Source organism: Faecalicatena orotica (assembly GCF_905197545.1).
Classification (GTDB): Bacteria; Bacillota; Clostridia; order Lachnospirales; family Lachnospiraceae; genus Faecalicatena_A; species Faecalicatena_A orotica.
This window is the reverse complement of sequence record NZ_CAJJZH010000005.1, coordinates 288,358-346,028: the sequence shown is the minus strand read 5'-3', so window position 1 is coordinate 346,028 and position 57,671 is coordinate 288,358. Positions and strand designations below refer to the sequence as shown.

The following is a 57,671-nucleotide window of genomic DNA, read 5'->3' as shown; positions in this document are numbered from 1 at the left end:
GCCCCTTTGGCTGCAAGTATGTTATTTAATGCATCGTGGGAATTATCGCCGATGGAAATGTAATGAGCGCCCTCGCTTATGATATACCCTTTGGCATTTACATAATCGTAGCTCGCCAGAAGGTATTTATCGCAGTCAATCGTCACTGTCTGGGAAGCTCCCGGTTCCAGTACATCTGTTTTTCCGAAATCCAGAAGCTGGACCGCTGATTTTTCTACTTTATTTGTCTTTTCATAATCTCCGTATGGAGTCTGTGCATATACCTGGACAACGGATTTTCCAGCAGCGTTACCCGTATTTGTGACTGTCACGGTAACCTTAATGTCGTCCCCGTCTATCTCCACACCGTCCAGTTTCTGCTCGAAGGAAGTATAGGACAGTCCATAGCCAAACGGATATTGAACCTCTTCATTGTAGTTCCAGTTTTTTCCTGTAGTGGAGCCTTTTGCAGAAGCAGCATTCCCTTGTCCCAAAATGGTATCCTCATAGCGGGTTTCATAATATTTATATCCCACATAGATTCCCTCTGCCTGCACACTGTACCATGCAAGATTTTCTTCAGCATCTTCCGTATTTTGCAGTACATAGTCCAGATTTGTCCAATTCTGGTTGTTAAAGCTCCCATTGACCACTGCCGGAGCTGAAAGTGAATTGACTGCATACGTGTCGGTAAGGTGTCCTGACGGATTCGCCGCTCCGGTCAGTATGTTGGCAACACCTTCGAATCCCCTCTGCCCTGGAAGGCCAATCCAGAGGCATGCATCTACATTGTACTCGTCCAGCCAGTTGAGCTCCATCGCATTGCCGCTGTTAACCAGAACAATGGTCTTTTTAAATTTGCCAGAGTCTTTAATCATCTGGAGAAGGTCTTTCTCCTCCTGATGAAGGGCAAGCTGGCTGATTCCTGTGGGATCTTCTGTCTGAACCTCCGCACCTTCACCGCCTTCTCTGGAGAGCATAACAATTGCTACATCATTATAGTCATCCTGCCATGATTCCTGAAGCTCTTTTGTATAGAAGGAACTGTCTTCCTCTCCAAGTGCCCATTCCGTCTCTTCCTGTCCGAAGCTTGCTACTCCGCTTGAACGGGATGTGCTGCTGCTTTTGTAAGCGTCAAACAGCGTGTCATTTACTGCAAAGCCTGCATCTGTCATCGCTGTGTACAAGTCGATACAGTATTCTCCCTCATACCCACTTGATCCGGCCGAATTTGACTTGTAGAGCGGCTGTGCAACTGCATGGCCGAACAGGGTGATCCTCGTTTCCTCTGCCGAAAGCGGGAGTGCATTGTTTTCATTTTTCAGAAGGACGCTCCCCTCCTCCTGCTCCGTTACACTTTCGTCATATGTATCCGCGATTAGTTTCTGAAGGTTTTCTGCGTTCAACTCTCCATATTCACTCTCAAAATATATCGTATCCTCAGCTGCTGAATCGTTTTCATTTACAACCTTGCTGGTAGAAATCCCGAGTGCCTGGTTAATCGTTCCCTGATAGCCCATCATACAGTTCATTCCCAGAGTTGACGCTACCAGAAAGAACGAGGTGGCCGATGCAAGACCGGTCCACAATCTGCTGCGTTTCATAAATGTTGTCCTCCCTTATTTTCCTTTTTTCTTATATCGGCGCTGATATATACTTTTGGCATAAGATTGCAGTAATTACTTTGCACAAAACTTATGCTTTTATTTTAAATAAATTTAACAATTTGACAATAGGTTGTTCACGGATTGTCATCTTGGAGGACATAACCTGCAATTCATTCCTTTTCCGGAAAGTCAAACAGGCATACCTCCTGTGAGATATGCCTGTTTAACCTAAATCTTATGAAATATAAAAACAGTACTAATATTACATTTTTGTCTATTCCCCGGTCAGCTCCGCCAAGATACGCCGCATGACTTCCGCTTCTGTTCCTGAAACCTTGTCTTCCTTGATTTTTGAACGTATATACTGCACGGTGTAATCGTTATAGAAAATAAGCTCACGATATTCTATCGGATGTGCCTGTATGATATCTTGTGGACTTAACGTTTCATCTGGTGACGCCATAATCACATCGAATAGTTTTTCTAAAACCCGGTCTGTGTCCACACCGCCATGCTCTACAATCTGTGTATAGCAGTCCTGTATCTGTGAAACCGCATACTTCTGCGTATCCAGTGCCTCCTCTGCCACCTCCGGAGGAAGGGCCGCAAAACGTTCCCTGATGCTGGATTCATTATAATCCCCGTCCTGAGGCACCCAATAATCTGTGAGCTTGTAAGAACCATCTGAAGCCACGTCAAAGCTCAGTACTGCCGGCATGGAACTTGCACCCACAAGTGTGAATGGCTCCTCGTCATAGCTGACCGACTGTTCACATACCATTGCATAAACCTCTTTTGTTTCAATCGTCTTTCCTGTCTTGTCGTTCGTACGTTCCCCTGACAGCTCAGCCAGAGTCACATGGCTTTCACATTGAAAATCAACTTCTTCTCTGTCGTCTTTCCAATACTCAAGTATTGCTTCTTTAACAGCTACTTCCAATGCATCCACTTTCTGAATCTTTTCTTTTGGATTTGTCATGAAACATACTGCCACAGCCGTGCATACAATTACTGCTGCAATCAGCATCCACAATACTGGTTTTTTATAATTCAGAACATTTTTAACTCTCTGTCTGATGTTTCCTTCGCCAAATGCCAGCGGACAAATTGCCGGTGTATGATGCCCGCTTCCAAAAGAAAGCAGCGTCATAGAATAGGATTTCCTTTCGTCCACCCCCATATTTCTGACCGCACTCTCATCACAGGCTACCTCAATATCACGGCATAGCAGGATATATGCCGCCCATATGGCCGGATTAAACCAATACACTGTTAAGACTAAAAATCCTATCGGTTTTGTCCAGTGATCATGCCGGCGTATATGGGCCTTTTCATGTGCTATCACATATTTCATCTTTGCAGAACTCATGTGGAAGGGCAGGTAAATCCGGGGACGGATCATCCCCAATACGAAAGGAGACCTGACGCGCTCACTCTGCCATATATTTCCGCGCACCCGCACGGCCGTCCTCATTCTGGCCTTTAGTATAAAAAAACTGCAAACCATATATAACAACATGAGTGCCATCCCGATCAGCCAGATGACAGACACGATATATGTAATAATCTGCAGTGGGTCTGCACTGGATGCAGGATCGGGTGCAAACTGCCGTGACAGGACCGGGTTCATAATCTGGTTAACTACATCTATCCCGCTGCTGATTGCCGGCTGTTCCATATGAACAAAATTCTCCGGTATCGTCTGGGCACTTGGAATCAGACTGAGAATGCTCTCAATTGAAAACGGAAAAATAAGCCTGATGCCAACTAAGCCCCAGAGTACACAGGTAACCCACCTTGGCGCTTTCTTTAACGGGAAACGTAAAAGTATCACTGCAAAAATCATCCAGCTGCCTGCAATACTCATGTTCAGAAGTTTTAAAAAAACTGCCTCCATGCTTATTCCTCCTCATAAGAATCAATCATTCGGCGGATTTCCTCTATCTGTTCTGATGACAGCTTTTTGTGTTTTGTAAATGCCGAAACAAATGCGGGAAGTGAGCCTTCAAAGGTTTTCTCCAATAGTTCATCAATTTCCGCTGCCTGCACCTCGTCTTTTGAAATGAGAGATGTTACAACGGCATTTTCATTCTTCAAAACGCCGCGTTCCGAAAGACGGCGGATGACTGTATAGGTTGTTGCCTTGGACCAGCCCAGCTTTTCTTTACAGAGCTTAACAAGCTGTGTGCTCCCAACAGGTTCATTCTCCCACAAAATCAGGCAGAAACGGTATTCGCTTTCAAAAACTTTCGGTGTATCCATTGGTTCATCCTCCTTGTGGGTTTAATTCATTCAACCTTTATTGTGAGTTTAACACATTAAACCCGGATGCGTCAATCTTATTTTAGATAAAAAAAGGCGTTTAAGAATCCATCATATCTTTAAAGACACTCTGTCATACTTTAAACGCTCATTTTTGTTGATTTTATATTTGTATCATTATAAAAACTTAATCTGTAATCTTCACCGTCTCAATTACCGGCTGGTTTTCTGCCGCAACGGTGCCGTTGCCATCCTCTACTTTTGTATCTTCACAAATTTTATCCACGATCTCCATGCCTTCTGTCACATGCCCGAATGCCGCATACTCTCCGTCTAATGAGTCTGTGTCTTCATGCATGATAAAGAACTGGGAACTGGCACTGTCATAGTCCCGGGACCGGGCCATCGAGATGACTCCGCGTTTATGTGAGATAGGATTTTCCACACCATTCGACGAAAATTCACCCTTTATTGTCTTACCGGAACCCCCTGTCCCATTTCCCTGTGGGTCTCCGCCCTGAATCATGAAGCCGGAAATGATCCTGTGAAATGTAAGGCCGTCATAAAATCCGTCATTCGCCAGATTGACAAAGTTCGTCACTGTAACCGGGGCTGTATCTGCATCTAATTCTACCTTTATTGTACCGTAATCCTTCACGGTTATCTCCGCATGATGCTTTCCTGACAGGAGGTCTGCATTGCTCTGGTCTTCCTGGCTCTGCTGTGCCTGCTCTTCTGGTTCCTGTTCTGTCTTTGACTGACAGCCGGCAAGTGAGAATGCAGCCAGCATAATGGCTGAGATTATTAATATTTTTTTCTTCATTTGTCATATCCTTTCTGCTTCTTAATATACTTTATTTTATCTTCTTTGTTTTCTTGTCCGCTCACAGTTAGCATTATACCATTACGCCACACGTAAGTCATCCCTTTTATCATCAGGAAAACATCCTTAAAAAGCATGAAAAAGCTGAAGGGAGCTGCTACACCGCTGATGTCATTCATCAGCCGGTACAGCAGCTCCCTTTCGCTTTCCTGTATCTGTTAAATCTTATTGGTCATAACTCGTTTTAAGATTCTTCATGTCCACTTGTTGACTCAACATTCACTTTCGCCTTTTTCTTCCTGAATCTGCGTACAGTCAGCACAGCCATGCCAAGGATCAGCAGCGGGCAGATGATGTTAATTGCCAGTCTCACTTTATCCACCAGTGTAATCGTATCTTTAAATACACTTCCCGGCATTGCACCGTTCATTGCTTTGGAGTTAGCGATAGTATAGAGCATGCGGTGCATGGCTTCTCTTCCATAGTGGTATACAGCCGGGTCGTTTTCATCGAAGTCGAACCGGGCGGATTCTTTTGCATAGGTCAGCTTTCCGTCTGCCCCGGATTCGATCATCTGGTATCCATCCATGAATACGCCTGTGTTTGCGTTATCTGTCAGGACAAATCCATTGAATGCCCATTCGTCTCTTAAGATTCCTGTGATCAGCGGGTAGGACGCGCCGGTCCATGTATATCCCACACGGTTAAATGCTGTCATGACCGCCTGACAGGCACGGATTTCCCGGGTTGCGTTTTCGTATGTCCCGTCGTCATTTTTCCGGACGTAGTTCAACTCCACGTCGCCGTTCTTCATACACATTTCAAATGGAGTCAGGTAAATCTCACGTGCCGCCTGTTCATTTAGCCATGTGCAGACTGCAAACTGCCCCTCTCTGTCACCGCGGTGGTTTTCCTGATCGTTAAATGCGAAATGTTTGATATATGTATACATGCCCTTGGATGCGGCCCCATATACTTCCTGTGAAGCAACTGTTCCTGAAAGGAAGGCGTCCTCAGAGTAATACTCCCCGTTTCTGCCGGAAAACGGTGTGCGGTGGATGTTCATGGACGGGGCGTACCATCCGTCAGCGCCGCCAATCAGTGCTTCATTCCCGATCATTGTCCCGTATTCCAGTGCAAGGTCCTGATTCCATGTCTGTGCCAGTGTCATCATATTCGGGAACATTGCCCCGGTACCGCCGTAAATCAGTCCTGACGCGGTGTCTGCATCAACACAGAACGGTTTGTTGACGGATTCCAGAAAATCTGTCCCGTAACCGGACTGTGCAATCATTGTAAAGTAATCCTCTGCCGTCAGCTGGTCTAAAAGATCCTCCCAAAGAGCATCATCGAAGTCCAGACCACGCATATCGATCAGTGATAACCCATTGTCTTTTCCATACACGATTTCATCGTCAAAACTCTTAGGATCCACAGGGCTTAAGGAGTCAAAGGAGTCGATCTTAGCGAGCAGTTCACTGCTGACCGTCTTCCCGTAGACAAACGAAGCCGGATTGCCTTCTTTATCCGTCCCGTTGATTTCATTTCCCCACGTGCTGACCTGATCCATCGCCTTGCCGTCATGCTCCGGCCATGTTCCCTGCCAGTCATTTCTGGAAATATATGTCACATCGCCTGCCGCCTCATCAAACAGATTGCTGATTTCCTGACCACTGTAGGAATCCTTTGCATAGGTAACTGTATCTACATCCGGATTTTCAGGAACGTAAACATCTGTCATTCCCAAATTTCCCTGCGCTGTCATTTTCTGTACATCAGCATTTCCTTTTGCTGCAAGAATATTATTGACTGCATCATGGGCATTTCGGCCAGCCGTAATATAATAATCTCCGGCATCTAAAATGTAAGTTTTTGCAGTCTTATAGTCATATGCTTTTAATTGTTCTTCCTTAAATGTGACAGTTACCGTCTGCGTCTCGCCGGGTGCAAGTTCCTCGGTCTTAGCATAGCCGGCAAGCTGTACCGATGCTTTTTCCACACCATTGGCCTTATCATATTCCGTGTATGGGCTCTGGGCATAGATTTCCACCACATCTTTGCCGGACACGTCTCCCGTATTCTTTACATCAACCGTGACTGTGCACGTGTCTTTGTCCCATGCCGTTTTGAAGTTCTCCCACTGGAATTCTGTGTAGGATAATCCGTAGCCGAAAGGATAGCAGACTTCCGATGCATAGTCAAACTCTCCTGCATTCCCCTGACCAAGCACGGTGTCTTCGTATCTCGTCTCATAATATTTATAGCCTACATAAATGCCCTCTGCATAGCTGACATAATTATATTTTGTGACCGTTCCGTCTTCATTGTAATACGCATAATCCCCGAAATTCTGTGCTGCCGGTGATGCCAGTGCATCTGCCGCAAATGTATCCACAGTACGTCCGGAAGGATTGACTTTCCCTGTCAGGACGTCTGTGACCGAATCCATACTGCCCGGGGCATAGATGACAGAGTGAATATTCGGGTAATCAGCCAGCCAGTCCAGTTCCAGTGCCGCATTTGAGTTCACGACAAGGACGGTGTTGTCATAATTGTCATTCAAATACTGCAGGATTTCTCTTTCCGCAGAATCCGGCTCCAGATAGCTTCTCTCTTTATCTTCCTGACTGTCTGCATGGTTATACATGGAACGGGGCATATCGCGGCCCTCGCCTGCCACCCTTTTCAGAACATAAACCGGAACCGTATCTTTTACACTGTCCAGTGCTTCCTTCGAAATCTCTGACAACGGACACTCATTGATCCGGAAATCCTCGGCATCACCGAAACTGATGGAACCACTTGCAAGTCCGTAATCCTTTCCGGCCCCCTCGGCATAGAACTGCCAGAGTGTATCGTTGATTTTCGCTCCCTTTTCCTCATATACATCCCTGAGGCCAGTTCCGCCTCCCAGCATACCGCCGCCTACGGTCAGTTTTGCCGTGTTCGCACTAAACAAACTGAATGTAGAGTCTTCCGACAACGGCAGCATATTCTCTTCATTTTTCAGAAGGACAATCCCCTCCTGAGAAATCCGCCCGGACAGGTCTGCCTCCGCATCGCCGATCTCGTCTTCTGTATAGTCTGCCTTGTTGTAGTTTAAGTCCAGACCTTCTGTTTCCGCTTTCGAGTTATCGATTGTCTTGTCTACATCTCCCAAAATGCAATTTACCATCCTGTCGTTTGACGCAAGCACGGTATTGGCCGCCACCATCAGCACAACCAGTACAATGGCAAGGACGCCTGAAATAATCGTGCGGATTACCTTGCCAAACATTTTTCCTTCCTTTTTCTCTTTCCTCTTCATGATTTCCTCCTTTAAACCTGTTTCATCCCACCGGAGTGTGCCTGCCACACCGGCTTTTATCGGAGTATATCACAAGAAATACCTTATTCGTTCCCGTCTGTCCCAGTCTGCCTTTTTTGCGTCGTAACTTGCACAGCCGGTATCGTAAGGCGCAGAAGAAAGATTTTATATTCCGTCTCTATTGTCACAAATCCCCCATACTTTTCAGCCGTATGGATGATACTTTTTATCCCGAAACCATGATAATTCCTGTCATGCTTGGATGTTCTCGGAATTCCGTTTTCCATCCTGATATCATCCTGATACGGGTTCTCAAACTGAATAAAAATCAGTCCCGCCTTTTTATGCAGAAGCAGGCTGATACACCGCTGGTCTGCCGGAAGTTTCCGGACACCTTCAATCGCGTTGTCGAGCGCATTCCCAAAGAGTGTATACAGATCCACGGCATCCATAAAATCCAGAAGCCCGCCGTCCGCGATACAGGTCAGGTTAATCTGCTCCTGACTGCAGACAAGGCTTTTTTCCGTCAAAACAGTATCCAGAATCGTATTGCCGGTCTGGGGCATGGCATCATAAATCATCACCGACTCCTCGATTGAGTCAATCGCATCAGACCTCTTTTCCAGATTATCGATACCCCTAAGCGCCGCCACCTGATGTTTCAGATCATGGCATTTGCGGTTAATAATATCAATCGTCTCCTTCGACATCTCGTACTGTGCCTTATGGCGCATCCAAAGCTGTTTCTGCACATTTAGTTCCTCCTGAAGACTAAGCTGACTCATCTGTTTTAACTGGCTGTATAGGACAAAGATACAGCAGAACAGGGCATAAATACCGTGTATCGTTTCGAAGTCCCCGACCGAAGCTGCCACACTCATCCCCAGAACAAGGAACAATACGATTGTCATAAACCCAAAAGACTTCACGGCGCTGGTCGCATAATGCTTCTCCTTTGCCATCTTCCTCGCAAAAATATAATAGGACAGCACATAAACACCTGCATGGACGGCCAGATGCAGAAGCGTGCCAGGACCTGTGCCTAAACCAGTGAAGCCTTTTATGATAAGCCTCAGGCAGTATGCGATATGCTCCGTAAGATACGCGCAGGTTGCACAGTACACAGCTTCCTTCAAAGATACCCTGAACGGAATCCACACCAGTACTGCCATCAGGAAAAAGACAAAAGCACAGACCAGCATGGTACCCGTCACGGTCATTCCGGTGTCCGCTGTCATAAACACTGAAATACCATCTTGATATTCAAACAGGGCCACCATAACCATGCACTCCAGTAAAACTGTAAACACAAACTTTTTCAAGAAATTTTCCCTTTTCTCCAGACGCACTGCATAAACAATCAGGGCCGTAAATAATTCTATCGGGAAAGACAGATTTTCCATACGATTTTCTCCTTCTACAGATACCCGGTTCCCAGATAATCCGACAATGCTTTCAGGAACTGTTTCTTCTTGGGCCTGCTGACGGGAAGTTCATATTCCCCGGCCATGACAGTTTCCTTCCGGACCCCTGTCACATTTTTCAGATTAACCAGATAGGAATTGCTGCACCGCACAAAATGACACTCCGCAAGTTCACGCTCCATCTGCTGCATGGAGCAACGCATAACATATGTCTTATTCCTCGATACAATATGGAGATTATGGTTCTTCACCTCTATGAATAAAATATCATTTGTAGAAACGCGCTCTTTTCGCTCATCAACCGGAAGCAGAAGATATTTCTCCTCCTTCTTTTTCAGCAGTACTAACGCCTTCTTCAGCTTCATGGAAAACTGTGCGTAGGTAATCGGTTTCAGCACAAAATCCAGAGCATCGACTTCGTAGCCTTTAATCGCATACTGCGCCATTGTTGTTATAAAAATAAGAATAACGGCCGGGTCACTGCGGCGGATCTTTTCTGCCGCCTCCATCCCATCCATATGCTTCATCTTAATATCCATCAGGATAATATCCCATACCGGCTTGTAATCATCAACAATATCCAGCCCGTCCTTAAAAAATGTAACCTGAAAAGACTGGCCGTTCTCCTGCTCGAATTGTTTGATATAGGCATCCAGCCTGCCCTGATATTCTTTTTCATCTTCTACAACCGCAATGCGAATCATATTTCCCACCTCTTTTTCATGCGTCACGTACTGCTTTGGCATTATAAAACAAATTATAGCATTTTTCTGATGTGGTTGTCATTGCTTAAACTAAATGAAAAAGAGGTGCCGCAATTAACCGGCACCCCGAATATAACAATTCCTTTGAAAATATGTCCTCTCCCTTTACCTTATTTCATAAGCCCTCTTATGTGCAGATTGCGATTATGCAATTCATTTTTTTCGTTCAGAAGCAGATTTCTCAGAAACACCTCGAGATACTCTGTTGTTTCGTAAATCCCTTTTTGCAGGTTCGTATAATTAGCACGAACAAGTGCATTTCTGAAATACCATGCATTTTCCGCAAACATATCATTAGTCACAGAAAAACCAAGTGATTGTAAATACTTAATAAAGAATACTGCGGTTGTTCTTGTGTTGCCTTCTCCAAAGATATGGATTTGCCACAACCCTGAAACAAATACCGCAAAATGATGGATAATATCGTTCATTGAAAGTCCCTTATAACTAAAGCTCTTTTCCTGCGAGAAATCATATTCAAGAGTAGCACGAAGTTCTGAAGCACTTCCGTATATAACAGTCGCACCATCTAAAACCCACTCTTTTTTTGTAATATTATAATCTCTTATCTTTCCGGCGTGCTTATATATACCCTGAAACAATTTTCGGTGGATTGATATATATTCATTTGGAGAAAACGAAAACGCTGTTTCCGACAGTATCCCTGCAATTCGTGCCGATACCTTATCCGCTTCTTCAGTACGCTCACCATCGGAAGCCTCCGGTCTTTCCTCATAATAACTGTCAATAATATCTTGAGCTTCCTTTATCGTGATTTTACCTTCGATATTTTGAATAGCGGTATCAATTAGATATTTTGAAGGTTTTAATCCGTCTACCGCCTGCAAACCGATCGCTGTACTCCATGCATAACCTTTACTGCGCTTATCAGGCTCAGACTCTTTCAAATATTCCTTAAAGGGGTCTTTGTTCATATCACTATCTTTATTCTTTTCGTAATCAAAATTCATCCCTTATTTCCTCCTCCAAACAGCGCCTAAATAGTCCGATTATTTCACCTGCTTATTTTAACATATGGACCTCCACTTAACAACTGTATCGCCCAATCACAAAAAATCCCGGAAACTATGTCCGGGATTTCATGCATTTCAGTGTAACGAAGATTGCAATTGCCGTTGCAATAAGAAATTCAGCAAATATCACTGAACCATTCCATATCTCAAGATTAAAGTGTCCAACGAAGTATACCGCAAAAAATATCAGGTAAATTCCAACTACATACAAGATACAGTGGATCATTTTGGTGCGTTTTCTTTCCCTCACAAGCATCTGTTCCTGCTGCTTTTCAAGCATTTCTGTTTTTACGGAAAGTTCATCTATTTCAGATGGTTTCAGAAGATAATCGATTGTGACATCAAACAGACCACTTAAAGCTACAATCTTCTCCAATTCCGGTACCGCCTGACCCGATTCCCATTTCGATATCGACTGTCTTGACACATCTAATTTTTCCGCCAGCTGCTCCTGAGTTAAATCCCTGCTTTTTCGCAGTGCTAATAATTTTTCTGAAAAATTCATTTCATATCCTCCTTTAGTTGATGTCATCATCATAGCAGATAAAACGGTTGCACTCTATATAGGGGGCTGTATATTTGCGCAACTGGGGGTGGAAATAACTAACATTTTGAAGTATCAGTTCTCCTGCAGCATCCTCCACTGTTTTTTCTTCGCCCAGTTGGTAACGTACCATTGATTCACTGATGTATAAGTCTTTTGTCTGCATTACTAATAGGGATATTATCTGTGAAAGCTGAGTAATATTCCTCGGCCAGGGATATTTTTTCAATTCATCCATTGCAGTTTCCTCAAAGCCGAAAATTCTTTTCCCATAATCTGCGTTATAATAATTCAGAAGAATATTACTCAGGAATTCAATATCGCCTTTATGATTCCTGAGAGGAGGCATTTTAAAAACATTTTTCCCCATCCACTCTGTAAGCTTTTCATATAATTCAGGGATCTCATCAGAATTACCACTATTTTCAATCACTGCAGCTACAACTTTGCAGTTCCTCTCTGCCAGATAATCATATAGAAGGATCTGCACTTCTGGCTGAAGTTTAGGCAGGTCAAATAAAAATAAAAAAGAATCCTGCGCATAAAGCGGAGATTTGGATGATAAAAATAATTTTTCGAAAATAGGCTGGTCTAACATGGCACAGTCCACCCGATAGGAAAGCACACTTTTCTCCTTGTTCGCATACTGGCAACGAATAGACATAACGCATATCCATGATGATAGGAAAGAGATTCCCTTTTCTTGCCCCCCCAGATGATGCTGCGCAATCGACATCGACAGGGTTTCATCAAATTGACATTCTAAAAGATTATTATTCATCTGCAATCCACATTTCCGCGCAGGAAGTGACCGTATAAACGCCGTTCGATTGAATATTCACGGTCATTTCAATCCACACCTCCGCGCAGGAAGTGACTTAGTTACCGGTTCGTGGTGTTACGGAATACCAAAATTTCAATCCACACTTCCGCGCAGGAAGTGACGGTCTTTAACGTTGCTTGGGAAGATGCTGAATATATTTCAATCCACACTTCCGCGCAGGAAGTGACATTATGAAACTAAACAATATTGATTTAATGAAAGATTTCAATCCACACTTCCGCGCAGGAAGTGACAAGCTCAAGCCGTCCATCTACATTGCACCGGGCAATTTCAATCCACACTTCCGCGCAGGAAGTGACCAGTCAGCAATGGTTTTCATTGCAGCTGCAGAACCGATTTCAATCCACACTTCCGCGCAGGAAGTGACGTAATCCGGCCATTTATCCCTCCAGTTTGTGGGATTTCAATCCACACTTCCGCGCAGGAAGTGACGAAACGATGATAGCCGGATCTCCTTTTGTGTAGGAATTTCAATCCACACTTCCGCGCAGGAAGTGACTTCTCATCAAATGATGAAAGGAATGATTATTATATTTCAATCCACACTTCCGCGCAGGAAGTGACAGCAAAATTGCACAATTTCTCCATCTATAATTATGCTTTTCTACCATATTTTATACTATTTCTATCAATATTACAACCCATTATCATTTCTCCCCATTATTTCCTCCCCTCTTTACTACATTTTCCCCACTTTATCAGGTGCGAATCTCCCGGGGAATTTATGTCCACTTCACATTCGCACCTGACATTCATTTTCTCTTTCTAGTTAAATCATATAGTGCCTTTTCCCTACATAAATTTTTATCAATCTCTTCCTCCGCCTTAGGTAGAACCTTGATAAAGTTATGATGCAATTCATTTTCCCCTTTATTAATTGTAAACCATTGGTGGGAGCCACTGGCATTTTCTTTACCTCGAACAGCTCCTGATTCATCCTCTCCAAACGGATATCTGACATTATCAGGTCTATTTTTCCAGTTGGCCATCACCTTAAGTGCTTGTGGCACTCTGTCCATATTAACAAGTGAATCTTCAAAGAATTTTTCGAAACTCTCATTGCCATTTGCGCCAATATCCATCATATACCACCGCCCTGTAGTTTCATCAATTTTTCTTATATGGAGTTCATCAACATTAACCCTTACACTGCCAAATCCCAGTGGTTTTGCTCTCCCAATCTTATGTGCACAATCTGGGTTTCCAAAATCAAGCGCCCACTTTAACTGGTTTAACTGTTTTTTGCTAAGACTTTCAAAATAAACTCTGAATTGAAATATAGGAACAGATTCTAAATTGTCTGAAGGCTTCATCGGGCGTATTCTCTGCCTCATGGCATTCAGGCTGTTATCCTTTTTGTAATCTTCAATCCTTACATCATGATGCCAGTAGTATTTTCTGCCTCTGATTTTCGGCTGGAAATCATCCAAAACTACTCTTTTTGTTTTTTTGCCATCTTTCAGATACTTATAATCATAAGTCCAATACCCTTTATCCTGCTCTATCTGGCAGTCATCAGATTCTGGGGAAGGCGATTGCGTATAAAATTCAACAGCACTTGGACGTGGCTCTCCCAATTCCGGCAAAACTAGAGGGTCTTCGAATAGTTCTTTTATGTTTGTTGGGGGACTTACCAATTTAGCATCTGTTATCCTTACTTTTGAGCCATACGCAAATGTTTTAGGCTGTTCTGTTTTGTCCAGCATTCCGAATATCTGGCAGGCAGAGCAAAGCTTTTCACCTATACAAGGCTGATATTCCCCATTATTCTTTAATATCGTATTTATCTTTTTCGTGAACATCTCTTTCCCTATACAAGCAGGCGACAGATATAAACGTCCACCCTCTGTTTTTGTATAATAAACAAGCGTGCCCGTTTCTAATACTTCATATTCATTGTACCATTTACCATCTTTAGCCTTTCGGTTCTTTTTTTCATTCCTATACTCATTCAGCAAAATTTGTAATAGTTCCACATCCTTGTCTGATACCCGAATACCTTTCCTTCCGCCTTCTTGATCCTCAAGAAAAACTGCCTCATACTTTTTCTTTTCAATATACTCGCCTTTATGAAGATAACCCTTTTTAAAACCCTTTGCTTCTCTTAAATCGGGACTGTAAGGTTTATATTGAACTACCACCTTATTTTTTCCAGTTTTAACCCATATTTCCTTTCCTTCTTTCCATGTATTATAAACCGCTCTCTTTACCATGCCTCTCTTGTCAGATACCTTGCCTTTTTCTTGATTCTCTCTCTGCTCTTCCTCCTGTTCGACCCGCAGCCTTACCTTTGTGCACGGTCTTAGGAACCACCCGGCTGGTTCTTTTTTTAAAATTCCCGGCTGTTTGACCTCAATCACCCTTCGTGAAATATCACGTTCTCCGTCAACGGAGGACATACATCCGTTAAAAGCTGCTTCATATACGCTGCGCACAGCACCTCTGATTTCACTGCCGGGTATTACCGGATTCCTTGGCGGAAGCGGCGGCTGATCTGTATACGGTCCTATTCCCGACAAATCATCATAAGAAAAAAAGTCATACCCTTTTACTACATAGTCCTTTGAATCCTTCTTTGCTTTTTTCACATCCTCCACATTAGTAAGACTTTTATAAGAAGATGTGTTCGGGATAAACAAATGTGTTAATAGACGCAGGCTGCAGTCAAAATAACCCATATAGCCTATGTCTTTATTCCCTTCTAAACTTTCACGCTTACATTGTCCTTCAAAAGGTATAAAATTATATGGATTTACAAACCGTTCTCCTTCTTTATATTTTTTCGGCTTATTCTGATCTGAACTGTAAAGGGCATTTCCGTTTTTGCAGGATTGTTCTTTGCCGCTGTTCTTATAATTTTTCTTATACCCTCCCACATTTGCAGGGGAGGGGTTAGTTGTTCTAATAGGATCTTTCTTTTTAGGATCTTTTTTTCTGTTATACATTTCACCTTCATCTATGCTATATCCGTTCATTTTATCCCCCTATTCACCTATTATGTTCCCATATGCAGAATCCCTTCATGCGTATGTCTGTCTGATAAACCAGCTCCTGATTGTCAGCATTTGGAACCCGCATATATCGTCTTACCTCTATGGCAGCGCCAACCCGGTTACGGACTTCATGATTCTTTGGTACCGGAAGCTGCACCGGTATCTGTATCTGGGTCCCCCTGTTGGAGGTCAGCAGACTCCAACCAGGGATTCCGCCCTGATTGTCCCTCTTCACCTCACCCCAAAGTTTCTGCTTCTCATCCATGTAATATTCTTTTTCTTCTTTATTGTCTGCATTATCTCTGTTAGGCTCCTCTTTCATATGGTCCTCTGTTTCTTTATCAGATTTTAGTCCGTCATTGCTTTCTGCTTCTCTAACCTCTTTTATCCTATCCAGACTTCCGCGAAACCGCCCTTTCCATTCGTCTCCGGCTGGCTTCAGCCATAACTCTCCGGCTCCATCAAAAATACGTAATTCCCTTGTATATTCCCAAGAAAGAGGTTCCAACGCAGTATGGTTCCCTAAAACTATGTAGAATTCTCTGTTTTCATATTTCCCAAAACCAACAGCGTAATCCATCACAGCATAAAGATAGGCTCCCTCCGGAAAATATTTTTTAACTGTTTCTTTTATCTCCTCTTCTGATTTTGACTCTATCTTTTTATATCCTTCTCTGGCATTATCCTTCTGTACATTCATCCTCTGTCTCCTTTGCCCATTGCACTGCCCTTTGCAAATACTTTTCTTTTTTCTGCTCACTCAGTGGCTGTCCATCCAATAAGATTTCCTCCCATTTTTTACCTGAGTTGCTAAAGATCCCCCTGCCAATCGCCGTCTCCCCGCCAATTGGAAGGATGCCTGCCTGCAAATCAAGAATCGCCCATAACAGAAGTCCACAGATTATATCATCCGAATCCTGCGTGCCCTCTTTATGCCTGTCCTTTTGTAAGAAGATTCTCAGAAGCACGTTCCCCCCTGCCCAGGGAACCTCCTCATATAAAGCACCTTCCACAGTCCCTCCTGTGAACCGGTCGATGGCGTTCCGAAATACCGGAAGCTGATTGCCGCCTTTCACAACTGTCTCCTCAAATATGATTCTGGAGGCAAGAATTTTATCACCAGTCCCGTCATTCTTTGCATCATTTTTCATCCATGTGCCAAAGAAAGGGTTTAGCCTGCTTTGTGCCTTTTCCCAGCTTTCAAGGTGGGCAATCTCTTTTATAATCTTCGCGATGTGACTTCTGAAAGCACCTGCAATACTGCTGCCGGGTATCAACGCCTCTTCCCCTCTGCCCCCTGCTGTTAACTGCCCGTAATCTGGCATTTCATCCGTTCTTTTAAAGGTCGTGCTGTATGTCCTGATCAATAACGTGTAAGGGATATCCAAAGGCACTTCGAAACAATGGATAAATTTTCGTGCTGCCTCCTTCCCCTCTGTGCGTAGCCATTTGGCATACTGTCCCTCTGCCCCATGAGTTATATCTATAGATTCCTCCAGAATGAATGCATCAGGCTTTTCCCAATCCCATTCCAGCCACTCCAGATAGGATGCCTGTTCTTCCATATTAAACGTTTTGATTCGGACCTTTTCTATCTTAAACTGTCCAAATCCCCTCTGGCTCCTGGCTCCCAACCGGAGTTCTCCTGTTGTAAACCCATGCACCCAGTTCCATACCATCCGTAAATCATCATTCATAAGCTTCTTTAAATCATTCTGTGCTTTTTGGGATTCCCGTTCTATAAATTCCAGCCGCATTTTAAAATTAGCATTGCTCTCTATAATCTGAATCTCATATTTTGATTTATAGTCCGCCGTCTTTGCCTCTCCAAGCCTTACCCCATCACGGATTCCAATCTGTGCATTTTGTATCTGTGTATCGTAGACAAATATCCGGCTCTGACGGTCACTTGCTGCCCCTGGCAGTTCATCCTTAGGTTTTCCAAAAAGCTGATCTGCTTCTTTTTCCCGTCCGATTTCTCCTGTATATGCCCTCAATGCCCCAGCCAGCGCACTGCCCGGGATAAAAGGATTTCCTTTACTGTCTAAAATTATATCTGAATCCGTCTTTTCCTGTTCTCCTGAGCCAATAGACAAAGCAGATGCAAGGCTTCCCTCCAGTTCAATACAAAGGCGTCCGCAGATTTTGTTGCACCCAAAGGGTCTCCCGTAATCCATACCTTTCGGAGGAGTCTGCGGTAAATCACGGCACATAGTACGACTTTCTCTCTCAATCTTCATCCTTATCCCTGCTCCTCACTTTCCATTTTGCATTCTCTAAATAATGCTTCATAAATTCATAGGACTCTCCCTGACATGGCGCTATTAGTTCCAGCACCCGTTTCTTTTTGCTCTCTTTGGCTATCTTCTCAGCCTGTAGCTTAATCTCTTCATAAAATCCAGGCTCCCCATTCTGACTGCGCAGTATCTGCAGCAGCAACTCTATGGAAGAAGAAGGCGGAAGTTCTTCTCTTTTGATTGTATCCAGTTTGTCTAACGAAAGGTTTTCGCATTTCGTCTTCTCTTCATAATAGCTGCATAACTGCGCCAGCATGCCGTCATCCGATTCGTTCCCTGACGTTTCTGGAGCAGGCGGATGTCCCTCATCCGAATTACAGATATTTCCCCCTTTATCCACTCTGGACCAAGGCTCTAATTTTATCTGTCCGCAGCCTTTTCCAGTCATCAGCCCCCATCTTTTCCCTTCCAGTTCACTTATCCTGATATCCTCGTCCGTATCTAATGTTATGTAAAATGCACTTCCGGCCGCTAATGCCGGATATGAAATGGAAGGCATCCTCCACTTGCTGTTATAGCCGTTTACCACTGTATAGCTGCAGGCTGACTTAAACTCCTTAGCTGGATACCCCATTATTTTTTCTGCCTGTTCTTTTATACTGCTCCATTCAAAAAAAGGACCGCCGTTTTCATCTTCCAGAACCATTGGACTCACAAGCCATACCAGCCACTCCTTCCCCGTAACTGCCGGACTTTTCCCCTGTCCAGAACGTTTTACCCCTTTTATACAGAAAGTACATTCCCCATACTCTGCTGTTTTTGAACGTCCCAGCCTCAAACGCCAGGCATTGTCTGCAAGACATTCCGCAAGCTTTTCGATATCTTTTGCCCTTCCCTTCCAAGTGCCCGCGAACACCTGCCCTTTTGACAATGCAATATATTCGAAAAACTGCCCCGTCTGGTGGGTGGTATCCTCTGCACGGTCATTCAATGCATGGGCAATTCCTCTGTCTGCCGGACGGGCATGATGAAAGTGTATCTCTTTTTGCGGTACGGCAACATGCAATTCATTATCTTCCAAAAATATCTGACCGCTAATGTCCTTCCTGCGGGGATTTTCGCACCATATGTTAAACCATTCGCTTTGGTCATCCTTTTTCACAGCCAATGCTTTCGGACACGGTATATACTGTTTATCCCCCTTTTTCAGGAAACCATATCCGAACTGTACCCCGTCCCTAAGAAATATTCTCCTGAAGTTCTCGTCTTCATGTGCATTAGCCCCTAATGAATATTTTCTGATATACATGCCTGCCAGCGCACCCAATACTGCTGCCCCTGGCAGACAATCCATATGCACCCCAGTATCTCCCTCCACAATTACAGGTGAATCCAATCTGATCTCATACGCCAGTTCTACTTCCTCCTCCGGGGAAAATTCTTCTAACAGCCCTCTCTTATACTGATTCACAGGCACTGCACAATCCCGTTTCCCGGAAGAAACCATTTCTAACGAACAGCGTACCTCCCCGAACCCTCTTGTAATCCCAAGTCCCATATGGCGTAATCCCTTAGCGCAGAGCTCCAATGCCCTCCCACCTTCATCGCTCAGTTCACCTTCCAGCCGGGCTTTCAGAACAATCCCTGCCGGAACAGTCTGAACGGTACGCAGAGAATGTGCCTGTGCACTCCCCAGCTCTGCATCAATAGCTGTACGAGCACGCCTTCTGGTAAAAACCTCTTCCAAAAAACTATCATCTAACTCCGGACAGCTCTCTGCTGCCTTCCGAAACTGTTCATAGTCCTTAATAGTAAAACTGCCTTCTTCATTTAATCCAAAAAGATGCTTAGGCGCAGAATATAAATGGGCATCCTGTATATATACGCCCCTTTCATATTCTAAACCCGGAGCACCAAAAAGCTGCCTCATCATACCTTCTTCTATAATCCCATTATCAGCCATTTCCCGGCCCGCCTCCACCAGACAGCCCTTAATCCTTTTTGCCGGAACATAAGGGATGCCATATTCCAAGGCTGTCTTTACATTGGTAATCCCCGGCACATTCTCACCGGTCGCCGTACATAAATCGCTTTTTAGCACAATTTTTAAATCCCATCTTTTCATCGGCTTACCTCATCTTGTATATTTAAATATTCTTTCAGTAGATCTAACCGGCACATCCCCCTGACTTCCAGAGCATCAAATAGCGGCGATTCCTGCCAGTTTAGGTTTCCTGCCAGCTTCTCGATATGATATCCCCTTGACTGATACTCCCTTTGTAAGTTGTCCACTTCCACTTCGCCCCTTTGCATTGCATGATAAATCTTATGCAGCCTGTTCGAAGGCCAGTCTTCCATCTTTTTCAGCACCTCATACAAAATACTCAGGCTTCCTGGCTCTTCCTCTTTTATCTGTTCCCTAACCGCATACGGTCTTGCCTGCCATTCCTCATCCCCCTGAAATGCACCTATCTCACTTCCTTTAATTACCTCAAAATCGAGATACCCTTCTTCTGGGTCTTCACTATTGCCCCGCTCTTTTCTTAACTGCTTTTCTCCATACCACTTTTTCTTCGCCCTGGAGCAAGATTCTTCGGCAATCTTGTATGCCTCATAAAAAGGAAAATGACTGTGCACAAACGCAATTCCGGCACATGCCGTTATCTTTTTTGATTTTTCCTTCTGCAAAAGGGATAACTGCCCCATAAAACCTATAGTTATCGGTATGGCTAAATCTGCCGTACAAATAAATGTAAAATCATCCCCATCCAGCAGAATCGGGCGCAAAGGCAGTATCTTCTCCCCGTCTTCGCTTTCTATCATCAGTTCATTTTGGTGTACCCATAATTTCCGAAGCACTTCTTCATAAGTTTTACCGAAAAGCATAGCTATCTCTTTCGATTTTTTACGGAGCAATGGAACGCCTTTTTTATATTCCATGTGAGTATCCATAATCTCTTTAACCTGCGCTCCCATTCCATTTCCATCAATATGTACTACTGCAATATAGCTGTCTTCTCCGGTCTTCCTGCACAGCATTTCCGCTTCCTCCGGATATGCATATTCAGCCCCTTCCCCAATCTCAGGATACAGCCACTTGAAGCCATAACTAGAAGAATCGCCCACTTGCCCTCCTTCTTTTTGGTCCCCGGCATTTTCACTTCTGGCTTTTTGAGAACCGTGTATTTGCTCATATCTCCACGTTTGTATCTGCTCATATGCATTCCGCTTCTGATATTGGATTTCAGTCAAATAATCAATACTCACCTTGTCCACTTTTTCATAACGTATACTATGTGTAATTGGATGATGAGATAAATGGTCCCGCTCTACTACCGGATATAGCGCCATGACAGGCTGACGGACCATTTTCTGCTTATATTCCGCCAAACGATCATCTAACCTCTTCATATCAGACCGAAAATCTATAAGCTTTGTGTCAATGCAGGCAGCCGCAAGATAAAGTCCCTGACAGTTCTCTGCCACTTTTCTGCCCAACCTCTGACCTACCTTGATATACTGCTCTTTTGTTCTATATAAAACAACCGCATTGCCGCCGCCAATATAGACAATCTCAGCCTGAATCCCCTCATCCTCCGGAAGACTTAGACTGTCCTGCCTGTTCCACTTAGTTATTACAGTTTTAACTTCACCATTATCAGACAATACTCCCTTCATGGCCTCAGGAAGAAATTCCTCCAGAATCCTGGTTACCTGATAGGATGCCCCTGCGTTTTCACGGAGACGGTTCGTTGCAAATATATAGCTCTGAATCCCGCTTACATCATATTTCGCTAAAATATAATCATTACTTTTCTTTTCCATGCTCTTTTTCCTGTCCATGTTCCTCTCCTTGTTCTCTGTCATAACCTTTCAGTATCCTATTAAACGTGTCTGCATATGTCCGGTGCGGAAAAAGCATTGGATTATTTAAAACCATGAGGAGCTGGTTCAATTGGAAAATCAGGGAAAGGAGGACATTTTCTTCTACCCCGTTTCCTTTATCCTGACCGATTTTCAAATCTTGGAGAAGATGCGGTCTCGCATTGCCTGTTCCCTCTTTGTTGAATATTCTTGCCTGTCTATCAGCTTTCTCTTTTATCAATTCACGAGATTCTGGCTCTGTTCCTTCCATTGCATGATTCAGGGAACAATTCCACGTATTTAATGAGCTGTCTTCCTCTCTGACAAATTTAATTAGTTTTTTCTTATCTTTATCTACTGTCAGTATGATATCAAACTCTTTTTTTAAGTCTTCATTTGTAATATTTTCCGCTAGTGCGCACAAAATTTTGATTGGGCGGGTAGCTGTCTGAGTCACCTTCCTTGTATCCGTATAATTATCTGTCATTCCCGTTGCCATCCTTGTGACTGAATCTAATGAAGTGAGCAGTTTATCTATTGATTCCGCCCATTCCAAAATATCTTCTGACTCTATGCCATTACTTTTACATTGTACCACGGCAGCCACTGCCTCTATGGGGATGAATCTGACATTTTCATAATTAAAAATGTAGGGAGTATATAATTCATCGTAAATAGCCAAATCAACTTCTTTTGATTTATTGCCATATGAGTCAATAATGAATACCCCTTGTTCAATGCAATACTTTTTCGGGATAATCATTTCAAATAAAGATTTCCATACCCCTTCCCGATACATTCCCTCTGTCAAATAATGATTAAAAACATTCAGCATCAATTGATTGACAATTGAGTGCTCTATCTCTTCGTAATTCTGAGCAAGCATCTTCATAACATCTGTGTAAGTCTTTGTATTTCCCATATTTTCTCCTTCTATCTATCATACGATATCTCATAGTGCCCAAATCCAATCGTTGCCCCTTTCCCAACTCTCAGATACCGTCCGACCTCCAATATCGGCACAAAACTGGATAAATCCCCCTCATACAATACCCATCCTGTTTTAGAAGGAAGTTCCAGTTTTCCCGTCTTTTGGTTCATTGAGTATCTGGAGAATCCCACGTCCTTCCAGTTTTCACATACAATTCTGATTTGTTTCGCATGTGCAAGCAAATTTTCTTCATCCCACTCCATACAAAAATCCGTGCAGGCTGTCGTCAATAATGATATTCTCCGAATCATAAACTGCATTAGCACCTCAAACGGCAATGTCTCAAATAAATCCCCTCCTGATACGATTCTAAGAGGCGTATCAAATGTAAGGCTTGCGTAGGAAACATTTCTGTCTGCTATCATTAGCGGCTTGGGGCACAAATTTCGAATCCAGCTTTTCCCGCCGGCATAAATCAGATTTCCTGATTCCGGTTCTATTACCTGCCTCAACTTAAAAGATAGCCTCTTTGCGCCCCATCCCTTTTGCTCAGCCGCTTGCAGCGCATCCAGATAGACTCCTGCCTGTTCCGCAGCTTTGCCAAGTAAAGTAAGGTCAAATGTGCACACATCCCCTTTCTCCCAATTTTCCTTTCCTTGTCCATGAACATACAGTGTATATGGATTAATCGCCCCTGCTTCTCCTCCAGTATTACTGAAGCACTGGACATAAAGGCAGATTCCCCGCTTCTCACATCGAAAACATTTTTCCTGCTGGCGGTCACAACAGAAGTCACGTATGCAATGTCCCAGAATCCCCCGCACTGTAGAGCCCATATAACCTGGTAAAGTGCCTGATTCCTGACACTCATAAGATGCCCGCAGAGTTATCTTTTTTAAAAATTCAAACATACCTGATCCCCCTTATATACTTTCTTCCATTATATACCAATTAGTGACAAAAAAATACTGTCACATGAGATTTACACGTGATCTTATTATTTTTTTCTATTTGTTTACGGTATAAGATTTAAATATCATTTTCCTAAAATAAAGAAAAGAAAAACTGTCTGTTTTCATAAGCCAGACAGTTTATAAAATGATACATTTATTAAATTACATCCGCAAAATTCATTTAGGTCCTCACTTTTCTGCAAATGAAAAACCCGGAACCTATGTCCGGGATTTCATGCATTTCAATGTGACGAAAAAATATTTATTTTTCTATAAAAGCAAATGTTTAGTTAATACTTGCTTTTAATAAATTCTGTTACATCTGAGATTTCCGGGAATAACGATGCCTTGTTAATGGAGAATTTATTTAGCATATTCAGTATCCCTTTTTTCTTATTAGCGGGAATGGTGTATATCTGGATTTTCCCTTTATATGTATAACGGTATTTATGGATAGGATTATACCTCTTATTAAAAAGGCCGCATATTATAAAGGCTCCATCCTGCTTAATTATCCTGTTATTTCTCTTCTCCGATAATACAAAGAAACAATCCAAGATGTCCTTTTTTATGATTTCATCTCTAAATGCCGGTTTTTCTAATTTGACTTCATGCAGAAGTCTTACTGCCTTTTCATTAAAATCCTTCTGACTAATTTTAGGGTCAGCTGCCCAAGCAGCCAATTCTTCCTTTGATTTCTTTTTAAACAATGGAATACTGGCCAGTATCGTTACGGTATCGCTGCCCGGGTATTTTACAATCTCCCTTTCGACATCAAAAACAATGACTTCACCTTTTTTTGTTGGATTACTTTCGCACGCAAAATATAAAGCCACCAAAGGATTCCGGGTAACATCGAGCATTCTGGTAGGCAGGCCATAGTGCTGCATATGGACCAGATAGTCCAAATGTGCAAAGCAGTGCGAAAATTCCTCCGGACATTCGATGATAAGTTCATTGTACATATCGCATTCATGGTCCAGCCACTCGCGCCTTCTCATAATGGAAGGGAGCAGCAGGTAATTAATATCTGAATGCCCACGGTAATAAGACGTCTTTTTAGCAGAACCAATGTCCTGCATTGCTTTGCAAAAGCTTCCGAAGGAGTTAATAATATTGATTTCCACCTTAGATTTTACATATATAATGCAGTCAGCAAAATCCAGTTCCGCTATATCAAAAGTCTTGCTAATTTGATGCAGAATTGTTTTAGTCTCATCTTTTCGCATTTCCATATTAGGATATGCCCTGTACATCCAGTTAACTATGGCCTTAGCCTCTAAAAGTCCTAATTGGTATTCATTTTGAAACTCTTCATTCCTTTCATCGAAATGAAAGCCTTCCAGATCCTCCAGATAATTCTTCTGAAAATCGCGCCAGATGGATACTCCGTCTTCTGCTGTCGGATACGGTTTTTTATATAGCTCTGAATACGGCGATTCAATGGCCAAAAGGCTGTTAAGCATATCTTTCTTATCAATACGCCCTGATATGTACTCCTCCATATCACAATACATATCTGATAAGAGTTTATCAGCACAAACTTGTTTAAACGCTTCCCGAATAATCGGATTATCTATTATTTGTTCAAAATTAAAAAAGAAAAAGAAGAAGACAATCACCGCCTTTCATATAACTTAATTCTATAGTAATTCGACATTTATTTCAATGGGAATGTTATTCTGTTGTTTCTTTTGTTTCCACACGAAAGCAGGCTTTTGGATATTTCCAAAAGCCTGCTCAGTGAAAAATATTATGCCCTCTTTCCGCACATTGCAAAAATAACAGGCTTTAAATTATGTTTGTCCAAATCGTCCCATATATGGCGGTCAGAATCAATATCTCTTTCACCACAATCAATAATATCAGTTCTGCTCTTAATATCAGCCAGTTTGGATTGAAGTGCTTTGATTTTGAAGCATGAAGCCAAATCAGCAAACTTATCTGCATAGACATGTCCTAATATTTCAATAGCAACAGAGTCTATAGAGATATTCAGCGGCCTGCCCATTTCTTTTAAATAAAGCTGATGGGCATATTCCGAAATCAAGAGAGAACCTTTCGTTGCAGGGTCGTCTAAAAATGAGAGAAGTGCACGGTCATTCTTAATTTGGATTAATTTTTCTTCACAGTTAATAGATATACCGTGAAATTCTTTGTTCCAGTCCGTCATATGAAATTCCTTATCTTTTGTTCGATACTGTGTATTGAAGTTATCTATTTCCTGTCAAACTCTTTAGTACAATTTCGCTCCCGCCGGAATCCGATCATCTACCATCAGCAGATTCAGTCCCTCATGTCCGTCTTCTTCATGAACCGCTGAAATCAGCATACCGCAGGAATCAATTCCCATCATCGGTCTTGGAGGCAGGTTTGTGATTGCGATACAGGTTTTTCCAACCAGTTCTTCCGGCTCGTAATATTCATGAATACCGCTTAAAATCACACGGTCTGTACCGGTTCCATCATCAAGGATAAATTTCAAAAGTTTCTTGCTCTTTGGCACTGCTTCGCAGGCTTTTACTTTTACTGCTCTGTAATCAGACTTTGCGAATGTTTCAAAATCAACAAATTCTTCAAACAATGGTTCGATTTTCACATTAGAAAAATCAACCTTTTCTTCTACTTTTTCTACCTGAACAGATGCAGCCTTCTCTGCTTTTTTGGGGGTATCGGAACCACCTAAGGATTTCATCGTCGGAAAGAGCAGCACATCACGGATTGCAGCTGAATCTGTAAGCAGCATGCACATTCTGTCGATTCCGAATCCGATTCCGCCTGTAGGAGGCATAGCGATCTCCAGTGCATTCAGGAAGTCCTCATCTGTCGTGTTCGCTTCCTCATCACCCTGTGCCAGCAGTTCTTCCTGCGCTTTGAAACGCTCTCTCTGATCGATCGGGTCATTCAGCTCGGAGTATGCATTTGCCATTTCCCAGCCGTTCATGAAGAACTCGAATCTCTCTACATAGTCCGGATTTTCCGGTTTCTTCTTTGTGAGCGGTGAGATCTCGATCGGGTGGTCCATAACGAAGGTAGGCTGAACGAGATGTTCTTCTACATATTCCTCAAAGAACAGGCTTAAGATATCACCCTTCTTATGTCTGTCTTCAAATTCGATGCCTTTTTCTTTTGCAAGTGCTTTTGCTTCTTCCGTTGTCTTGATTTCATTAAAGTCAATGCCTGCATATTTCCTGACAGCATCTACCATCGTGATTCTTTCAAACGGTTTTCCAAGATCCATCTCTACGCCGTTATAAACGATTTTCGTAGTTCCAAGTACTTCCTGTGCCACATGGCGGTACAGGTTCTCTGTCAGGTCCATCATGCCGTGGTAGTCTGTATATGCCTGATATAATTCCATAAGTGTGAATTCCGGATTATGTCTTGTATCCAGACCTTCGTTGCGGAATACCCGTCCAATCTCATAGACGCGTTCCATTCCTCCTACAATTAGTCTCTTTAAGTATAATTCGAGAGAAATACGAAGCTTAAAATCCTCATCCAAAGCGTTGAAATGAGTCTCGAATGGTCTTGCAGCAGCGCCGCCTGCATTGCTTACAAGCATCGGTGTCTCGACTTCCATGAAACCTTCTGAATCGAGGTATCTTCTGATTGCGCTTAAGATCTTGGAGCGCTTGATGAAGGTATCCTTTACTTCCGGGTTCATGATCAGGTCTACATACCTCTGGCGGTAACGGATGTCTGTATTCGTCAGTCCGTGGAACTTTTCAGGCAGGATCTGGAGGCTCTTGGAGAGCAGTGTCACGCTTGCTGCATGGATAGAAATCTCTCCTGTCTTCGTCCTGAATACTTCTCCGACGATTCCTACGACATCGCCCACGTCCATTTTTTTGAATTCTTTATATGGCTCTTCCCCGACACTGTCCCTTGCCACGTATGACTGGATGTTCCCTTTTAAATCCTGAACATTACAGAAAGATGCCTTTCCCATGACACGCTTGGACATCATACGTCCTGCGATGGATACGGTCTTTCCTTCCAGTTCCTCGAAGTTATCCTTAATCTCCTGGCTGTGGTGTGACTGGTCATATTTTGTTATGGCAAACGGATCCTTCCCGTTATTCTGTAAGTCTGCCAGTTTCTCACGGCGCACCTTTCTTAACTGATTCAGGTCCGGTTCCTGTGCGTTGTTCTGATTCTTTTTCTGCTGCTCGGCCACTGTATTCTCTCCTTCCTTCATAAGCGAATTCAGACCCCTTGTTGATAAGGGGTCTGCTTTCATTGGTTTTTATTACATTGAACGGCTGATCTCGAGTACTTTGTACTGGATCTGTCCTGCCTGTGTCTCTACGTCTACGGTCTCGCCTACTTTTTTGCCCATCAATGCCTGACCTACCGGTGACTCGTTGGAAATCTTGCCTTCAAGGCTGTTAGCCTCTGTAGATCCTACGATCTTGAATTCCATCTCCTCATCGAATGTCACGTCAAATACCTTTACTTTACACCCTACGTTGATCTTATCAAAATCAACTTCATCTTCTACAACTACTTCTGCATTCTTAAGGATACCTTCCAGTTCCTCGATGCGGGCCTCGATGTCGCGCTGTTCGTCCTTCGCTGCATCGTATTCTGCGTTCTCGGATAAGTCTCCCTGCTCTCTGGCTTCTTTAATCTTTCCTGCAACTTCTTTACGTTTGACTACCTTCAGATTCTCAAGTTCGTCTTCAAGTGCTTTCAGACCTGCATAAGTAAGTAATCTTTTCTTTGATTCTGCCATTGTTAACTGCTCCCTTTCTTATTCGTTTCCTCTGCTTTTGTAACTTCATTTCCGTTTTTTATGCCCCAATACCAGAACCGGATAGTCCTGATTCTTGTCCTGTTTAAATTTATATTTCACAATTTCAATATTATACCCAATCCCTATAATGATGTCAAGATATTTTCCAGTTCTTCGTAAGTCTCTACCTTATTAATCAGTTCCCTGAATCTGGCCGCGCCGTGGATCCCTTTCGTATACCATGCCACATGCTTTCTCATTTCCCGCATGCCTATAAAGTCCCCCTTAAATTTCAGCTGAAGTCTGGCATGGCGAAGCATCGTTTTCTTAATCTCCTCAACCGAAGGTCTCGGGGGGAGCGTGCCGCTTCTTTCATACTCCAGAAGTTCTGAGAAAATCCACGGGTTTCCCTGGGCGCCCCTCGCTATCATGATACCGTCGCAGCCTGTCTGCTCACGCATGGCTATCGCTTTTTCCCCGGAGTTTACGTCGCCGTTTCCGATCACGGGGATGGTGACAGCCTCCTTCACCTGCCGGATGATGTCCCAGTCTGCCTTTCCGGAATAATACTGCTCTCTCGTCCTCCCGTGCACGGCAACTGCCGCCGCACCGGCCTCCTCGATGATCTTAGCGATTTCCACCGCGTTTATATGATCGTCGTCGAAACCTTTTCTTATTTTAACGGTAACAGGTTTTTCGATTGCTTTTACCACTGCTGATACGAGTTCAAATACAAGTTTCGGGTTCTTCATAAGTGCTGAACCTTCCCCGTTTTTGACAACCTTGGGGACCGGGCAGCCCATGTTGATATCCAGAATCGCAAATGGGCGCTCCTCGATTCGTTTTGCCATCTCACTTACAATCTTCGGATCGGAACCGAATAACTGGAGGGAAGCCGGCATCTCTTCGGGATGGATTTCCAGAAGGCTTTCTGTATTCTTGTTGTTGTACAGGATTCCTTTGGCGCTTACCATTTCCATACATACAAGGCCTGCCCCCTGCTCTTTGCACAGCAAGCGAAATGGCAGGTCTGTTACTCCTGCCATAGGTCCCAGAATATAAGAATTTTCAAGCTGTACATTACCAATTCTCAACTGTTTCATCTCTATTATCTCACTATTTTCTGTTTTTATTATAAATCAGGCGAAGTCCCTCCAGAGTCAGGTCCGGCCTGTACTCATCGATACTGTCCGTCTCCTGTGCGATGATTTTTCCAAGGCCGCCTGTCGCGACAACAACCGCATTCTGATAACCTGATTCTTCCTTGATCTTTTCTATAATATATTCCGTCTGTCCGATGGCTCCATACACAAGTCCCGCCTGCATACTGGAGATCGTTTCCTTTGCCAGGATGGACTGCGGCTTCTTGATCTCGATCGCCGGCAGCATAGCCGCCCCGCCCCACAGGGAGCGTCCCGCCGTCTCAATGCCGGGTGCCGTGATGCCTGCTTCAAAGGTTCCGTTCGGTCCGATGAGGTCGTATGTGGTAGCAGTTCCAAAGTCGACTACAATCACCGGTCCTCCGCAGATTTCATAACCGGCCACCGCATCAACAATACGGTCAGGACCGATTTCCTTCGGGTTCTCTGTCACAATTCTGATGCCTGTCTTAATTCCGGCCGATACAATCAACGGCTTTACCTTCAGATACTTAATAATTCCATTCCCAAGAGAATGCATGATGTCAGGCACGACCGATGCGATGATAACCGCATCAATATCCTTCGGGACCACATCCCTGTGTTCCAGTATGCCGCAGATCGTCAGTCCGTATTCATCCGACGTCCTCGGCAGCTTTGTCGTCATCCGGAACGTACCGGCTAACTTATCGTGGTCAAACACACCAAGCGTAATATTTGTATTTCCAACATCAATCGTCAGTAACATCAATATCCTCCCCTAAATAGAAAACCTTGAAAAACAGCTCCAGAGATTCAAACAATTCTACTTTCGTGCGCTGAAGCTCTTTGATCTTCAGTGCGCTTCCTATCTCATCAAACCTCAGGTCATCCTCCTGATGCTCGACCTTCAGTTCCAGATTTCCATTCTCGTCGTATACGACCATTAACACGCCGCCCACATCTTCCGTATACAGCACACACATGATCTGAAGCTCCTGCCTGATGCTGTCCGGGAGTGACTCAAACTCCGGGTTCAGATAGAACTTCCGTTCATAAGAACTGGCGGCACAAAGTACAATCTCATCTTCCATATGTCAGTGTTCCTTTCTTCAATGAGTTTAAAGGGGTCTGACCCAATTCATCTATTCAACTGCCGGCTACACATAACCGTACACGCCTCTTACCGATACTTCTCCGGCGAAGACTGCTTCTGTTGTTCCGTCCCCGCGGCGGACCAGCAGTTCGCCTTCCTTATTCACCCCGATGGCATATGCATTATACTGTTCCTTTGCCCCAAGGATTCTAACTTCTTTTTCTCTATTTACAAGCAGGCTGTTGTACTCTTCCTGCATCTTTTCCAAATCCTGTGTTTCCAGAAAAAGGCTGTAGTTTTTTTCAAAACTTCTCATGACTGCCGCAATGATCGGGCTCCTCTTTACGATCCGCCCTGTTTCCAGCCGCAGAGATGTTGCTTTTTCACTTAACTCTTCGGGAAGCCCTGTCATATTAACATTGATTCCTACTCCAATTACAACGTGATTGATGTAATCAATCTCTGTACTCATTTCCGTCAGGATTCCCACCAGCTTTTTCCCGTTCAGTACAATATCATTCGGCCATTTGATCTCGACATCGAGCCCCGTGCTTTCTTTCAGGCCTTCGGCTACACTTAATGCCATGACGAGTGTCAGCATCGGTGCTTTTACAGGCGGTATTTCCGGGCGCAGCAGAATTGACATGTAGATACTGCAGCCTTTTGGAGATTCCCATCCCCTGCCGCGTCTGCCACGGCCTGCATTCTGCTGGTCCGCCACTGCAAGTGTTCCGTGCGGTGCACCTTCCTCTCCCAGCTGTTTTGCCCGGATGTTTGTGGAGTCAGTTTCATTATAATAATATACCTGTTTTCCTGCCCAGACGGTATCAATCTGACTCGTCAGTTCCTCAAGCGTGATCACATCCGGGCTGTCTATAATATGGTACCCTCTGTTGCGCACGGCCTCGACTTCATAGCCTTCTTCTTTCAGCTGGTTGACTGCCTTCCACACTGCGGTGCGGGAGACACCAAACTTCTCACATATCTGCTGGCCTGAGACATAGTCGTCACTTTCACGCAGCATTTTCAATATTTCCGCCTTCAAAACTTCACCCCAAATTCAAACGATTGGCAAAGGGGTCTGACCCCTTTGCCCTCCGTTTTCTGAATATTCTTAAAATTCGCCTAATGTTGCCACCATGACTGCCTTGATTGTATGCATACGGTTCTCTGCTTCATCGAAGACTTTTGACTGCACGGATTCGAATACTTCGTCCGTTACTTCCATATCATTCACACCGAAACGCTCACCCATCTCTTTACCGATCTTTGTCTCTAAGTCGTGGAATGCGGGCAGGCAGTGGAGGAAGATCGCTCCGTCGCCGGCGTTCTCCATAACTTCTTTTGTTACTTTGTATGGTGATAATTCTTTGATTCTCTTTTCCCAGACTTCATCCGGCTCGCCCATTGATACCCATACATCCGTATAGATGACATCCGCACCTTTTGTCCCTGCGTCAACATCTTCTGTCAGGGTGATTGTCGCACCTGATTCTGCGGCATAGCCTTTGCAGGTATCGACCAGTTCCTGATTCGGGAAGTATTCTGCCGTGGTGCATGCCACAAAATGCATTCCCATCTTTGCACATGCAATCATCAGGGAATTGCCCATGTTGTATCTTGCATCACCCATGTATACTAATTTAATGCCTTTCAGTCTTCCGAAATGTTCACGGATCGTTAAAAGGTCCGCCAGCATCTGGGTCGGGTGGTATTCATTTGTCAGTCCGTTCCACACAGGCACGCCTGCATATTTTGCCAGTTCTTCTACGACCTCCTGGCCAAATCCGCGGTACTCAATTCCGTCATACATTCTTCCTAATACTCTTGCCGTATCCCGGATGCTCTCTTTCTTACCGATCTGGGAACCGCTTGGATCAAGATATGTGCTTCCCATTCCCATGTCATGTGCGGCAACCTCAAATGCACAGCGGGTCCTTGTGCTTGTCTTCTCAAAGATCAGGGCAATGTTCTTTCCCTTGTAATGGTCTACAGGCACTCCGTTTTTCTTCTTTTCTTTCAGGTCTGCAGCAAGGTCAAGCAGATAAGTAATTTCTTCCGGTGTAAAGTCTTTCAGTGTCAAAAAATTTCTTCCTTTTAAATTCATCTCATTTTCCCTTCCTATGTTCATTAGTACGTGTGTAAATCTGGGCAGGTGAATCTTGTCCGCCAGTTCCTCATATCTCTTCGCTGTCAGGTCAAATAATTCATCCACTGTATATATCTGGTACTTTGGAATCCGCAGCTGCTTCGCGCTGGCTTCCAGCATCGCCATATATAACTCTTTTCCGGTAAATGTCGGCGGCAGCTTCAAGATAAACGCCATCTCCGCCTTTTCTATCTCACTGATATCTGAAAACCGTTCTTCAAACCATGCTTCGTCATGGGTACATGCCAGATAATAAATAAATCCCTCCAGCCCGTACAGCATCCTCTTTGCATCGAAGTACCCGATCTTCAAATTCTGGCGGCTCCTCCTGCTGTCAAACTCAATAATGCTTCCCAGACCGACCCGCGGCCCGATATGGTACTTCTCACTGTCATCAGGCATCTTCACCCTCGGTTCCCGGCCCGGCCCGTAAATGCGGATCTCTATGATGTCTGAGTATCCCCGGCGCACCAGTGACTTCAGCGGTACATTATTCACGACACCGCCGTCTATATACCGTTTGCCGTGCAGCTTTTCATTCTTGAAACCAAGAAGATATGCACTGGCAAGCAGAAAATCCTCCAGCATCCCCTCCGGGATATCCTCCAGACTCAGGTCCAGTTCCTTAAAGTCTGTCAGTGAAAAGGTCAGGAGGCAGAACTCCTTCCCCGATGCACGAATCTTCTCTTCATCGATGACTTCATGAATCAGCTCACGCAGGGGCGTCACATCCACACCGCCGTCTGACAGGGTCTTCCAGATCTCTGCGATGACTTCCGTAAACTTATTCTCATGGCTGAACAGCCGCTCCATCCAGCCATCATCCACATCCATAACCTTGGAAAATGTCATCTCACTCCAGATCTTCTCTGCATTTTCGACATCATCCATACAGATCAGGGCACCGTTCAGCGCTCCAACAGACGTTCCTGCAACGGCATTGATCTTTACCCCGGCTTCCTTCAGCGCCTTCCATGCACCAATCTGGTAGGCACCCCTGGCGCCCCCTCCATCCAGTACAATTCCATATTCCTTAGACAGATCCAGTAATACTTCCATACGCTCACCTCGATTTATGATAGTATACTATATTCTGGTATAAAAATGCAACTTCTATTCCAAGCAAATAGAATACAATAACGATAACAAGGACCTGGCATCTGCCAGATCCTCGCTAAGAATTCAGGTGTATGTCTTACCAGGCTCGAAAATACCCCGCCAAGTACGAGCATTAGACCATATCCAGACGTATCCCCTTCTCCCGGATCAGCTGCACCCAGTCTTCTGAAAGGTTTGTATCTGTAATGATTCTGTCAAAGATATCCAGATCCGTCACAAAGCACGGCTTAATCACCCCGAACTTGCTGGAATCCACGAGCAGTATCTTCTCTGCTCCCGACTGGATGATCGTCTGCTTGATCTCCAGTTCATAATTATTCATGCAGGTAACCCCCATCGTATCATGGACCCCCGCCGCCGACGCGAAAACCTTAGTGGCCCGGATATTCTTAATCAGCGTAATATTCTCCGCGGATTCAAATAACGTCGTATCCGGATGGTAGTAACCGCCGCCGAAAATGATAGAGATATTGGGGTTGTTGCATATCCTGTTCAGGATATTCAGATTGCATGTAAACACCGTCATCTTCGTATCCTTCGCGATATTGTCCGCCAGATATTCCACCGTAGAGCCATTATCAATGATCACGCAGTCGTCCTGCTGAATCAGCGAAGAAGCAAACTTCCCGATGCGCTCCTTCTCTTTTGTATGTGAGCGGGTCGCCATAGAGAGCTGATACGCATCATCTTCCACTTCATATGTATACTGGGTGTTCAAGACTGCCGCACCCGGAATGTCTAATATCACATTCTTTGCTTTGAGTGTATCCATATCCCTGCGCACAGTCATCTCGGACACATCCAACATCTGTGCAAGATCACGGATCGTGGCACCATTCTGCTTTTTTAATATTTCTACCAACTTATTTAATCTATCCTCTTTTTTACTCAAAAGAAATACCTCTCACTCTACAATCTCCCGCCGAGAATGCGTTATAACACCAAGATCATTATAACATAAATACGAAACTCGTGAAATACCTCAATAACTATTTATAACGCGAAACACTCCCGCACACGTTTAACTACTGCATCAGCCGTAAATCCATATTTTTCGAATAACTGGCCCGCCGGTGCGGAAGCCCCGAATTCATCCATTGTAATATAGCATCCGTCTATGCCGATATACTTTCCCCAGGATACACTGCTGCCGGCTTCGACAACGGCACGGTTTCTTACATTCTTCGGAAGCACGGACTCCTGATAGGCTTTGTCCTGTTCCTCGAATACATCCAGACACGGCATGCTTACTACTCTGGCGGAAATTCCTTCCTCCTCCAGCTTTAAGGCAGCCTCCAGTGCAACGCCTGTCTCTGACCCTGTCGCTATGAACAGGATATCTGCCGTGTCAGAGGATTCCTTCTTCAGGATATATCCCCCTCGCAGTGCTTCTTTCCCGCTGGCCTTTAATACAGGAAGGTTTTGTCTGGAAAGAACAAGGCAGGTCGGCGTCTTAAGTGATGTCAGGGCCGAATACCATGCCGCCTTCGTCTCCATCTCATCGGCCGGCCTGAACACATGCATATTCGGGAGGGACCTCAGCATGGTCAGCTGCTCAACCGGCTCGTGGGTCGGGCCATCCTCCCCGACCCCAATACTGTCATGGGTCAGAACGGAAATCATTGGCAGCCCCATCAGGGAAGACAGGCGCAGCATTGGTTTCATATAGTCTGAGAACACAAAGAATGTCGCGGCATAAGTGCGCAGCCCTCCGTGCAGCAGGATTCCATTTGCCACGGCCGTCATTCCTAATTCTCTGACCCCGTAATGCATATTTCTTCCCTCCGGACATGTTCTCGAGAAATCAGGCTCCCCGTTCATAACGGTTTTATTCGACGGCCCCAGATCTGCGGAACCACCGATCAGGTTCGGCATCCGGTCTTTTATAACATTCAATACCTTTCCGGAAATGCTCCTTGTAGCCTCGGCTTTGCCGGTTCTTGCCCAGAATTCTTCGTCATCCAGCAGTTTAAACGGAGCTTCTTCATCATAATAGGCATCCAGTCCTGCTTTCAGTTCAGGATACTTTCTGCCATATTCTTCAAACATCTGCTGCCAGAAATATTCCTTCGCAGCCCCGCTGCGCGCCAGAGTACTGTAGTGTTCATAAACTTCCTGAGGTACCGCAAACGCCTCCTGTTCGGGCCATCCTAACGACTCCCTGAGGATTTTTACATTTTCCTCTCCGAGCGGCTCGCCGTGTGCACTCGCCCTGCCCTCTTTTGCAGGGACGCCATACCCGATTTTTGTCGTGATTTTAATAAAGGAAGGTCTTTCCTTATCAGCCTTTGCCTGTGCAACCGCTTTTCCGATTGCCTCCGTGTCGTTCCCGTCTTCCACTGTAAGTATCTGGAACCCAAACGCCTCGAAACGCTTTTCCACATCTTCCGTAAAAGCAATCCCGGTACTTCCCTCGATTGTAATCGAATTTGAATCATACAGGACGATCAGTTTCCCAAGGCCGCACGTACCTGCCAGAGACATGGCCTCGGAAGAAATCCCTTCCATCAGGCAGCCGTCCCCGCACAATGCGTATGTATAATGGTCGAAGACCGGGTATCCTTCCCTGTTGAATTTCGCAGCCAGATGTTTCTCCGCTATCGCCATTCCGACTGCCATCCCGAGTCCGGCGCCCAGCGGTCCTGTTGTCGCCTCCACACCTGTTGTATGTCCATATTCGGGGTGTCCCGGGGTCAGGGAACCTAACTGCCGGAAATTCTTCAGGTCTTCAATCCCAAGCCCCCCATATCCGAATAAATGCAGCAGAGAATACAGCATGGAGGAACCATGCCCCGCCGACAGTATAAACCTGTCACGATTGATCCATTCCGGGTCCGCCGGATTATGGTCCATCTGGTGCGCCCAGACCTCATATGCAATCGGAGCCGCCCCTAACGGGAGCCCCGGATGCCCTGAATTTGCTTTCTGCACCATATCCGCGGATAAGATGCGGACTGCATTCACTGCCAAAGTCTCTAATTGCTTATTCATGCTGTTTTCTCCTTTTTCTTTTTATGTCCGATCACACCTTTCACCTTCAGCTTTGTCGTATAAGAACTGATCGCAAGTGCAAAAATCGCGAACAGGAACGGGAACATCTTAATAATTGACGGCGAAATATTCATGCCTACCAGTTCTATCCTGATTCCGACAGCATCTGCGAGTCCAAAAAGCAGTGTGACGAGTGAAGAGAAGACCGGGTGTGCATTTCCAAAAACGAGTGCCGTAAATGCATTGAAGCCTCGTCCCTGAATCATGTCTTCTGAAAACTGTGAGACTGAAATTGTGGATAAGTATGCACCCGCAAGTCCTGACAGTGCACCTGAAATCAGTATAACCTGCCATTTCACCAGCGCCGGTTTGATGCCCGCCGTCTTAGCTGCCACTTCGGATTCCCCGACTGCACAGATACTTAAGCCCATCTTTGTCTTAAAGAGCATAATGTAAATGACAACAACAAGAAAGATTGCAAAATAAGTCACAATACTCTGCCCGCTTATACAGTTCAGGATCGGGATATCTTTAATAACAGGAATGTGGATCATATTCAGCTTATGGATCTTGTCCGGGCTGTATGCCCCCTGCACTTCGAACATGGCCCGCAGCAGGTAGGAAGTCAGGCCCGCGCCCAGCATGTTCATGGCGATACTGGCAATGATATTATCTGCTTTAAATTTCGTAACAAATAAAGCAAAGAGTGCACTGTACAACGCCCCGACCAGCATCGCGCCGATGAGTCCCGCCCAGACATTACCGCCGGTAAACTGTACCACTGCGACTGCCGCAAATGCGCCTACCAGAGAGAAACCTTCCAATGCAATGTTGAAGACACCCGCCCGCTGGCACAAAAGACCGCCCAATGCCATGAGCATTAAAGGAGTGGCAATTCTTATCATAGATGCCAATGTGTCAGAAATAACCGCTATGTTCATCCTATTTACCTCCTTCACTTGCCTGTTTCTTCCCGGCTGTTTTTCTCTTTAACCTTGGAAGTACAAACTTGGCACTGATTGTTATGAATATGATCGCTGTTACAATGTCAGTTACCGCGGACGGTACATCCGTGATACGCTCCATGTTGATTCCGCCGTTCTTCAATGCACCAAAGAAGATACCGGAGAACAGCACACCGATCGGGTTATTGTTTGCCAGCAGGGACACAACGATACCGTCAAACCCGAAATCCGGGTTAAACCCTGCCAGAAGTCTGTGCTGGACCGCCGTAACCTCTACGGCCCCGACAATTCCTGCAATTGCACCACTCATCGCCATAACCTGAAGGATCGTCTTCTTCGGCTTCATACCGGAGTATTTTGCCAGAACAGGATTCGAGCCGACCACTTTAATCTCGTGTCCGAATGCCGTCCTAAAGAAAACGAATGCGAGAACAAGCATTACGATAATTGCTATGTAAAAACCAATGTTTGCCGAGGATGGCTCAAAATAAGAGATACGCGGGAGCCATGTGTTTTCATTTAATATGGCACTGGCATTTAAGTTCGTCCCGGCTTCCGGATCACGTAAAGGACCGGTTACGAGATATTCCACGTACAGAGCCGCGATAAAGTTCAAAAGCAGTGTGGAAACAACTTCGTTCGTATTCAGATATACCTTCATCAGGGCCGGAATCATTGCAAACAGCGCCCCTGCTGCCATAGCCGCTAAAAATACAAGAACGAGCGCAGCCACGTGGTTCATTGATTTCGGGATATTCACCGCTACTGCTGTAGCCGCCGCGGCACCCATATACAGCTGCCCGTCCACACCAAGGTTGAAAACTTCCGCCTTGTAAGTCACACAGATTGCAAGCCCGGCGAGGATTAACGGGGTAGCCCAGCGGATTGTACCTGCAATATCAAGGGTAAGTCCCTCAAAAATACCATTTACGATCGCCAGCGGCTCATAGCCGGATACGGCCAGGAAGATCGTTGCAAGGATCAGTGCAATGACAATCAGGCCAACTTGTTTTCCCACAACACCCACTGCGGATAATATTCTGTTGTTATCTTTATTTTTCATCGTCATCACCGCCTTGTCTCTTTGCTCCTGTCATGTAAACAGCAATCGTTCTCTCATCTGCTTCCCCGCGTTTGAATTCTGCCATGATTTCTCCTTCATACATAACCAGAATCCTGTCAGAAAGGGAAAGGATCTCATCCAGCTCCGCACTGACCAGCAGGACACCCCTGTTGGAATCGCGTACTTCAATGATCTTGTGGTGGATTGATTCTATCGCGCCAATATCAACCCCTCTTGTCGGCTGCGCCGCAATGAGCAGGTCCGGGTCAGCTTCCATCTCACGTGCAAAGATGACCTTCTGCATGTTTCCGCCGGAAAGTGTTCCCAGCTTATAATCAGAATCCGGCGTCTTTACGTCGAAATTCTTACATAGCTCCTCTGACAAGGCATGGAGCTTTTTATTATCGAGGATACCTGACTTGCAGTATGGTTTCTGATAGTACCTGTTCAGAATCAGGTTATCCCTGATGGTACAGTTTACCGCACTTCCCATTTTCAGCCTGTCCTCCGGGATGTGGGACATGCCGCTCTCCCGTCTCTGGCGCACATTCCGGGCGGTGACATCCTGCCCTTTGAAAATAATCTGTCCGCCTGTAGGCTTCAGCATCCCTGATACTGCTTCAATCAGTTCTGTCTGCCCGTTCCCTTCGACGCCTGCGATTCCCACAACTTCCCCTCTTGAAACATGGAAGCTGACTCCGTTTAATGCCGGCAGGCCTCTCTGGTTCAGAGCATGGATATCCTTAACCTCCAGAACATCTTCGCCGGGCTGGTAGGGCTTACGGTCAATCTCCAGATTTACCTTCCTTCCCACCATCATGTCGGAAAGCCCTTCTGTATTCGCCTCCGAAGTATCCAGACTTCCGGTGACGAGCCCCTTTCTCATGACAACGATTTTATCGGTGATGGCCATCACTTCACGGAGCTTATGTGTGATAAAAATAATGGCACATCCCTTTGATTTCAGGAGACGGAGTACATCCAGAAGCTTATCCGTCTCTGTTGGTGTCAGTACCGCCGTAGGCTCGTCGAGAATCAGCACCTTCGCCTCTCTGTACAGCGCCTTGATGATTTCGACCCTCTGTTTTTCCCCGACGGAAAGCTGGTATACCTTCTCATCCAGATCCACCGGGAGATCATATGTATCCATGATCTCCCGAATCTTTTCTTTTGCCTCTTTTGTGTCAATCAGGCCTTTTTTAGTTGGTGCTTTCCCTAAGATAATGTTTTGTAAAACACTTAAGTTCGGCATCAGCATGAAATGCTGATGTACCATTCCGATTCCCAGTTTAATCGCCATATTCGGGGACTGGATACGGACCTCTTTTCCAAAGAGCTTTATTACACCGAGATCCGGCTCCATCATTCCATACAGCATATTCATCATTGTAGATTTTCCGGCACCGTTCTCGCCGATCAGTCCAAGTATCTCCCCCTCACCTACGCTTAAAGAAACGTTATCATTCGCCACTACACCGGGAAAGAATTTCGATATATTCAACATTTCAACCGCTACTGCCATAATATCCTTCCTTTTCTGCTTATCTGCTATGCTTTAGTACAGATACGATTTTTCTTAACGCTCAGTTTTACTTCACCAGTTTCATCCCATTCTTTCAGTATCTTCATAGCTTCTGCCGCTGCCAGGCACGCCTTTTCTTCTCCGCCATTATCTCCCCAGCGGTCTAACACCCTGTTGGAAATAACCGATAGAATTGCACCCATCCTCATTTCATGCAGATAGCCTACAACATACTGCCCGGATGTCTCCATCTCGATATTCGTCACGCCTGCCGTCTGCAGGTCCGGAATAATCTTCTCCGCGAAGGACGGCCAGTAACCGCTTCCGTCCTCGTTCAGCGGGCGTCCCTGTCCGATATAAAAAGACCCAACCGTGTAATCCAGACCCAGTCCATAGCGGAATCCAAGCCGTTCACAGGCCTCCATCAGGGCCATGACAACATAGGTATTTGCAAATGCCGGGAACTCCGGTTCCACATACGTTGCGGACGTTCCGTCCTTTCGGACACAGGCAACCGGGATAATCAGGTCGCCGAGGTCAAACTGCGGTACGATACAGCCTGTCGTGCCCACACGGATACAGGTATGAACGCCCAGTGTGTTCAGTTCGTGGAGGCAGATCTCAGAACTCGGTCCGCCAATACCTGTAGACGTACATGCCATATCCATGCCCTTATATTTTCCGGTCACTGTTTTATACTCCCGGTAAGATGCCACTTCCTTAACATCGTCCCAGTTCTTCGCTATTTTCACAGTCCTCTCCGGAGCCCCCGGAAGGATCACGTAAGGGGGGACATCCCCCGGTTTTAACTGAAGATGATATACGCCTTCATTTTCGGCCTTCGGAGCTGATGCTTTATTTATGCTTTCTTCCATAATGACTGATTCTCCTTTTATTCTGCTGAAGCTTTGATTTTATCCCAGTTCGGTACATCTGTATTAAATGGAACTTCCAGAGAACCGTCCTTGATCTGTTCTTCCATCTTTTGTGCTTCTTCAATTGCTGCCTTCATGACATCTTTATACTCTGCATTACCATCTGCGAATCTGTTGAAAGAATCCCAGTCCATAAAATATCCGCCATTCGTCAGGTCACGGATTCCGTGCTCTCCGCCCGGGTATTCCCCATTCTTTAACATTTCAATCGCTTTATATACTGTATCGCCAAAGCCGATGCCTTCGATACCGTAGAATCCTTCGTATGTGTCGTAATAGTCACTGATTTCGCCTGCACACAGGATGCCTGCATCCTTAGATGCCTCAACCACACCTGCATTGGAAGCCCCTGAATCTGTCTGGATGACGTCGCAGCCTTTTGAAATCATAGCGCTTGTAATCTCTTTTGCCTTAGCTGGGTCTTCATAACTGCCTACATAGGAGAATTCCACTGTGGCATCCGGATTTGCCGCTTTTACACCCATCATGAAACCATTGCCTTCTGCATTCGGAGTCGGCTCTTCTGCACCTACCACGAAGCCTACATGATTGGATTTCGTAAGTTTTCCGGCAATATATCCGCCAAGGTAAAATGCTCCTTCACCATGAAATTCTGTATCCCACACGTTCTCATACTTCTCGCTGCCATCATTGATTGTCTGGAAAATGGCTGCATATTTCGTATCCGGATATTCTTTTGAGACAAGTTTTGTCGCATCCGTCATGTATCCATAGGTTGTTACAATCAAATCGTATCCGGCCTTGGACATTGCACGCACATCTTCTTCAAACTTAGAAGCTTCTGCTGACTCCAGCTTCTTAATCTCAACGCCAAAATCCTCTGCCGCCTGGTCTGCACCTTTTGCGAGGTCATCCATAGAAGCCTTGTCACCAAACTTCTGGTTTACTACAAGGGCAACCTTCAGCTGTTTTTCCCCGTCGTCTTTTCCTTTGTCGGAAGAAGCCGGCTCAGATTTCTTTGCACACCCTGCTACAAGTCCAACCACCATCACTGCTGCAAGCATAACTGCCAAAACTCTTTTTTTCATAAATAATTTCCTTCCTTTTCTTTTTCTATGAAGAAAGTGCCGCCGCTATTTTCTCAGAAGCCTCCTGCACTCTTTTCATGACATCATTTACGTTTATTGTTTGTAAAACCCCATCTTTTACTACATGTCTTCCATCCACGAATACATCGGTCACGTCTCGTCCCGTCGCATTATAGACAAGTGCGGACGTTACCGTCTCCGGTGTCCCTGTAAGCATCGGCTGCATATGGGGAACCCTCGTCTCAATCAGGATAAAGTCGGCCTTTTTCCCTGCCTCGATGGTCCCGTAATCCTTCTCCAGACCGAAGCACTTAGCCCCGTTGATCGTTGCCATATCCAGAATGTCTGTCTTCTTAAGGCTGCGGATTCCCCCACTGATTGTGTGGAGCAGCGACATTCCTTTCATTTCACGGAAAATGTCGTTGGAATTATTCCACATCGCACCGTCCGTGCCCAGAGATACGCAGACACCCTGTCTTATCATTTCCGGAACAGGGGCAATGCCGTCCTGGATCTTCATCTCGCACAGCGGCGTATTCACTACCTTTGTATCCGTCCGGGCAAGCTGGCACACCTCTTCCTTCGAGGCATATACAACATGGGAACCAATCAGCCCCTTGTTCAGAAGGTTATTCCGGTGCAGATAGTCAACTGCCGTGGTGTGGTATTTTTCCTCCACCATTTCCTGTCTCCATGTGTTTTCCGCCAGATGACAGGTAAGCAGAACTTTGTACTGCTTTTGGATCCCCTGAATCTTCCGCAGTCTTTCTGTGTCATAGTCTTCTTCTGAGACCCCGCCCAGAACGGGCACCAGACCATTTTCCCGGCACAGCCTGATAAAACCGGTGAGTAATTGTTCTGATACGAATTCATCCGGTCTCAGGAAATCTACCCGGACATCTTCCGCCAGAGCGCCTCGTATACCAACCTCCTTCATCGCGCGTACAGAATCTTCTCCAAGCCCCCAGTACATGTTCTCCATAATAAATGTCGTACCGGAGAGTAACGCTTCACAATATGTAAGCTGTCTGGACCAGAACCTGTCCTCGTCTGTGATCAGGGTATAAAACCATCCGGTATCAGCAAACTTCTGGTTCTGTTCGAGCAGAGTTAAGTCATCCCCGAGCCCTCGCGCCAGTGTCATGTCACCGTGGCAGTGCCCGTTGACAAGTCCGGGCATCAGGATTTTCCCTTCTGCATCGATCCATTCCTCACAGTCTTCCTTATTCAGTTGTCCTTCTGATACGGCTGCAATCCGTCCTTCTGCCACTCCTACCGATCCGATGAACGGCTGGTACCGGTTGTGTGCCGAGACGATAATTGCGCCGCTGATACCTGTTTGATATTTCATAACCCCACCTACTGTGCCATTCTATAGATTGCTTCCACATCATCGGCATTCAGGCTCTTAAGCCCTCCGATACTGCCAAATCTGCACGCATCCTCCGCCATTTTCCTGAACTTTTCATCGGTCTCAATCCCGATCTCTTTTAAGGTTACCGGAGCCCCCATAGACAGGAAGAACTCTTTCAGCCTTCGGATGCCTTCCAGCGCCGTTTTTTCCTGATCGTAAAAATCAACCTCTACGTCAAATACCCTGTTTGCAAACTGCACAAACCGTGGAATATTTTCTTTGTACACATATTTTGCCCAGCACGGGAACAAAACAGAGAGCGTGGAGCCGTGCACCGCATTGTACTGTGCACTTAGCTGTGCGCCTATCGTGTGTGTGGCCCAGTCCTGATTCCGCCCTGCCGCGAGCAGTCCGTTATGTGCCACAATTGCCGTCCACATGAACTCTGCCCTGGCATTGTAATCATCCATATTTTCCATCAGCGCCCTGGCATTTACCAGGATTGCCTTCATAACACCCTCACACATATAGTCTGTCAGGTTTACATTGACCGAACTGGAGAAGTAACGTTCCAGTACATGGGAAAACATATCCACAATCCCAAAGACTGTCTGCCGCCTCGGTATCGTCAGCGTCAGGTCCGGATTCATCAGGGTAAATGCAGGTCTTAAGAAATCTGCCATAACATCGGCACTCTCGCCCGTTTCCGGATTATTCAGAACACTTCCGTTGCTGCCTTCACTGCCTGTTGCCGGGAGTGTCATAACCGTGCCCACGGGAAGTGCTTCTGTCGGGACGGCTTTCTTGCTGTAAAAATCCCATACATCACCGTCATATTTTGCACCAAGTGCTACTGCCTTTGCGGTGTCGATGACACTGCCCCCGCCTACTGCCAGTACACAGCCGATCTGGTGCTCCCTGCATAGCCCGATGCCTTCCCTGACAAGCCCGACCTTCGGGTTCGGCTCTACTCCGGGAAGTTCATAGCAGGTAACTCCCGCCGCTTCCAAAGCATCCATAATCCTCCCATGAAGCCCTGATTTATACATATATCCGTCACCATAATGGACGAATAATACATTGTCTGATATCTTTCTGATTTCCTGTCCACAAAGCTGGTCTGCATCCTTGTCCAGGATAAACTTTGTCGGAGACATAAATTCAAAACTATCCATATCCTCTACCTTACCTTTCCATCTCTGTAACTGCCCCGCATTGTGATCAGTTACGAGTTACGAATCTCTTTCAGAAAAGAGGTTCCCGCCTGAAATTCGTATCCGAAATATTCAGAAACGGTTGCCGCAATATCCGAAAAGGTACTTCTTGTTCCTATGTCTGTTCCTTTTTTTAACTGTTTCCCATAAACAACGATCGGTATATACTCACGGGTATGGTCTGTTCCCGGAGTTGTGGGGTCGCACCCGTGGTCGGCAGTAATCAGAAGGATGTCTTCTTCATCCAGAAGGCTTAACATCTCAGGTACAAAGGTATCGAAATATTCAAGCGCCTCTGCATACCCCTGTGGGTCATTCCGGTGGCCGTACAGCATGTCAAAATCAACCAGATTCACAAATAAAAGTCCGTCAAATCCTGTTCTCAGATAAGACAGTGCCGCCTGGATGCCCTCTCTGTTATTCTTTGTATGGTTGATTTCTGTCAGTCCCCGCCTGTTGAAGATGTCCTCTATCTTGCCGACGCCGATTACGTCTTTCCCTTTTTCACTGAGCAGGTCCAGAACGGTATAACCGGGCGGGTCCACGGAAAAATCCTTCCGGTTCTCGGTGCGGTAATAATTGCCGCTCTCCCCGGTAAATGGCCTGCAAATCACCCTGCTTACCGTGTCATCCCCTGTCAGAAGCTCCCTTGCCGTCTTGCAGATCTCATACTGCCGCTTAAGAGGAATGATACTCTCGTGCATGGCAATCTGCATCAGGCTGTCCGCGGACAGATAGACGATGGGATAGCCAGTCCTTACATGCTCATCCCCCAGCACCTTTATGATCTCTGTCCCGGATGCCGGGTAATTCCCGATCACCTTTGTACCGATCCTGCGTTCCAGCTCTTCTATGATCCGCGGGGGAAAGGATTCACCGAACACTTTAAACGGTTTCTTCACCGTCAGCCCTGCGATCTCGAAATGCCCATTTGTCGTATCTTTGGCTTTCCCGAGCTCTGCTGCTTTCCCGAAACACCCTTCCGGTTCCCCGGCGGCCGCAAGGCCTGTGCCCTGAATATGAAATAACCCTAGTTTCTTCAGGTTCGGAATATGTAAACCACCTCTGTATTCATCAACATGTTTCAGCGTGTTGGTTCCGGTATCCCCGAACTCATCAGCATCGGGAAGTTCTCCTACCCCGACGCTGTCCAGCACGATAATTGTAAACTTTGGCATGGCCCGTTTTCCTCCTATTCACCGGCTTCGTCAAGAAGTCCCGGTCCGTTGCCCTCTTCCCAGGCAAACACTTCCCACACATTCCCTTCAAAATCCTGAAAATAAGCCGCCCTGGAGCCAAAACCATATGTAGTCGGTTCCTTGATGCAGTTCACCCCGTTGCCAATCAGTTCCTGTGCAATATCATCTACATCCTGAAGTTTCGGGACTTTTACAGCCATCATAAAATGATGCCCTTCCCCATCTATATATGTATGGTCCACGACTTCACAGAGCCCTTTTTTATCCCAAAGTGTTACTGCCGTCCCGCAGAACTCAAACTCCGCATAGTTCGCATGCTCCGGGTCCGGCTGGAGCCGTTTTATTTTAAATCCGAACTTCTCCGTATAGAATTTAAGCGCCCCCTGAAAGTCTTTTACAAATAAACAGATATCATTTAATTTCGTTAACATTTCCAGCTTGCTCATATACCTGATGCACCTCCGTTATTCTTTTCCGAAATACAATACTCATCCAGCCTGATGCCAGTCCAAAAACGCAGTACAGCAGCACAATCCCGGCCGACTGCCATATCCTGATTCCTTCCACATAGCTGTTGATTCCGAAAAAAGCACCTGCACCAACAAAAAATACTGCCACATTGCTGATACACCAGGGTGCAAATTCGAAATACATCATAAATGGAACGACGATCAGCGCTACAACCGGTACTGTCAGGAGTTTCAAATCCGGGAGCACGGCCGGCATCCCGATCATGATGACCGCAAAAACGATTCCCAAAACATAGCCGCAGAACCCCTTCACGGCCCCTTTCACGCTGCTTCCCAGCAGAAAATATAGCGCCCACCCCTGAAAGGCGATAAAGACAAACCCGCTGTGTCCGCCCGATACAAGGTGTGTGCCGATCAGCTGGTCTACTAGCTGGAGCAGGAATGACTGGATTCCTACAAAAACGGCAAATATTAGATACTGGCTTTTCTTCATCTCTCCACCCATTCATCCTTAGTCCATAATAAGGAGGCACCCTGGCCTGACCATGATGTCTCCTTATCAGTCACAGCCTTTCATGGTAAGTTTCCGGCCATCTTTCCAGATATGCTATTTCTCACCATTTGCAGCATTCATGAATCTTCTCTGATATGTAATAATCTGCGGGGCAGATGTGTTCTGGGCCAGATAACTTGGTTCTGTCGTAATCACAATCCGGTCTGTCATATCCTTGAACTCATCCTCCGTCATCAGCTTGTCGAGTTCCGGATACATTCTGGAACCTTCGATACTGCAGATAATCAGTCTGGTATCATCCAGATTCGAATTCCTGAGCATTCTTAAGTTATGCCTTACACCATCCATGCCGTCAAACCCTTCATGCTCATTAATCTTCCTGTATTCCACAGTCTCCCTTGCTACCTTCTCAACCAGACGCAGGTCTGCATCCTGATCGTCTCTGGAGAGGAAGTCCCATTCGATCATAAAGCTGCGCAGTGCCTGCAGGAACCGGTCATCATACGTTGTCTGGTATGCGTTCAGCAGCCCGTTGATGTAAGTTGTAACCCCGAAGCGCTGGCGTACGAAGCTGTTGATGAAGTACGGCTTTGCCTGCAGCGCCATACCTGTCTGCCACGGTTCAAACATCAGCGTGTAATTCACACGGAATCCGTGTTCTTTCAGCTTCAGTGCAAGATTATGCCCGTAAAGGTAGTCCTTCGTCGTGCCCTGGTTCCAGCGTGTGGACAGCTTTTTGTTTCCGGTGAGCAGTTCCCCGACATTATCTGCATTAACAGGACCTGTATGCGGAACTTTGATTACCATCCGGTAATCGGAGAACATCTCCCTGAATTCTTCCGCCTCCTCCAGAATCTGGCTGAAATCAGCAAACGGGTTATTCACCTCAACGCTGATATCGCAGCCGGGACCGAGTATGTTGGAAATTTCACCCATTACTTCATTTCTGGTCTTGAACTTATGACCGACGTTTGCCTTTGGATTATTGATGAACAGGTCATAAATAATACCCGGGTTACAGGTCAGGTTGCCGATCAGGTGCTTGATCGGTTCCACTTCATACGGGTTAGCCGTATCTGCCGAATAGATGAACTTGGTCGGCCTCTTTTTACCGTTCTTATCATACGATATATTTCTGACCAAATCTATTTCCATTATCTGGTTCTCTTTCATGTTGTACTCAATCTTGAAGCCTGCGGGAGTCTCTCCTTCCGGAACCTTGAATAAGTCGATGACATCCTTAAACCGTTCGCTGACACCGATGTAGCGGACTGTCTTCTGAAGAAATTCGTATTCTTCCAGGCTTATATTCTGATGGAGTGCTCTTCTAACATACCCCTCGTCACTTGATATGATCTGTGTCTCTCCGCCTACGAGAGACGCCAAACTGTAATTCACTGTCTGCATAATACCCTCCATTACTTCAGCTCTTCCAGATATCTGCTGTATTCTTCAACAAGCTTTCCTGCACTTCTTGTCCCTACCAGACTGACGCCCATGTGTTCAAACATATGGAGGGCCGCCGGCATGGTAAATGTTCTCGGCACACCTGATACCTTGATCTTTGTGTCGCCAGAAAGATTATCCTTCATAATCTGTACCTGTTCCATCGTCGGGAATGCCTGTGAGCCTGTTGCAGTCTTTACATATGTAACGCCGCATTCACAGCAGATTCTTGTCAGCTCGGCAATCTCTTCATCTGTCAGGAAACCGACTTCGAATATCAGCTTTGTATCACAGCCGTCCCCGCAGATTCTTACGAATTCACTGATTTCATGGCGGACCAGCTCATAATTTTTATCTTTTACAGCTCCAATGTTTACAACCATGTCGCAGGCCGTACATCCAAGCTTTACCATCTCTTCCAGTTCAAACAATTTTGCTTTTGTGCACATCGCACCGTAAGGAAAACCAATGACTGCACTCGGTCCTACATCTGTTCCCTTTAACTCTTCCACGACAAGTTCTGCCCAGCAGGAATTCACATTTACTGCGTTTACATGATACTTCTTGGCAATATCACATGCCTTGATAATATCTTCCTTCTGTAAATTCGGTGCCAGATAAGCCAAATCCAAATGTTTTGCAAATTCATTCACTGTCAACATTGTAAATCCTCCTAATAATCCACTTTTCCTTGCTTTGTATATTGATGCGCATTTTCAATATATTGTTTGTTACAATGTCAATATACCACCCTGATTTTGTTTTGTCAATAACATTTGTTACTTTTATTTCATATTTTTCACATTTCTATTTGTTATAAATGTTTATATATTATCATTTGTTTGAATAATTTGCCTTATTTGTAACAAATCTGGAGAGAATTCCATCAAAAAAGAACAGCCGGAACAAGTCCGCTGTTCTTTCATTAAAACTATCAGTTATTCATATCATATTGCTTTGGTGCAGCCCCTCTAATCCACTCTCCTCTGCCTGCTCACTTCAAACATCAGCACTGTGGCCGCTACAGCCGCATTCAGTGACTCCACCTGTCCTGACATCGGGATACACACCCACGCATCCGCGCATTCCGCCACTTCCTTACGCAGACCGTTTCCTTCATTTCCGATCAGAAATGCAGTCCCCTTTTGGTAATCCTCCTGGTCATAAGCATTTTTCCCGTCCAGATGTGCCGCATAAACCCGTACACCGTGTTCTTTTACCGTTTCAATTCCCGCCATTACATCATCCAGATATAAAAACGGCATCCGGTAAATAGCCCCCATCGTGGAGCGGATCGTCTTTGGGTTATAAATGTCTACACAATCCCTGCTCATCAGGATTCCTGTCACACCTGCGGCTTCCGCCGTCCTGAATATGGTGCCTGCGTTTCCCGGGTCCTGAAGATTGTCCAGAACCAGAATATGCGGGGATTTCTGTTTCAGGATCTCCTCCAGCGTATAATCCATCTGCCGGATTACCGCCAGAATCCCCTGGGGCGTCTTCGTGTCGGATACATAATCAAATACCGTATCCGACAGAATTTCCGGCACAAACCCTTTTTCTTCCAGTTCTTTTTCATGCTTCTTCATATAAGACTCTGAGACATATACTTTACGCACCCGCTTCTGCGGCGCCTCCATGACCATTCTTGTCCCCTCGGCCAGAAATACTCCCGCCTGGTTTCTCGCCTTGCTTTTTTTCTGCAGCTGCAGCAGTTCTTTTACCCTTTGGTTGCTTGTACTTGTAATCATATCTTTCTACCATTACTTTCTGGAATTATTCATTTTCTGCTCTTACTTCATAGAATGGAACTTCGACAAAACCGAGTTGGCCCCGATCACGATAATGATGCAGTCTGACGGAAGCGGCTCGTGAGGGTCAAACGTAACATCTACTTCTTCCCCCCGCATGATCCCGACGACATTCAGCCCGTAGCGCTCCCTTACCTTCAGATCGGCAAGTGATTTCCCGACCCATTTATCCGGGATCACAGTCTCTGCCATGCTGTATTCCGCGGACAGTTCAATCCAGTCCGTAAACGCGGTTGAGACCAGACTTTTCGCCACCCTGCTGCCCATGTCCCGCTCCGGATAGACGATCGCATCTGCCCCGATCTTTTCCAGAATCATGCCCTGAAGTTCGTCTCTGGCTTTTGCAAGAACGTAAGGAATGCCGATCTCCTTAGCCGCAATCGTCGCCATGATACTTGCTTCCAGACTTTCTGATACTGCCACGACAGCACCGTCCAGATTCTTACCTCCCAGAGACACGAGTGCCTCGGGGTCGGATACATCCGCCCTCATGGCATAAGATACCGAATCAGAGATTTCCTGCACCTTCTCATATGATTTATCTACCACAATCACGTCACAGCCCAGACTTTCCAGAGTCAGCGCAACGCTCCGCCCAAAGCTTCCCAGTCCAAATACCGCATATTGTTTCTTCATTCATCTTCTCCTTGCAACATCTTTGTTTGTCATTACCAGCCTATTAACCCAGCATAATCCGTTTTTCCGGAAGATCTCGTAACTGGGCACCAGTGTCTGCCCTGCCCGCGAAGACAAGGGCCATCGTGATGGGTCCAATCCTCCCGATATACATCAGCACCATCAGAACGGCCTGACTCGCCCGGCACAAATCCGGGGTAAGGTCGGCCGTCAGCCCCACGGTTGCCATCGCAGATGTTACCTCATACATGATCCTGAGGAAATCCACATGTGGCTCCAGAACGGTAACCAGTGTTACTCCTGACAGCCAGAATAAAAAGGTAAGCAGGATAATCGCAATACCTGAGCGGACAACAGAAGGCTCTATCTTCCTTCCGAAGCATTCGGTATCCCTCTTTCCCTTAATGACGCCGATGCAAGTCAGAAGGAGCATCGCAACGGTCGTCGTCTTCACACCGCCTGCCGTTCCTGCCGGGGAACCGCCGACAAACATGAGGATACATGCCAGCAGTTTTGAACCCGGCGACAGTCCGTCCTGAGATATATTTGCAAAACCGGCCGTTCTTGTTGTAACAGACTGGAAACCGGCCGCCATCAGCTTCTGCCCCAGATTGAGTCCTGCCATTGTATCCGGATTATGATACTCCAGTACAAAAAATCCAATAAAACCTACCATCAGCAGAACAAGGGTCATCGTCAGCACGATCTTTGTCTGAAGCTTCAGGCGCGTAAACAGCCTTCTTGCAGGCTGTTTCTCCCATATCACTCTTTTCGTGTTTTTATAAATGTCATGCCATACCGTGAATCCCAGACCCCCGATAACGATCAGAAACATCGTTGTAAAACTGATGTCCGGTGACTTTACATACTCCATATAACTGCTGTTTCCGAGAATGTCAATCCCGGCATTGCAGAACGCAGATATCGCATGGAAAATAGAATAGCAGATACCTTTTACCATGCCAAATTCAGGAATGAATTTTATCGAATAGAGAATGGCACCGATCCCTTCCACGATGAAAGTTCCGCGCAGGATGCGGATAATAAACTTCACCAGACCGCTCAGTGTGTCCAGATTGTATGTCTGCTGGATCACAACACGTTCCTTCAATGTAATCTTTTTCTTAATAATCAGGAAAAAGGCCATCATACATGCAATCACTCCCAGACCGCCGATCTGTATCAGTACCAGGAGGATTCCTTTTCCAAATACCGTGAACTGTACGGCCGGGGTGATTGTCACAAGTCCGGTCACGCAGACGGCAGAGACCGCCGTAAACAGCGCATCCGCAAATGCGATCGGCTGCCGGTTACTGACAGGGAGCCATAAAAGCAGTGCCCCCAGCAGGATAACGCCTAAAAAACCAACCGCAATCTTCTGCATCGTATTGAGGCTGATTTTTCTTAAACTTTTATTTTTCATGTCTTAGCACCTTAAGTTTTATTATTCCGGATAAGCCGGTGTATTATGATATTAACTTTGGTTACCATTCTAACACAGGCGAACTGAAAAGGACAGCCCCGAAATCCTGATGACATCCCATTGTTATTACTTTACTTTTCTATTGTAATTGGAAATGATATAATAGATAAAACTTTGTTTACGAAATTTATTTCGCTTTTCTCTATGAAAGGATGTGATTTCAATGATTAGCATAACGGGATTCCACCGCTATAAACCTGATGAGGTCGAGAATCTTACAGTCCCTCTGTTCGTTAACAGTGCCGGACATTACCGGTTGGTCAAATTGAATTATTTAGAAACAACACGGCTAAACGGACGGTTAGACTATCAGATTCTTTATATGACCAAAGGTACCGGACATTTCCTGATTCATGGAAAATACCAGGCAGTAACTGCCGGGAATATTATCATATATTATCCGAATGAACCACAGTTTTACTACTACCGTCTGGAAGAACAGCCGGAAGTTTTCTGGATTCATTTTACCGGATATCATTGTGAATCTTTGCTGAAACACTATCAGCTTTGGGGGGAAACTACACTGTACATCGGCATTGACAGTACCCTGATCTCACTTTTTAACAGCATCATCCGCGAAATACAGCTGCAGGAGAATGATTTTTGCAGCATGAATACACTCATGCTGCAACAGCTCTGTCTCCTTTTGAACAGAGCCCGCGAAAAACAAAAGTCTCCCTATTACAACAGACATAATGATATTGCTTCTGCCGTCCTCTATATTCATGAAAACTATAAAGAACCCATTATCATACGGGAACTTGCCGAAAAATACCATATGACTTATAACTGGTTTATACGGTGTTTCAAAGATTTTACCGGTTCTTCACCACAGGCCTATCTCACAGATATGCGAATAGAACAGGCGAAGGATTTATTAAGTAATACATCTTTTCAAATTGCTGAAATTGCTGAGTTGGTAGGCTATTCAGACCCACTCTATTTCAGCCGCATCTTTAAAAAGAAAACCGGATATTCTCCAAACGAATATAAAAAAAATCAATGGGGTAAAGTATAACAATACTATACCTCATTGATCACGTGCCAAGGGCATATCAGGGAACATAAAACTTGATCTCTTTATAATTGCCGCTATACTATTTTAATATGCCCAGCACTATGTACTGGATCACAAAAAATATAATGAGTCCCCATGTATACTTGTCCATGCGGCAGGGCATTTCCTGAAGCAGCCCTTTCTGATCTTTGCCGCGCATGCGTATTTCTCTTCTGCATCCTAAAAGTGTATAGGCTTCTATATCTTCTGTACTTCTGCATGGTTTTACAAGACTTGCCAGATACCCCGCCACCATCGTAATTGCAAGCCCCGTCACGTTGTACCAAAGATAGTTGACAGGATATACCCGTGCTATGGCTACTGTTCCCAATACTCCGGCCACAAATCCAATTGAAACGCCAAAATCATTTGCTTTTCTGGTTAGCATTCCCAACAGGAACATACCCAGAATCGCACCACACAGATAGGATATATAACTGCCCACAACAGCTAAGACAGATGCCGTTGTATTCATAAAACCAAATGTGGCAAACAGTACTGCCAGACCTGCCATAGCCAGTGTAAAATACCGGGATACCCCCATAGATACAGCCCTTCTGCCTTTCAGTACCCATTTTTCGTAAATATCTTTTATAAAGACTGTTGCCATTGAATTCAAAAGAGAGTCGACACTCGACATTGCTGCCGCAAAAATCCCCGCTATGATACAGCCCATCACCCCTGTTGGTATTTTCTCAGCTATAAACTGGATCATAACCTGATTGGTATTCTCAAAAGTCTTTCCCTGAAAAACAGAAAACATAATAAGTCCGATGATCATGAACAAAAAATACATTACATTCATCAGAATTCCGCTTGTAAGCAGTGAACGTTTCACCTCCGTTACCGATTTAGTTGAAAACAGTCTCTGTACCTGTGACTGATCCGATATATAATACTGCATCCACATGATACCGCCCCCTAAAAGGGTTACCCAGAATCCATTTTCAACTTTCGGATTTGCTGAGAAATCCAGCGCATTCAGCTTTCCGGCCTCCCGGGCAGTCTGAATGGTATCCATAAAACTAATATCCAGATTCTTAAACGCCAAAAATACAATTGCAAATAACCCGCCCCATACGATTACCATCTGGATTACATCTGTCCATATGACAGCTTTAATACCACCAAGCAGTGTATAAACTGTAGATACAATCACAATAATTACTAAAACCAGTTTAATGTCCCAGCCTGTCAGCTGGCTAATAATCAGGGAGGGGATATACACCATTGAACTGACCTGAATCAGGGCCGTCATTAAAAATCCCACTGCCCCGAGAGTTCTGCTAACAGCCCCAAACCGCTTTTGTAAATACTCATAGCATGACGTTATGCGGATATGGTATAAAAATGGAAGAAAACAGCTGCACGCCAGTGCCAGCACTAACGGAATACTTGCATTCTGCATAAAGGCCCGCAGACCGGACTGGTACGACCAGCCCGGCCCTCCGATAAGGCCGTTACCGCTAATTGTAGTGGCAGCTACCGACAGCGCTACCGGCAGCCATGCCATAGAGCGTCCTGCTATAAAGTAATCATCCTGTGTCACGTTACCTTTGCTCAGCCTTGCTCCTACAACAAGAAGTGCTCCCAAATAAACAACAACAATGATAAAATCGATAACTGACATTACTCTCTCCTCTCCTCTTTAGGGTGTTTCCGGTCAATCATCCTGAACAGGTATCCGTCTGCAGCTTTACAGAATGAAAGTTCCCCCTATATTGCAGCTGTCTGTGCCGCCTTTTCTTTTTTATCCAGAGATACCACGACAAAACCGAAAACAGCCGCAAGAACTGCTATAACCAACCCTGCAATTCGGTATACATTTGCAACACCTATAGAATCTACCAAGACACCTCCGACTACTCCCGCTACCGTATTTCCCACTCCTGCATACATTGCAACAGCGAATGTCTGGGCTGTGCTCGATAATTCCCTTTTTGTAATTCTGGCAATAAATGATACTGATGCCGGAAGAAATAACCCATAGGAAAGCCCCTGCAGGGCGGTCATCCAGATCAGTTGTGTTGGCGTTGTTGCAAATGAAGGGAGCAGTACTCTTAATATAAAGAAGCACATGGATATGAAAAGTAAATGTGAGTCCTTCATTTTCCGCAGAATGATCCCTGCCAGAAACAGAGCCGGCACTTCACTCAGTCCCAGAACAGACCATGCGTATCCGAGCTGTTCTGTACTGCCTCCCACCTGTGTCATTAATGTAGCAAGAAAACCATGTGCTGAGCGGAAGGCTACATATAAAAGAGTCGCTACGATCACGAATGCTATATATCCATAATTAGTTGCCAGCAATTTTAAATCAGTAAATTTCACTTTTTCTTTTACAACAGTATTATTAGTATCCTTCGGACCCAGACACCCCAGCGCCGCAATCACCATCATAGCAATAAACAGGATAAACATCCACTGAAATCCATGTTTATCAAAAAAACCTCCTACTATTGCTGATGTGGCTGCATACCCTAGAGATGCAATTCCCCGGGTAATACCATAATTCGTTGTCGGATTCACCTGCGCATCTAAAACCGTCCAGTTATCAATCAGGGGGTACACGGCCTGTATGACGAAAGATATTACCGTTGAAAAGAATAAAATCGCCATATAGCTGCTGCCTGTGAAATAGAAAATAGCTGCAAGCGCACTGCCTCCCAAAAGGCTGCCAATCATTACCTTTTTAATGGACCCTGATCTGTCGCAGATATACCCAAAGACCGGCTGCCCGATTATACTGGCCAGAGAATTTGCTGAAATAATAACTCCGAGCTGGGTATTAGAACAGCCCAGACTCAGAATATAAGGACTCAGATACGCAAACAAAATACAGAAGCCGGCCCAATATGCTGTCTGGATAATCGTAAAGCTAATATTTTCTTTTGTAAAAAAACTCTTAATCTTCATATTACTTCCTCCTCAGCGTCTTAAAACATAAATTGAATTGATAATTTATTCTCTCATCCGATAACTGATACTCTTCCTTTAATTCCGGTCCACAGCTTTGTGAACCAATTCCACTCATTTTATAATCAAGACACAGAACCGTATGGTCAGCTTCCTGCAGTTCAAAATTATGTCTTTTTGAAGCCAGCTCCTCCTGTGTATAAGGAAGAACCTGCATAGAAAAAGTGTCCTTTGAAAATACCTCCATCTGATTTCCCAGATCATCAGACAATATCATCTCATATGTATGATAGTGACTTCCGTTTTCCTGAGGTTTGATGTAATCTTCATAAAGATCTTTAACGTCTCCACTAAATCGCCCAAGTCTTGATGCCTGATGTTTATCACAATAGGATTCCCAAGGTCCATAACCAAGATAAGACACTTTTGTGAATTCCTTCGGCATGAACATGCGGATACCAAATCTGGGAAGATAGGGCATGTTCATATTACGTTTTGCCCTGATATTCACAGTTATTGCCCCTCCGGCATAAATCAGCCATTCAGCTTCTGCCTCCAGGCATGGCTGTATATGCGCCGCTGCCAAATCCAGGGATACCCAGATGCGGACTGACTCTTCTAATTGTTCTGCCTTCGTTTCCTTTACACATACCTGAACCCTGTCATACCCTGCTTTTTGCCATTCCAGTTTCGCAAGCCGGTCATTATCTGTAGGTGCTCGCCAAATATTGTACTGGACGGGTTCCATCGTATAGATACACCCATCGCAAATGATTCGGTCAAACGCCCCTGCATATCTATCAAACCGGTATGTAAAGTCACTGCCTTTTATATAAATGAAACGTCCCTGTTCTTCTTTCCTTATGCCGCCCTGTACTTCCGGACTCCTCTCTTGTGCTTCACCGCGCAGAATAAACTGGTCAAATCCGACCACAGTATCCTTCTCAATAAAATATTCTTTTTTCAGCGTCCGGTACTCTAAATTCAATGTGCATATACCTGATGAAGGAACAGTGTAATCAAACAGATAATTCTTTTTAGTATGGGCCGGATGATGTTCCGGATATAAATCTTTCCCATATACAACAGCGCCGTCCTGCTCAACAGTATAATGGATGTAAAGTCTTTCCTCGAGAGCGGTAAAATCCATTTTATTCTCGATTTCGATTTCACCGTTATCTTGATTAAGGAGGACTGCCCTGACCGGCCGCAGAACATTCTGATATTCTTTCAGCCCCGTATGGGGTGTTCTATCCGGAT

47 protein-coding genes, 1 pseudogene and 1 CRISPR repeat array (2 of these 49 only partly in view) are annotated in these 57,671 nt (G+C 45.2%); of the genes and pseudogenes, 1 reads left to right on the top strand and 47 read right to left on the bottom strand.

Annotated elements, in window-relative coordinates; genetic code table 11:
• The 44 genes and pseudogenes from ABIN22_RS13200 to ABIN22_RS12985 all read right to left on the bottom strand — a co-directional run.
• Positions 1-1,583, bottom strand: partial view of a beta-glucosidase gene (locus ABIN22_RS13200; protein WP_346909201.1) — the 5' portion only. It extends 1,411 nt beyond the left edge of the window; the window shows 1,583 of its 2,994 coding nt (coding positions 1-1,583); its start codon is at positions 1,581-1,583; its stop codon lies off the left edge, out of view.
• A gap of 277 nt (positions 1,584-1,860) precedes the next feature.
• Positions 1,861-3,483 (bottom strand): M56 family metallopeptidase, encoded by a 1,623-nt coding sequence (locus tag ABIN22_RS13195; protein ID WP_346909199.1) that lies wholly within the window; start codon positions 3,481-3,483, stop codon positions 1,861-1,863.
• Positions 3,484-3,485: 2 nt separating this feature from the next.
• Positions 3,486-3,848, bottom strand: a complete 363-nt coding sequence (locus tag ABIN22_RS13190) for a BlaI/MecI/CopY family transcriptional regulator (protein ID WP_118620505.1) — start codon at positions 3,846-3,848, stop codon at positions 3,486-3,488.
• Between the two features lie 187 nt (positions 3,849-4,035).
• Entirely contained in the window at positions 4,036-4,671 is a 636-nt protein-coding gene (locus ABIN22_RS13185; protein WP_346909197.1) for a peptidylprolyl isomerase, read from the bottom strand.
• On the bottom strand, positions 4,668-4,850 hold the full coding sequence (locus tag ABIN22_RS13180) for a hypothetical protein (RefSeq protein ID WP_118620507.1): 183 nt from the start codon (positions 4,848-4,850) through the stop codon (positions 4,668-4,670). The genes ABIN22_RS13185 and ABIN22_RS13180 overlap by 4 nt, the downstream gene beginning before the upstream one ends.
• Before the next feature lie 65 nt (positions 4,851-4,915).
• Positions 4,916-7,978: a glycoside hydrolase family 3 N-terminal domain-containing protein gene (locus ABIN22_RS13175; protein ID WP_346909195.1), complete on the bottom strand. Its 3,063-nt coding sequence runs from the start codon at positions 7,976-7,978 to the stop codon at positions 4,916-4,918.
• Positions 7,979-8,061: 83 nt separating this feature from the next.
• A complete protein-coding gene (locus tag ABIN22_RS13170; RefSeq protein WP_346909193.1) occupies positions 8,062-9,381 on the bottom strand; it encodes an ATP-binding protein in 1,320 nt (439 codons plus the stop codon).
• A 14-nt stretch (positions 9,382-9,395) separates the two neighbouring features.
• Entirely contained in the window at positions 9,396-10,148 is a 753-nt protein-coding gene (locus ABIN22_RS13165; RefSeq protein ID WP_346909191.1) for a LytR/AlgR family response regulator transcription factor, read from the bottom strand.
• A 134-nt stretch (positions 10,149-10,282) separates the two neighbouring features.
• Positions 10,283-11,101: pseudogene (locus tag ABIN22_RS13160) on the bottom strand (Fic family protein); the annotation flags it as partial.
• Between the two features lie 151 nt (positions 11,102-11,252).
• The gene (locus tag ABIN22_RS13155; RefSeq protein WP_346909189.1) at positions 11,253-11,705 is read right to left on the bottom strand and encodes a helix-turn-helix domain-containing protein; all 453 of its coding nucleotides are present in this window, start codon (positions 11,703-11,705) and stop codon (positions 11,253-11,255) included.
• A gap of 13 nt (positions 11,706-11,718) precedes the next feature.
• The gene (locus tag ABIN22_RS13150) at positions 11,719-12,408 is read right to left on the bottom strand and encodes an AAA-type ATPase lid domain-containing protein (protein ID WP_346909187.1); all 690 of its coding nucleotides are present in this window, start codon (positions 12,406-12,408) and stop codon (positions 11,719-11,721) included.
• A gap of 116 nt (positions 12,409-12,524) precedes the next feature.
• A CRISPR array of direct repeats spans positions 12,525-13,152; the repeat unit is 32 nt; unit sequence ATTTCAATCCACACTTCCGCGCAGGAAGTGAC.
• 188 nt (positions 13,153-13,340) lie between these two features.
• Positions 13,341-15,563, bottom strand: a complete 2,223-nt coding sequence (locus tag ABIN22_RS13145) for a TIGR03986 family type III CRISPR-associated RAMP protein (RefSeq protein ID WP_346909185.1) — start codon at positions 15,561-15,563, stop codon at positions 13,341-13,343.
• A 13-nt stretch (positions 15,564-15,576) separates the two neighbouring features.
• Positions 15,577-16,281: a type III-D CRISPR-associated protein Csx19 gene (gene csx19, locus ABIN22_RS13140; protein WP_346909183.1), complete on the bottom strand. Its 705-nt coding sequence runs from the start codon at positions 16,279-16,281 to the stop codon at positions 15,577-15,579.
• The gene (locus ABIN22_RS13135) at positions 16,262-17,821 is read right to left on the bottom strand and encodes an RAMP superfamily CRISPR-associated protein (protein ID WP_346909181.1); all 1,560 of its coding nucleotides are present in this window, start codon (positions 17,819-17,821) and stop codon (positions 16,262-16,264) included. The genes csx19 and ABIN22_RS13135 overlap by 20 nt, the downstream gene beginning before the upstream one ends.
• On the bottom strand, positions 17,811-19,943 hold the full coding sequence (locus ABIN22_RS13130) for an RAMP superfamily CRISPR-associated protein (RefSeq protein WP_346909179.1): 2,133 nt from the start codon (positions 19,941-19,943) through the stop codon (positions 17,811-17,813). The genes ABIN22_RS13135 and ABIN22_RS13130 overlap by 11 nt, the downstream gene beginning before the upstream one ends.
• Entirely contained in the window at positions 19,940-21,661 is a 1,722-nt protein-coding gene (locus ABIN22_RS13125; RefSeq protein WP_346909177.1) for a Cas10/Cmr2 second palm domain-containing protein, read from the bottom strand. Before ABIN22_RS13125 ends, ABIN22_RS13130 begins: the two co-directional genes overlap by 4 nt.
• Positions 21,627-22,604, bottom strand: a complete 978-nt coding sequence (locus ABIN22_RS13120; RefSeq protein ID WP_346909175.1) for a DUF6602 domain-containing protein — start codon at positions 22,602-22,604, stop codon at positions 21,627-21,629. Before ABIN22_RS13120 ends, ABIN22_RS13125 begins: the two co-directional genes overlap by 35 nt.
• An 11-nt stretch (positions 22,605-22,615) precedes the next feature.
• Complete coding sequence (cas6, locus tag ABIN22_RS13115) at positions 22,616-23,524, bottom strand: CRISPR system precrRNA processing endoribonuclease RAMP protein Cas6 (protein WP_346909173.1); 909 nt, start codon at positions 23,522-23,524, stop codon at positions 22,616-22,618.
• Between the two features lie 332 nt (positions 23,525-23,856).
• Positions 23,857-25,071 (bottom strand): FRG domain-containing protein, encoded by a 1,215-nt coding sequence (locus ABIN22_RS13110; RefSeq protein WP_346909171.1) that lies wholly within the window; start codon positions 25,069-25,071, stop codon positions 23,857-23,859.
• Between the two features lie 248 nt (positions 25,072-25,319).
• Positions 25,320-25,739, bottom strand: coding sequence for a hypothetical protein (locus ABIN22_RS13105; RefSeq protein ID WP_109732422.1), 420 nt, complete (start codon positions 25,737-25,739; stop codon positions 25,320-25,322).
• A gap of 63 nt (positions 25,740-25,802) precedes the next feature.
• Positions 25,803-27,767, bottom strand: a complete 1,965-nt coding sequence (gene lysS / locus ABIN22_RS13100; RefSeq protein WP_346909169.1) for a lysine--tRNA ligase — start codon at positions 27,765-27,767, stop codon at positions 25,803-25,805.
• Positions 27,768-27,818: 51 nt separating this feature from the next.
• Complete coding sequence (gene greA / locus ABIN22_RS13095; RefSeq protein ID WP_109732440.1) at positions 27,819-28,304, bottom strand: transcription elongation factor GreA; 486 nt, start codon at positions 28,302-28,304, stop codon at positions 27,819-27,821.
• 143 nt (positions 28,305-28,447) lie between these two features.
• Positions 28,448-29,407: a tRNA dihydrouridine synthase DusB gene (gene dusB / locus ABIN22_RS13090; RefSeq protein WP_109732441.1), complete on the bottom strand. Its 960-nt coding sequence runs from the start codon at positions 29,405-29,407 to the stop codon at positions 28,448-28,450.
• Between the two features lie 13 nt (positions 29,408-29,420).
• Positions 29,421-30,191 carry a type III pantothenate kinase gene (locus ABIN22_RS13085; protein ID WP_109732442.1) on the bottom strand — a complete coding sequence of 257 codons (771 nt, stop codon included), beginning with the start codon at positions 30,189-30,191 and terminating at the stop codon, positions 29,421-29,423.
• Positions 30,175-30,516 carry a DUF6145 family protein gene (locus ABIN22_RS13080; RefSeq protein WP_109732443.1) on the bottom strand — a complete coding sequence of 114 codons (342 nt, stop codon included), beginning with the start codon at positions 30,514-30,516 and terminating at the stop codon, positions 30,175-30,177. Before ABIN22_RS13080 ends, ABIN22_RS13085 begins: the two co-directional genes overlap by 17 nt.
• Before the next feature lie 66 nt (positions 30,517-30,582).
• Positions 30,583-31,563, bottom strand: a complete 981-nt coding sequence (locus ABIN22_RS13075) for a biotin--[acetyl-CoA-carboxylase] ligase (RefSeq protein WP_346909166.1) — start codon at positions 31,561-31,563, stop codon at positions 30,583-30,585.
• Positions 31,564-31,632: 69 nt separating this feature from the next.
• Complete coding sequence (gene argF / locus ABIN22_RS13070) at positions 31,633-33,726, bottom strand: ornithine carbamoyltransferase (protein ID WP_346909164.1); 2,094 nt, start codon at positions 33,724-33,726, stop codon at positions 31,633-31,635.
• A gap of 172 nt (positions 33,727-33,898) precedes the next feature.
• Entirely contained in the window at positions 33,899-34,648 is a 750-nt protein-coding gene (locus tag ABIN22_RS13065) for a DeoR/GlpR family DNA-binding transcription regulator (RefSeq protein WP_346909162.1), read from the bottom strand.
• Between the two features lie 131 nt (positions 34,649-34,779).
• On the bottom strand, positions 34,780-36,777 hold the full coding sequence (tkt, locus tag ABIN22_RS13060; RefSeq protein WP_346909160.1) for a transketolase: 1,998 nt from the start codon (positions 36,775-36,777) through the stop codon (positions 34,780-34,782).
• The gene (locus tag ABIN22_RS13055) at positions 36,774-37,718 is read right to left on the bottom strand and encodes an ABC transporter permease (protein WP_109732448.1); all 945 of its coding nucleotides are present in this window, start codon (positions 37,716-37,718) and stop codon (positions 36,774-36,776) included. The genes tkt and ABIN22_RS13055 overlap by 4 nt, the downstream gene beginning before the upstream one ends.
• A gap of 1 nt (position 37,719) precedes the next feature.
• Positions 37,720-38,805: an ABC transporter permease gene (locus tag ABIN22_RS13050; protein WP_346909157.1), complete on the bottom strand. Its 1,086-nt coding sequence runs from the start codon at positions 38,803-38,805 to the stop codon at positions 37,720-37,722.
• Positions 38,795-40,327: an ABC transporter ATP-binding protein gene (locus ABIN22_RS13045; RefSeq protein WP_109732450.1), complete on the bottom strand. Its 1,533-nt coding sequence runs from the start codon at positions 40,325-40,327 to the stop codon at positions 38,795-38,797. The genes ABIN22_RS13050 and ABIN22_RS13045 overlap by 11 nt, the downstream gene beginning before the upstream one ends.
• 26 nt (positions 40,328-40,353) lie before the next feature.
• Positions 40,354-41,202 carry a nucleoside phosphorylase gene (locus tag ABIN22_RS13040; RefSeq protein ID WP_118622639.1) on the bottom strand — a complete coding sequence of 283 codons (849 nt, stop codon included), beginning with the start codon at positions 41,200-41,202 and terminating at the stop codon, positions 40,354-40,356.
• Positions 41,203-41,219: 17 nt separating this feature from the next.
• The gene (locus ABIN22_RS13035) at positions 41,220-42,311 is read right to left on the bottom strand and encodes a BMP family ABC transporter substrate-binding protein (protein WP_346909155.1); all 1,092 of its coding nucleotides are present in this window, start codon (positions 42,309-42,311) and stop codon (positions 41,220-41,222) included.
• Between the two features lie 25 nt (positions 42,312-42,336).
• Entirely contained in the window at positions 42,337-43,662 is a 1,326-nt protein-coding gene (locus tag ABIN22_RS13030) for an amidohydrolase family protein (protein ID WP_346909153.1), read from the bottom strand.
• Positions 43,663-43,670: 8 nt separating this feature from the next.
• A complete protein-coding gene (locus ABIN22_RS13025; RefSeq protein ID WP_346909151.1) occupies positions 43,671-44,840 on the bottom strand; it encodes an iron-containing alcohol dehydrogenase in 1,170 nt (389 codons plus the stop codon).
• A 50-nt stretch (positions 44,841-44,890) separates the two neighbouring features.
• Positions 44,891-46,057, bottom strand: a complete 1,167-nt coding sequence (locus ABIN22_RS13020; protein ID WP_109732454.1) for a phosphopentomutase — start codon at positions 46,055-46,057, stop codon at positions 44,891-44,893.
• Between the two features lie 14 nt (positions 46,058-46,071).
• Positions 46,072-46,509, bottom strand: a complete 438-nt coding sequence (locus tag ABIN22_RS13015) for a VOC family protein (protein ID WP_243099469.1) — start codon at positions 46,507-46,509, stop codon at positions 46,072-46,074.
• Positions 46,490-47,053, bottom strand: coding sequence for a DUF1097 domain-containing protein (locus tag ABIN22_RS13010; RefSeq protein WP_346909148.1), 564 nt, complete (start codon positions 47,051-47,053; stop codon positions 46,490-46,492). The genes ABIN22_RS13015 and ABIN22_RS13010 overlap by 20 nt, the downstream gene beginning before the upstream one ends.
• A gap of 102 nt (positions 47,054-47,155) precedes the next feature.
• On the bottom strand, positions 47,156-48,469 hold the full coding sequence (locus tag ABIN22_RS13005; RefSeq protein ID WP_109732588.1) for a transaldolase family protein: 1,314 nt from the start codon (positions 48,467-48,469) through the stop codon (positions 47,156-47,158).
• A gap of 11 nt (positions 48,470-48,480) precedes the next feature.
• The gene (gene deoC / locus ABIN22_RS13000) at positions 48,481-49,170 is read right to left on the bottom strand and encodes a deoxyribose-phosphate aldolase (RefSeq protein ID WP_109732457.1); all 690 of its coding nucleotides are present in this window, start codon (positions 49,168-49,170) and stop codon (positions 48,481-48,483) included.
• A 309-nt stretch (positions 49,171-49,479) separates the two neighbouring features.
• Positions 49,480-50,259, bottom strand: coding sequence for a TrmH family RNA methyltransferase (locus ABIN22_RS12995; RefSeq protein ID WP_346909145.1), 780 nt, complete (start codon positions 50,257-50,259; stop codon positions 49,480-49,482).
• A 42-nt stretch (positions 50,260-50,301) separates the two neighbouring features.
• A complete protein-coding gene (locus ABIN22_RS12990) occupies positions 50,302-50,955 on the bottom strand; it encodes a potassium channel family protein (RefSeq protein WP_109732459.1) in 654 nt (217 codons plus the stop codon).
• A gap of 43 nt (positions 50,956-50,998) precedes the next feature.
• Positions 50,999-52,378: a TrkH family potassium uptake protein gene (locus ABIN22_RS12985; protein WP_346909143.1), complete on the bottom strand. Its 1,380-nt coding sequence runs from the start codon at positions 52,376-52,378 to the stop codon at positions 50,999-51,001.
• A gap of 223 nt (positions 52,379-52,601) precedes the next feature.
• Between ABIN22_RS12985 and ABIN22_RS12980 the strand changes: the two genes are divergently transcribed.
• The gene (locus ABIN22_RS12980; protein ID WP_118622651.1) at positions 52,602-53,456 is read left to right on the top strand and encodes an AraC family transcriptional regulator; all 855 of its coding nucleotides are present in this window, start codon (positions 52,602-52,604) and stop codon (positions 53,454-53,456) included.
• Positions 53,457-53,535: 79 nt separating this feature from the next.
• On the opposite strand, the gene ABIN22_RS12975 is transcribed toward ABIN22_RS12980, so the two are convergent.
• The 3 genes from ABIN22_RS12975 to ABIN22_RS12965 form a co-directional block, all read right to left on the bottom strand.
• The gene (locus tag ABIN22_RS12975; protein WP_346909141.1) at positions 53,536-55,125 is read right to left on the bottom strand and encodes a sodium:solute symporter family transporter; all 1,590 of its coding nucleotides are present in this window, start codon (positions 55,123-55,125) and stop codon (positions 53,536-53,538) included.
• A gap of 86 nt (positions 55,126-55,211) precedes the next feature.
• Positions 55,212-56,411 (bottom strand): MFS transporter, encoded by a 1,200-nt coding sequence (locus ABIN22_RS12970; RefSeq protein ID WP_346909139.1) that lies wholly within the window; start codon positions 56,409-56,411, stop codon positions 55,212-55,214.
• A gap of 1 nt (position 56,412) precedes the next feature.
• On the bottom strand, positions 56,413-57,671 hold the 3' portion of the coding sequence (locus tag ABIN22_RS12965; protein WP_346909137.1) for a glycoside hydrolase family 2 TIM barrel-domain containing protein. It continues 1,726 nt past the right edge of the window; only the last 1,259 of its 2,985 coding nucleotides appear in the window; its start codon lies beyond the right edge, outside the window — the gene reads right to left on this strand; the stop codon is at positions 56,413-56,415.

What these genes read in the sequence shown, in the direction of transcription:
- ABIN22_RS13045 (WP_109732450.1), bottom strand. Translation starts at nt 40,327, where the DNA reads ATGGCAGTAGCGGTTGAAATGTTGAATATATCGAAATTCTTTCCCGGT.
- ABIN22_RS13130 (WP_346909179.1), bottom strand. Translation starts at nt 19,943, where the DNA reads ATGAAAAGATGGGATTTAAAAATTGTGCTAAAAAGCGATTTATGTACG.
- ABIN22_RS13185 (WP_346909197.1), bottom strand. Translation starts at nt 4,671, where the DNA reads ATGAAGAAAAAAATATTAATAATCTCAGCCATTATGCTGGCTGCATTC.
- ABIN22_RS13135 (WP_346909181.1), bottom strand. Translation starts at nt 17,821, where the DNA reads ATGAAGATTGAGAGAGAAAGTCGTACTATGTGCCGTGATTTACCGCAG.
- ABIN22_RS13080 (WP_109732443.1), bottom strand. Translation starts at nt 30,516, where the DNA reads ATGGAAGATGAGATTGTACTTTGTGCCGCCAGTTCTTATGAACGGAAG.
- ABIN22_RS13030 (WP_346909153.1), bottom strand. Translation starts at nt 43,662, where the DNA reads ATGAAATATCAAACAGGTATCAGCGGCGCAATTATCGTCTCGGCACAC.
- ABIN22_RS13055 (WP_109732448.1), bottom strand. Translation starts at nt 37,718, where the DNA reads ATGAACATAGCGGTTATTTCTGACACATTGGCATCTATGATAAGAATT.
- ABIN22_RS13105 (WP_109732422.1), bottom strand. Translation starts at nt 25,739, where the DNA reads ATGACGGACTGGAACAAAGAATTTCACGGTATATCTATTAACTGTGAA.
- ABIN22_RS13005 (WP_109732588.1), bottom strand. Translation starts at nt 48,469, where the DNA reads ATGCAGACAGTGAATTACAGTTTGGCGTCTCTCGTAGGCGGAGAGACA.
- ABIN22_RS13145 (WP_346909185.1), bottom strand. Translation starts at nt 15,563, where the DNA reads ATGAACGGATATAGCATAGATGAAGGTGAAATGTATAACAGAAAAAAA.
- ABIN22_RS13035 (WP_346909155.1), bottom strand. Translation starts at nt 42,311, where the DNA reads ATGAAAAAAAGAGTTTTGGCAGTTATGCTTGCAGCAGTGATGGTGGTT.
- deoC (WP_109732457.1), bottom strand. Translation starts at nt 49,170, where the DNA reads ATGTTGACAGTGAATGAATTTGCAAAACATTTGGATTTGGCTTATCTG.
- ABIN22_RS13120 (WP_346909175.1), bottom strand. Translation starts at nt 22,604, where the DNA reads ATGGGAAATACAAAGACTTACACAGATGTTATGAAGATGCTTGCTCAG.
- dusB (WP_109732441.1), bottom strand. Translation starts at nt 29,407, where the DNA reads ATGAAACAGTTGAGAATTGGTAATGTACAGCTTGAAAATTCTTATATT.
- ABIN22_RS13170 (WP_346909193.1), bottom strand. Translation starts at nt 9,381, where the DNA reads ATGGAAAATCTGTCTTTCCCGATAGAATTATTTACGGCCCTGATTGTT.
- ABIN22_RS13195 (WP_346909199.1), bottom strand. Translation starts at nt 3,483, where the DNA reads ATGGAGGCAGTTTTTTTAAAACTTCTGAACATGAGTATTGCAGGCAGC.
- csx19 (WP_346909183.1), bottom strand. Translation starts at nt 16,281, where the DNA reads ATGAATGTACAGAAGGATAATGCCAGAGAAGGATATAAAAAGATAGAG.
- ABIN22_RS13085 (WP_109732442.1), bottom strand. Translation starts at nt 30,191, where the DNA reads ATGTTACTGACGATTGATGTTGGAAATACAAATATTACGCTTGGTGTG.
- ABIN22_RS13190 (WP_118620505.1), bottom strand. Translation starts at nt 3,848, where the DNA reads ATGGATACACCGAAAGTTTTTGAAAGCGAATACCGTTTCTGCCTGATT.
- ABIN22_RS12985 (WP_346909143.1), bottom strand. Translation starts at nt 52,378, where the DNA reads ATGAAAAATAAAAGTTTAAGAAAAATCAGCCTCAATACGATGCAGAAG.
- ABIN22_RS13150 (WP_346909187.1), bottom strand. Translation starts at nt 12,408, where the DNA reads ATGTCTATTCGTTGCCAGTATGCGAACAAGGAGAAAAGTGTGCTTTCC.
- ABIN22_RS13155 (WP_346909189.1), bottom strand. Translation starts at nt 11,705, where the DNA reads ATGAATTTTTCAGAAAAATTATTAGCACTGCGAAAAAGCAGGGATTTA.
- ABIN22_RS13180 (WP_118620507.1), bottom strand. Translation starts at nt 4,850, where the DNA reads ATGAATGACATCAGCGGTGTAGCAGCTCCCTTCAGCTTTTTCATGCTT.
- ABIN22_RS13020 (WP_109732454.1), bottom strand. Translation starts at nt 46,057, where the DNA reads ATGCCAAAGTTTACAATTATCGTGCTGGACAGCGTCGGGGTAGGAGAA.
- ABIN22_RS12980 (WP_118622651.1), top strand. Translation starts at nt 52,602, where the DNA reads ATGATTAGCATAACGGGATTCCACCGCTATAAACCTGATGAGGTCGAG.
- ABIN22_RS13165 (WP_346909191.1), bottom strand. Translation starts at nt 10,148, where the DNA reads ATGCCAAAGCAGTACGTGACGCATGAAAAAGAGGTGGGAAATATGATT.
- ABIN22_RS13015 (WP_243099469.1), bottom strand. Translation starts at nt 46,509, where the DNA reads ATGTTAACGAAATTAAATGATATCTGTTTATTTGTAAAAGACTTTCAG.
- ABIN22_RS13025 (WP_346909151.1), bottom strand. Translation starts at nt 44,840, where the DNA reads ATGGATAGTTTTGAATTTATGTCTCCGACAAAGTTTATCCTGGACAAG.
- ABIN22_RS12995 (WP_346909145.1), bottom strand. Translation starts at nt 50,259, where the DNA reads ATGATTACAAGTACAAGCAACCAAAGGGTAAAAGAACTGCTGCAGCTG.
- lysS (WP_346909169.1), bottom strand. Translation starts at nt 27,767, where the DNA reads ATGAAGGAAGGAGAGAATACAGTGGCCGAGCAGCAGAAAAAGAATCAG.
- ABIN22_RS12970 (WP_346909139.1), bottom strand. Translation starts at nt 56,411, where the DNA reads ATGAAGATTAAGAGTTTTTTTACAAAAGAAAATATTAGCTTTACGATT.
- ABIN22_RS13040 (WP_118622639.1), bottom strand. Translation starts at nt 41,202, where the DNA reads ATGGAAGAAAGCATAAATAAAGCATCAGCTCCGAAGGCCGAAAATGAA.
- ABIN22_RS12990 (WP_109732459.1), bottom strand. Translation starts at nt 50,955, where the DNA reads ATGAAGAAACAATATGCGGTATTTGGACTGGGAAGCTTTGGGCGGAGC.
- argF (WP_346909164.1), bottom strand. Translation starts at nt 33,726, where the DNA reads ATGGAAGTATTACTGGATCTGTCTAAGGAATATGGAATTGTACTGGAT.
- ABIN22_RS13125 (WP_346909177.1), bottom strand. Translation starts at nt 21,661, where the DNA reads ATGGACAGGAAAAAGAGCATGGAAAAGAAAAGTAATGATTATATTTTA.
- ABIN22_RS12975 (WP_346909141.1), bottom strand. Translation starts at nt 55,125, where the DNA reads ATGTCAGTTATCGATTTTATCATTGTTGTTGTTTATTTGGGAGCACTT.
- tkt (WP_346909160.1), bottom strand. Translation starts at nt 36,777, where the DNA reads ATGAATAAGCAATTAGAGACTTTGGCAGTGAATGCAGTCCGCATCTTA.
- greA (WP_109732440.1), bottom strand. Translation starts at nt 28,304, where the DNA reads ATGGCAGAATCAAAGAAAAGATTACTTACTTATGCAGGTCTGAAAGCA.
- ABIN22_RS13010 (WP_346909148.1), bottom strand. Translation starts at nt 47,053, where the DNA reads ATGGGTGGAGAGATGAAGAAAAGCCAGTATCTAATATTTGCCGTTTTT.
- ABIN22_RS13050 (WP_346909157.1), bottom strand. Translation starts at nt 38,805, where the DNA reads ATGAAAAATAAAGATAACAACAGAATATTATCCGCAGTGGGTGTTGTG.
- ABIN22_RS13175 (WP_346909195.1), bottom strand. Translation starts at nt 7,978, where the DNA reads ATGAAGAGGAAAGAGAAAAAGGAAGGAAAAATGTTTGGCAAGGTAATC.
- ABIN22_RS13110 (WP_346909171.1), bottom strand. Translation starts at nt 25,071, where the DNA reads ATGGAGGAGTACATATCAGGGCGTATTGATAAGAAAGATATGCTTAAC.
- cas6 (WP_346909173.1), bottom strand. Translation starts at nt 23,524, where the DNA reads ATGTTTGAATTTTTAAAAAAGATAACTCTGCGGGCATCTTATGAGTGT.